54 protein-coding genes (1 of these 54 cut by a window edge) are annotated in these 57,367 nt (G+C 58.6%); 30 read left to right on the forward strand and 24 right to left on the reverse strand.

Going from position 1 to position 57,367, the window contains the following annotated elements; translation table 11 throughout:
- Positions 1–338 precede the first annotated feature (338 nt).
- The 4 genes from dnaA to gyrB are packed head-to-tail and all read left to right on the forward strand — an operon-like array spanning position 339 to position 6,549.
- On the forward strand, positions 339–1,865 hold the full coding sequence (dnaA, locus tag P3G59_RS00005) for a chromosomal replication initiator protein DnaA (RefSeq protein WP_277759951.1): 1,527 nt from the start codon (positions 339–341) through the stop codon (positions 1,863–1,865).
- Between the two features lie 39 nt (positions 1,866–1,904).
- Positions 1,905–3,008 carry a DNA polymerase III subunit beta gene (gene dnaN / locus P3G59_RS00010; RefSeq protein WP_007911887.1) on the forward strand — a complete coding sequence of 368 codons (1,104 nt, stop codon included), beginning with the start codon at positions 1,905–1,907 and terminating at the stop codon, positions 3,006–3,008.
- Between the two features lie 14 nt (positions 3,009–3,022).
- On the forward strand, positions 3,023–4,126 hold the full coding sequence (gene recF, locus P3G59_RS00015) for a DNA replication/repair protein RecF (protein WP_003220208.1): 1,104 nt from the start codon (positions 3,023–3,025) through the stop codon (positions 4,124–4,126).
- 5 nt (positions 4,127–4,131) lie between these two features.
- A complete protein-coding gene (gene gyrB / locus P3G59_RS00020; RefSeq protein ID WP_277759952.1) occupies positions 4,132–6,549 on the forward strand; it encodes a DNA topoisomerase (ATP-hydrolyzing) subunit B in 2,418 nt (805 codons plus the stop codon).
- 127 nt (positions 6,550–6,676) lie between these two features.
- On the opposite strand, the gene P3G59_RS00025 is transcribed toward gyrB, so the two are convergent.
- The 7 genes from P3G59_RS00025 to P3G59_RS00055 form a co-directional block, all read right to left on the reverse strand.
- Positions 6,677–7,120, reverse strand: a complete 444-nt coding sequence (locus P3G59_RS00025) for a DUF3291 domain-containing protein (RefSeq protein ID WP_277759953.1) — start codon at positions 7,118–7,120, stop codon at positions 6,677–6,679.
- Between the two features lie 292 nt (positions 7,121–7,412).
- On the reverse strand, positions 7,413–8,348 hold the full coding sequence (gene argC, locus P3G59_RS00030; protein ID WP_277759954.1) for an N-acetyl-gamma-glutamyl-phosphate reductase: 936 nt from the start codon (positions 8,346–8,348) through the stop codon (positions 7,413–7,415).
- A gap of 74 nt (positions 8,349–8,422) precedes the next feature.
- The gene (locus P3G59_RS00035) at positions 8,423–9,277 is read right to left on the reverse strand and encodes a ThiF family adenylyltransferase (protein WP_277759955.1); all 855 of its coding nucleotides are present in this window, start codon (positions 9,275–9,277) and stop codon (positions 8,423–8,425) included.
- A gap of 16 nt (positions 9,278–9,293) precedes the next feature.
- A complete protein-coding gene (locus P3G59_RS00040; protein ID WP_277759956.1) occupies positions 9,294–9,737 on the reverse strand; it encodes a GNAT family N-acetyltransferase in 444 nt (147 codons plus the stop codon).
- A 44-nt stretch (positions 9,738–9,781) separates the two neighbouring features.
- Entirely contained in the window at positions 9,782–10,504 is a 723-nt protein-coding gene (locus P3G59_RS00045) for a 2OG-Fe dioxygenase family protein (RefSeq protein WP_277759957.1), read from the reverse strand.
- A 16-nt stretch (positions 10,505–10,520) separates the two neighbouring features.
- Positions 10,521–11,444 (reverse strand): iron-containing redox enzyme family protein, encoded by a 924-nt coding sequence (locus tag P3G59_RS00050; RefSeq protein WP_277759958.1) that lies wholly within the window; start codon positions 11,442–11,444, stop codon positions 10,521–10,523.
- 102 nt (positions 11,445–11,546) lie between these two features.
- Positions 11,547–12,464: a fatty acid desaturase gene (locus P3G59_RS00055; protein WP_277759959.1), complete on the reverse strand. Its 918-nt coding sequence runs from the start codon at positions 12,462–12,464 to the stop codon at positions 11,547–11,549.
- Between the two features lie 317 nt (positions 12,465–12,781).
- Here P3G59_RS00055 and P3G59_RS00060 point away from each other — a divergent pair, with 317 nt between their 5' ends.
- Entirely contained in the window at positions 12,782–13,780 is a 999-nt protein-coding gene (locus P3G59_RS00060) for a LysR family transcriptional regulator ArgP (protein ID WP_277759960.1), read from the forward strand.
- Between the two features lie 73 nt (positions 13,781–13,853).
- Here P3G59_RS00060 and P3G59_RS00065 read toward each other — a convergent pair whose 3' ends face one another.
- The gene (locus P3G59_RS00065; protein WP_277759961.1) at positions 13,854–14,570 is read right to left on the reverse strand and encodes a response regulator transcription factor; all 717 of its coding nucleotides are present in this window, start codon (positions 14,568–14,570) and stop codon (positions 13,854–13,856) included.
- Between the two features lie 176 nt (positions 14,571–14,746).
- On the opposite strand from P3G59_RS00065, the gene P3G59_RS00070 reads away from it, so the two are divergent.
- Positions 14,747–16,279: an ATP-binding protein gene (locus P3G59_RS00070; protein ID WP_277759962.1), complete on the forward strand. Its 1,533-nt coding sequence runs from the start codon at positions 14,747–14,749 to the stop codon at positions 16,277–16,279.
- 168 nt (positions 16,280–16,447) lie between these two features.
- Here the strand turns inward: P3G59_RS00070 and P3G59_RS00075 are convergent, their stop codons facing one another.
- From P3G59_RS00075 to glyQ, 4 genes are all read right to left on the reverse strand, one after another.
- Positions 16,448–17,227, reverse strand: coding sequence for a lysophospholipid acyltransferase family protein (locus tag P3G59_RS00075; protein ID WP_277759963.1), 780 nt, complete (start codon positions 17,225–17,227; stop codon positions 16,448–16,450).
- Positions 17,228–17,310: 83 nt separating this feature from the next.
- Entirely contained in the window at positions 17,311–17,850 is a 540-nt protein-coding gene (gmhB, locus tag P3G59_RS00080) for a D-glycero-beta-D-manno-heptose 1,7-bisphosphate 7-phosphatase (protein ID WP_277759964.1), read from the reverse strand.
- 4 nt (positions 17,851–17,854) lie between these two features.
- A complete protein-coding gene (gene glyS, locus P3G59_RS00085; protein ID WP_277759965.1) occupies positions 17,855–19,909 on the reverse strand; it encodes a glycine--tRNA ligase subunit beta in 2,055 nt (684 codons plus the stop codon).
- The gene (gene glyQ, locus P3G59_RS00090) at positions 19,906–20,859 is read right to left on the reverse strand and encodes a glycine--tRNA ligase subunit alpha (RefSeq protein ID WP_003187265.1); all 954 of its coding nucleotides are present in this window, start codon (positions 20,857–20,859) and stop codon (positions 19,906–19,908) included. The genes glyS and glyQ overlap by 4 nt, the downstream gene beginning before the upstream one ends.
- Before the next feature lie 81 nt (positions 20,860–20,940).
- On the opposite strand from glyQ, the gene P3G59_RS00095 reads away from it, so the two are divergent.
- From P3G59_RS00095 to P3G59_RS00105, 3 genes are all read left to right on the forward strand, one after another.
- On the forward strand, positions 20,941–21,498 hold the full coding sequence (locus tag P3G59_RS00095) for a DNA-3-methyladenine glycosylase I (RefSeq protein ID WP_277759966.1): 558 nt from the start codon (positions 20,941–20,943) through the stop codon (positions 21,496–21,498).
- A 40-nt stretch (positions 21,499–21,538) separates the two neighbouring features.
- Positions 21,539–22,426 (forward strand): lysophospholipid acyltransferase, encoded by an 888-nt coding sequence (locus P3G59_RS00100; protein ID WP_277759967.1) that lies wholly within the window; start codon positions 21,539–21,541, stop codon positions 22,424–22,426.
- 73 nt (positions 22,427–22,499) lie between these two features.
- Positions 22,500–22,739 carry a PilZ domain-containing protein gene (locus tag P3G59_RS00105; protein WP_095119686.1) on the forward strand — a complete coding sequence of 80 codons (240 nt, stop codon included), beginning with the start codon at positions 22,500–22,502 and terminating at the stop codon, positions 22,737–22,739.
- A gap of 4 nt (positions 22,740–22,743) precedes the next feature.
- Here P3G59_RS00105 and P3G59_RS00110 read toward each other — a convergent pair whose 3' ends face one another.
- From P3G59_RS00110 to def, 5 genes are all read right to left on the reverse strand, one after another.
- Complete coding sequence (locus tag P3G59_RS00110; protein ID WP_277759969.1) at positions 22,744–23,058, reverse strand: tetratricopeptide repeat protein; 315 nt, start codon at positions 23,056–23,058, stop codon at positions 22,744–22,746.
- A 123-nt stretch (positions 23,059–23,181) separates the two neighbouring features.
- A complete protein-coding gene (trkA, locus tag P3G59_RS00115; protein WP_007911861.1) occupies positions 23,182–24,558 on the reverse strand; it encodes a Trk system potassium transporter TrkA in 1,377 nt (458 codons plus the stop codon).
- 22 nt (positions 24,559–24,580) lie between these two features.
- Positions 24,581–25,891, reverse strand: coding sequence for a 16S rRNA (cytosine(967)-C(5))-methyltransferase RsmB (rsmB, locus tag P3G59_RS00120; RefSeq protein ID WP_277759970.1), 1,311 nt, complete (start codon positions 25,889–25,891; stop codon positions 24,581–24,583).
- Positions 25,888–26,847, reverse strand: a complete 960-nt coding sequence (fmt, locus tag P3G59_RS00125) for a methionyl-tRNA formyltransferase (RefSeq protein WP_277759971.1) — start codon at positions 26,845–26,847, stop codon at positions 25,888–25,890. Before fmt ends, rsmB begins: the two co-directional genes overlap by 4 nt.
- 56 nt (positions 26,848–26,903) lie before the next feature.
- Positions 26,904–27,410: a peptide deformylase gene (gene def / locus P3G59_RS00130; RefSeq protein ID WP_085696605.1), complete on the reverse strand. Its 507-nt coding sequence runs from the start codon at positions 27,408–27,410 to the stop codon at positions 26,904–26,906.
- Between the two features lie 160 nt (positions 27,411–27,570).
- On the opposite strand from def, the gene P3G59_RS00135 reads away from it, so the two are divergent.
- From P3G59_RS00135 to P3G59_RS00170, 8 genes are all read left to right on the forward strand, one after another.
- Positions 27,571–28,596 carry a LysM domain-containing protein gene (locus P3G59_RS00135; RefSeq protein WP_277759972.1) on the forward strand — a complete coding sequence of 342 codons (1,026 nt, stop codon included), beginning with the start codon at positions 27,571–27,573 and terminating at the stop codon, positions 28,594–28,596.
- A gap of 80 nt (positions 28,597–28,676) precedes the next feature.
- Entirely contained in the window at positions 28,677–29,777 is a 1,101-nt protein-coding gene (dprA, locus tag P3G59_RS00140; protein WP_277759973.1) for a DNA-processing protein DprA, read from the forward strand.
- Positions 29,778–29,832: 55 nt separating this feature from the next.
- A complete protein-coding gene (locus P3G59_RS00145) occupies positions 29,833–30,390 on the forward strand; it encodes an L-threonylcarbamoyladenylate synthase (protein ID WP_277759974.1) in 558 nt (185 codons plus the stop codon).
- Between the two features lie 271 nt (positions 30,391–30,661).
- Positions 30,662–31,330: a hypothetical protein gene (locus P3G59_RS00150; protein WP_277759975.1), complete on the forward strand. Its 669-nt coding sequence runs from the start codon at positions 30,662–30,664 to the stop codon at positions 31,328–31,330.
- Positions 31,308–32,042, forward strand: a complete 735-nt coding sequence (locus P3G59_RS00155) for an iron-containing redox enzyme family protein (protein WP_277759976.1) — start codon at positions 31,308–31,310, stop codon at positions 32,040–32,042. The genes P3G59_RS00150 and P3G59_RS00155 overlap by 23 nt, the downstream gene beginning before the upstream one ends.
- A 42-nt stretch (positions 32,043–32,084) precedes the next feature.
- Entirely contained in the window at positions 32,085–33,179 is a 1,095-nt protein-coding gene (locus P3G59_RS00160) for a DUF3419 family protein (RefSeq protein WP_277759977.1), read from the forward strand.
- The gene (locus P3G59_RS00165) at positions 33,176–34,444 is read left to right on the forward strand and encodes an aminotransferase class I/II-fold pyridoxal phosphate-dependent enzyme (protein ID WP_277759978.1); all 1,269 of its coding nucleotides are present in this window, start codon (positions 33,176–33,178) and stop codon (positions 34,442–34,444) included. Before P3G59_RS00160 ends, P3G59_RS00165 begins: the two co-directional genes overlap by 4 nt.
- A complete protein-coding gene (locus tag P3G59_RS00170) occupies positions 34,434–35,756 on the forward strand; it encodes an AMP-binding protein (RefSeq protein WP_277759980.1) in 1,323 nt (440 codons plus the stop codon). Before P3G59_RS00165 ends, P3G59_RS00170 begins: the two co-directional genes overlap by 11 nt.
- Positions 35,757–35,791: 35 nt before the next feature.
- On the opposite strand, the gene P3G59_RS00175 is transcribed toward P3G59_RS00170, so the two are convergent.
- The gene (locus P3G59_RS00175; protein WP_277759981.1) at positions 35,792–36,769 is read right to left on the reverse strand and encodes an NADPH:quinone reductase; all 978 of its coding nucleotides are present in this window, start codon (positions 36,767–36,769) and stop codon (positions 35,792–35,794) included.
- A 149-nt stretch (positions 36,770–36,918) separates the two neighbouring features.
- Here P3G59_RS00175 and hemF point away from each other — a divergent pair, with 149 nt between their 5' ends.
- On the forward strand, positions 36,919–37,833 hold the full coding sequence (hemF, locus tag P3G59_RS00180; protein ID WP_277759982.1) for an oxygen-dependent coproporphyrinogen oxidase: 915 nt from the start codon (positions 36,919–36,921) through the stop codon (positions 37,831–37,833).
- A gap of 9 nt (positions 37,834–37,842) precedes the next feature.
- Positions 37,843–38,664, forward strand: a complete 822-nt coding sequence (gene aroE / locus P3G59_RS00185; protein WP_277759983.1) for a shikimate dehydrogenase — start codon at positions 37,843–37,845, stop codon at positions 38,662–38,664.
- A 114-nt stretch (positions 38,665–38,778) separates the two neighbouring features.
- Here the strand turns inward: aroE and P3G59_RS00190 are convergent, their stop codons facing one another.
- From P3G59_RS00190 to betC, 3 genes are all read right to left on the reverse strand, one after another.
- Entirely contained in the window at positions 38,779–40,347 is a 1,569-nt protein-coding gene (locus P3G59_RS00190) for a SulP family inorganic anion transporter (protein WP_277759984.1), read from the reverse strand.
- 256 nt (positions 40,348–40,603) lie between these two features.
- Complete coding sequence (choX, locus tag P3G59_RS00195; protein ID WP_277759985.1) at positions 40,604–41,524, reverse strand: choline ABC transporter substrate-binding protein; 921 nt, start codon at positions 41,522–41,524, stop codon at positions 40,604–40,606.
- Positions 41,525–41,540: 16 nt separating this feature from the next.
- Positions 41,541–43,055 (reverse strand): choline-sulfatase, encoded by a 1,515-nt coding sequence (betC, locus tag P3G59_RS00200; protein ID WP_277759986.1) that lies wholly within the window; start codon positions 43,053–43,055, stop codon positions 41,541–41,543.
- Between the two features lie 114 nt (positions 43,056–43,169).
- Between betC and P3G59_RS00205 the strand changes: the two genes are divergently transcribed.
- Positions 43,170–44,120 carry a LysR family transcriptional regulator gene (locus P3G59_RS00205; protein WP_277759987.1) on the forward strand — a complete coding sequence of 317 codons (951 nt, stop codon included), beginning with the start codon at positions 43,170–43,172 and terminating at the stop codon, positions 44,118–44,120.
- 72 nt (positions 44,121–44,192) lie between these two features.
- Here P3G59_RS00205 and P3G59_RS00210 read toward each other — a convergent pair whose 3' ends face one another.
- A complete protein-coding gene (locus P3G59_RS00210) occupies positions 44,193–44,858 on the reverse strand; it encodes an NAD(P)H-binding protein (RefSeq protein WP_277759988.1) in 666 nt (221 codons plus the stop codon).
- A gap of 82 nt (positions 44,859–44,940) precedes the next feature.
- Here P3G59_RS00210 and P3G59_RS00215 point away from each other — a divergent pair, with 82 nt between their 5' ends.
- Positions 44,941–45,267 carry a DOPA 4,5-dioxygenase family protein gene (locus P3G59_RS00215; protein ID WP_277759989.1) on the forward strand — a complete coding sequence of 109 codons (327 nt, stop codon included), beginning with the start codon at positions 44,941–44,943 and terminating at the stop codon, positions 45,265–45,267.
- On the opposite strand, the gene P3G59_RS00220 is transcribed toward P3G59_RS00215, so the two are convergent.
- A complete protein-coding gene (locus P3G59_RS00220) occupies positions 45,268–45,669 on the reverse strand; it encodes a GFA family protein (RefSeq protein ID WP_277759990.1) in 402 nt (133 codons plus the stop codon).
- Positions 45,670–45,992: 323 nt separating this feature from the next.
- Between P3G59_RS00220 and P3G59_RS00225 the strand changes: the two genes are divergently transcribed.
- From P3G59_RS00225 to P3G59_RS00265, 9 genes are all read left to right on the forward strand, one after another.
- Positions 45,993–47,300 (forward strand): CitMHS family transporter, encoded by a 1,308-nt coding sequence (locus P3G59_RS00225; protein WP_277759991.1) that lies wholly within the window; start codon positions 45,993–45,995, stop codon positions 47,298–47,300.
- Between the two features lie 85 nt (positions 47,301–47,385).
- Positions 47,386–48,153 carry a TerC family protein gene (locus P3G59_RS00230; RefSeq protein WP_277759992.1) on the forward strand — a complete coding sequence of 256 codons (768 nt, stop codon included), beginning with the start codon at positions 47,386–47,388 and terminating at the stop codon, positions 48,151–48,153.
- Positions 48,154–48,505: 352 nt separating this feature from the next.
- Positions 48,506–50,164 (forward strand): Na/Pi cotransporter family protein, encoded by a 1,659-nt coding sequence (locus P3G59_RS00235; RefSeq protein ID WP_277759993.1) that lies wholly within the window; start codon positions 48,506–48,508, stop codon positions 50,162–50,164.
- A 169-nt stretch (positions 50,165–50,333) separates the two neighbouring features.
- Positions 50,334–51,713 (forward strand): insulinase family protein, encoded by a 1,380-nt coding sequence (locus P3G59_RS00240; RefSeq protein WP_277759994.1) that lies wholly within the window; start codon positions 50,334–50,336, stop codon positions 51,711–51,713.
- 185 nt (positions 51,714–51,898) lie between these two features.
- Positions 51,899–52,927: a DUF5924 family protein gene (locus P3G59_RS00245; RefSeq protein WP_277759995.1), complete on the forward strand. Its 1,029-nt coding sequence runs from the start codon at positions 51,899–51,901 to the stop codon at positions 52,925–52,927.
- Positions 52,928–52,981: 54 nt separating this feature from the next.
- The gene (locus P3G59_RS00250; RefSeq protein WP_277759996.1) at positions 52,982–54,130 is read left to right on the forward strand and encodes an ABC transporter permease; all 1,149 of its coding nucleotides are present in this window, start codon (positions 52,982–52,984) and stop codon (positions 54,128–54,130) included.
- Positions 54,127–54,930, forward strand: coding sequence for an ABC transporter ATP-binding protein (locus P3G59_RS00255; protein ID WP_007911797.1), 804 nt, complete (start codon positions 54,127–54,129; stop codon positions 54,928–54,930). Before P3G59_RS00250 ends, P3G59_RS00255 begins: the two co-directional genes overlap by 4 nt.
- Position 54,931: 1 nt before the next feature.
- Positions 54,932–55,870, forward strand: coding sequence for an MlaD family protein (locus P3G59_RS00260; RefSeq protein ID WP_277759997.1), 939 nt, complete (start codon positions 54,932–54,934; stop codon positions 55,868–55,870).
- Positions 55,867–56,493, forward strand: a complete 627-nt coding sequence (locus tag P3G59_RS00265) for an ABC-type transport auxiliary lipoprotein family protein (protein WP_277759998.1) — start codon at positions 55,867–55,869, stop codon at positions 56,491–56,493. The genes P3G59_RS00260 and P3G59_RS00265 overlap by 4 nt, the downstream gene beginning before the upstream one ends.
- Before the next feature lie 121 nt (positions 56,494–56,614).
- Here P3G59_RS00265 and P3G59_RS00270 read toward each other — a convergent pair whose 3' ends face one another.
- Positions 56,615–57,367, reverse strand: the 3' portion of a protein-coding gene (locus tag P3G59_RS00270; protein ID WP_007911793.1) for a spore maturation protein. The gene runs 477 nt beyond the window's last position; the window shows 753 of its 1,230 coding nt (coding positions 478–1,230); its start codon lies off the right edge, out of view; it ends in the stop codon at positions 56,615–56,617.

The raw sequence follows: 57,367 nt of genomic DNA on the forward strand, positions 1-57,367 counted from the left end.
TGGATAAGTGGCATCAGCCCTTGTTTGACGTGATGTACAGAGAATGACAACTACAGTGGAAAACCGTGTTCAGCCTGTGCTGCGCTGTCGGATAACCTGTGTGTGGAATGGCAGGTTATCCACAGGCAGGTTATCCACCGAGTTCAACCCCCGGTTGTCCAGTGCCCTTAGGGATGGTTATCCACAGAGCTTATTCACACACCGTTGGTCGCTTTGTTAGCGGTTAACGCATTGATAAATCATGGCCAGCGGGCAACCTGCATGTGGATAAGTGGACGGCTCGCCGCTACAATGGCCGCTTGTTTTTGCCTCACCGGCTTTCAACTTAGGGGATATCCGTGTCAGTGGAACTTTGGCAGCAGTGCGTGGAGCTTTTGCGCGAGGAGCTGCCTGCCCAACAATTCAACACCTGGATCCGTCCACTACAGGTCGAAGCCGAAGGCGACGAGTTGCGCGTCTACGCACCGAACCGTTTTGTGCTGGACTGGGTCAACGAAAAGTACCTGGGTCGTGTCCTTGAACTGCTGGATGAGCATGGCAACGGCATGGCGCCGGCGCTCTCCTTATTAATAGGCAGCAAGCGCAGCTCGGCACCGCGTGCTGCACCGAATGCGCCGCTGGCCGCCGCACAGGTGTCTCAGGCACAGGCAAATGCCGCGCCTGCAAGTACGCCGGTGGCCACTCAAGCGTCAGCACCGGCGGCCAAGCGCTCGACACAGAAAAGCCCTGAAGTCAGCGATGAACCGTCTCGCGACAGTTTCGACCCGATGTCCGGTGCCGCTTCGCAGCAAGCCCCGGTCCGCGCCGAACAGCGCACCGTGCAGGTCGAAGGCGCGCTCAAGCACACCAGTTACCTGAACCGCACCTTCACTTTCGAAAACTTCGTCGAAGGTAAATCCAACCAGCTCGCACGCGCCGCGGCCTGGCAAGTGGCGGACAACCCCAAGCACGGCTACAACCCACTGTTCCTTTATGGTGGCGTCGGCCTGGGTAAGACCCACTTGATGCACGCGGTGGGTAACCACCTGTTAAAGAAGAACCCGAATGCCAAGGTCGTGTACCTGCATTCCGAGCGTTTCGTGGCCGACATGGTCAAGGCGCTGCAATTGAACGCGATCAACGAGTTCAAGCGTTTCTACCGTTCGGTGGATGCTTTGCTGATCGACGACATTCAGTTCTTTGCTCGCAAGGAGCGCTCGCAGGAAGAGTTTTTCCACACCTTCAACGCCCTGCTTGAAGGTGGTCAGCAGGTCATTCTCACCAGTGACCGCTACCCGAAAGAAATCGAAGGCCTGGAAGAACGCCTCAAATCCCGCTTCGGCTGGGGCCTGACGGTTGCCGTCGAGCCGCCGGAACTGGAAACGCGCGTCGCGATCTTGATGAAGAAGGCCGACCAGGCCAAAGTCGATTTGCCGCACGACGCCGCGTTCTTCATTGCCCAACGCATCCGCTCCAACGTCCGTGAGCTGGAAGGCGCGCTGAAACGCGTGATCGCCCACTCGCACTTTATGGGCCGCGACATCACCATCGAGTTGATTCGCGAATCCCTGAAAGACCTGTTGGCGTTGCAGGACAAGCTGGTCTCTGTGGATAACATTCAGCGCACCGTCGCCGAGTACTACAAGATCAAGATTTCGGACTTGCTGTCCAAGCGTCGTTCGCGCTCGGTAGCGCGTCCGCGTCAGGTAGCCATGGCGTTGTCCAAGGAATTGACCAACCACAGCCTGCCGGAAATCGGCGATGTGTTTGGCGGCCGTGACCACACCACCGTGTTGCATGCCTGCCGCAAGATCAACGAACTTAAGGAATCCGACGCGGACATCCGCGAGGACTACAAGAACCTGCTGCGTACACTGACCACTTGATGAACACCAGCGCAGCTTATTAAGGCAAGGGACTAGACCATGCATTTCACCATTCAACGCGAAGCCCTGTTGAAACCCCTGCAACTGGTCGCAGGCGTCGTCGAGCGTCGACAGACCTTGCCGGTACTGTCCAACGTGCTGTTGGTAGTCGAAGGCCAGCAACTGTCGCTGACCGGTACCGATCTCGAGGTCGAACTGGTCGGTCGTGTGCAACTTGAGGAGCCGGCTGAAACAGGTTCCATCACCGTGCCTGCGCGCAAGCTGATGGATATCTGCAAAAGCCTGCCCAACGACGCGCTGATCGACATCAAGGTCGACGAGCAGAAGCTGGTCGTGAAGGCGGGCCGTAGCCGCTTCACCCTGTCGACGCTGCCAGCCAACGATTTCCCGACCGTTGAAGAAGGTCCGGGCTCACTGACTTGCAGCCTTGAGCAAAGCAAACTGCGGCGCCTGATCGAACGCACAAGCTTCGCCATGGCTCAGCAGGACGTGCGTTACTACCTCAACGGCATGCTGCTGGAAGTATCCGAAGGTATCATTCGCGCGGTGGCCACCGACGGTCACCGTCTGGCCATGTGCTCGATGAAAGCCGATATCGGCCAGCCGGATCGCCACCAGGTGATCGTGCCGCGCAAAGGTATTCTGGAACTGGCGCGTCTGCTCACCGAGCCGGACGGCAATGTCAGCATCGTGCTGGGTCAACATCACATCCGCGCCACCACCGGCGAATTCACCTTCACCTCGAAACTGGTCGACGGTAAATTCCCGGACTACGAGCGTGTTCTGCCCAAGGGCGGCGACAAGCTGGTACTGGGCGATCGCCAGGCGCTGCGCGAAGCGTTCAGCCGTACCGCGATTCTGTCCAACGAGAAGTACCGTGGTATCCGTCTGCAACTGGCCAGCGGTCAGTTGAAAATCCAGGCCAACAACCCGGAGCAGGAGGAAGCGGAAGAAGAAGTGGGCGTTGAATACAATGGCGGCTCTCTGGAAATCGGCTTCAACGTGAGCTATTTGCTCGACGTGCTGGGCGTGATGACCACCGAGCAGGTTCGCCTGATCCTGTCCGACTCCAACAGCAGTGCGCTGGTGCAAGAGTCCGACAACGACGATTCGGCTTACGTTGTCATGCCGATGCGTCTGTAATCAGCTGACCCTGGATGTCCTTAAGTCGTGTTTCGGTCACCGCGGTGCGCAATCTGCACCCGGTGACCTTCTCCCCCTCCCCCCGCATCAACATTCTTTATGGCGCCAACGGCAGCGGCAAAACCAGTGTTCTGGAAGCCATTCATCTGCTGGGGCTTGCCCGTTCGTTTCGTAGCACGCGTCTGTTACCCGTCATCCAGTATGAACAACTCGCCTGTACCGTGTTCGGTCAGGTCGAATTGGCCGAGGGTGGCCACAGCGCGTTGGGGATATCGCGCGATCGTCAGGGCGAGTTCCAGATCCGTATCGACGGGCAGAACGCCCGCAGCGCCGCGCAACTGGCGGAGATCCTGCCGCTGCAGTTGATCAACCCCGACAGCTTCCGCTTGCTCGAAGGCGCGCCGAAGATTCGCCGGCAGTTTCTCGACTGGGGTGTGTTCCACGTCGAGCCGCGTTTCATGGCCACCTGGCAGCGTTTGCAGAAGGCCTTGCGCCAGAGAAACTCCTGGCTGCGGCATGGTACACTTGACGCCGTTTCGCAAGCGGTTTGGGACAGGGAACTGTGCCAGGCCAGCGCTGAAATCGATGAATACCGCCGCGCTTACATCAAAGCCTTGAAACCAGTCTTTGAACAAACCTTGAGCGAACTGGTTGAGCTCGAAGGTTTGACGCTCAGCTATTACCGAGGCTGGGACAAAGACCGGGAATTGAGCGCCGTACTGGCCGGTTCCGTGCAACGGGATCAGCAAATGGGTCACACCCAGGCCGGACCGCAACGAGCTGATTTGCGTCTTAGATTGGGCGCACATAACGCCGCGGACATTTTGTCCCGGGGTCAGCAGAAGTTAGTGGTCTGTGCACTGCGGATTGCCCAAGGGCACCTGGTCAGCCAGGCTCGCCGCGGTCAGTGTATTTATCTGGTCGATGACTTGCCGTCCGAACTGGACGAGAGCCACCGTCGCGCGCTGTGCCGCTTGCTGGAAGACTTACGCTGCCAGGTGTTCATCACCTGTGTAGATCACGAATTATTGAGGGAAGGCTGGCAGACGGAAACGCCAGTCGCTCTGTTCCACGTGGAACAGGGCCGTATCACCCAGACCCACGACCATCGGGAGTGAAGGCATTGAGCGAAGAAAATACGTACGACTCAACGAGCATTAAAGTGCTGAAAGGCCTGGATGCCGTACGCAAACGTCCCGGTATGTACATTGGTGACACCGACGATGGCAGCGGTCTGCACCACATGGTGTTCGAGGTGGTCGACAACTCGATCGACGAAGCCCTCGCCGGCCACTGCGACGACATCAGCATCATCATCCACCCGGATGAGTCCATCACCGTTAAAGACAACGGCCGTGGCATCCCGGTAGACGTTCATAAAGAGGAAGGCGTTTCCGCCGCTGAGGTCATCATGACCGTCCTCCACGCTGGCGGTAAGTTCGACGACAACTCCTACAAAGTATCCGGCGGTCTGCACGGTGTGGGTGTGTCGGTAGTGAACGCACTGTCCGAAGAACTGGTTCTGACCGTTCGCCGCAGCGGCAAGATCTGGGAACAGACCTACGTCCACGGCGTACCTCAGGCGCCGATGGCCATCGTTGGCGACAGCGAAACCACCGGTACCCAGATTCACTTCAAGGCTTCCAGCGAAACCTTCAAGAACATTCACTTCAGCTGGGACATCCTGGCCAAGCGCATTCGTGAACTGTCCTTCCTCAACTCCGGCGTGGGTATCGTTCTGAAGGACGAGCGCAGCGGCAAGGAAGAGCTGTTCAAGTACGAAGGCGGCCTGCGTGCGTTCGTTGAATACCTGAACACCAACAAGACTCCGGTCAACCAGGTGTTCCACTTCAACATCCAGCGTGAAGACGGCATCGGCGTGGAAATCGCCCTGCAGTGGAACGACAGCTTCAACGAGAACCTGTTGTGCTTCACCAACAACATTCCGCAGCGCGACGGCGGTACTCACCTGGTGGGTTTCCGTTCGGCACTGACGCGTAACCTGAACAACTACATCGAGCAGGAAGGTCTGGCGAAGAAGCACAAAGTCGCCACCACCGGTGACGATGCCCGTGAAGGCCTGACCGCAATCATCTCGGTGAAAGTGCCGGATCCGAAGTTCAGCTCGCAGACCAAAGACAAGCTGGTCTCTTCCGAAGTGAAGACCGCGGTCGAACAGGAAATGGGCAAGTACTTCTCTGACTTCCTCCTGGAAAACCCGAACGAAGCGAAACTGGTCGTTGGCAAGATGATCGACGCCGCTCGTGCCCGTGAAGCCGCGCGCAAGGCGCGTGAGATGACCCGCCGCAAAGGCGCGCTGGACATCGCCGGGCTGCCGGGCAAACTCGCTGACTGCCAGGAAAAAGACCCGGCGCTGTCCGAACTGTACCTCGTGGAAGGTGACTCCGCGGGCGGCTCTGCCAAGCAGGGGCGTAACCGCAAGACTCAGGCGATCCTGCCGTTGAAGGGCAAGATCCTCAACGTCGAGAAAGCCCGTTTCGACAAGATGATCTCGTCCCAGGAAGTGGGCACCTTGATCACCGCACTGGGCTGCGGTATCGGTCGCGACGAATACAACATCGACAAGCTGCGTTATCACAACATCATCATCATGACCGATGCTGACGTCGACGGTTCGCACATCCGTACCCTGCTGCTGACCTTCTTCTTCCGTCAGTTGCCGGAGCTGATCGAGCGCGGCTATATCTACATCGCCCAACCGCCGCTGTACAAGGTCAAGAAAGGCAAGCAAGAGCAATACATCAAAGACGACGACGCCATGGAAGAGTACATGACGCAGTCGGCCCTGGAAGATGCGAGCCTGCACCTGAACGAAGAAGCGCCGGGCATTTCCGGTGAAGCGCTGGAACGTCTGGTTAACGATTTCCGCATGGTGATGAAGACTCTCAAGCGTCTGTCGCGCCTGTACCCGCAGGAACTGACCGAGCACTTCATCTACCTGCCGGCTGTCAGCCTGGAAATGCTTGGCGACCACGCCAAGATGCAGGACTGGCTGGCCCAGTACGAAGTCCGTCTGCGCACCGTCGAGAAGTCGGGTCTGGTCTACAAGGCCAGCCTGCGTGAAGACCGTGAACGTGGCGTGTGGCTGCCAGAGGTCGAATTGATCTCCCACGGCCTGTCGAACTACGTCACCTTCAACCGCGACTTCTTCGGCAGCAACGACTACAAGACCGTCGTCACCCTCGGCGCTCAACTGAGCACCCTGCTTGACGAAGGCGCGTACATCCAGCGCGGCGAGCGCAAGAAAGCGGTCACCGAGTTCAAGGAAGCCCTGGACTGGCTGATGGCTGAAAGCACCAAGCGTCACACCATCCAGCGATACAAAGGTCTGGGCGAAATGAACCCGGATCAACTGTGGGAAACCACCATGGACCCAAGCGTGCGCCGCATGCTGAAAGTCACCATCGAAGACGCGATTGGCGCAGACCAGATCTTCAACACCCTGATGGGTGATGCGGTCGAACCTCGTCGTGACTTCATCGAGAGCAATGCGCTGGCGGTGTCCAACCTCGACTTCTGATCCGCGCAAGCAATTTGGTGTGTATTGCCGAAATAAAAAAAGGCCCGCATAAGCGGGCCTTTTTTATGGGCTTTCGTAGTATTAAACCGCTGGTCCCTGGAGCCGTTACAGCGGGCCGAGGCAATGTTCAACTCAGAACAATTGCAGACTCACTCGATTTCAAATCAAACGCTTCGCGCGAAGGTCCAATTTCCCAAAGCAACTGCAAGCGTTGGTGGGCTTCGGACAATGTCGGAATATGACCTTCATCCACCCACCACATCACAACCCGTGGTTTGCTGATAGGCAGGAACCACTCCGCACCTCTTACTCGAAAGTCGTTGTGCGGCGTTTTATACAAGAAATCTTTCAACGCCGCCGGGCTCTTCCACAGCGAAAGCGTATAAAGATACCCTTCTCCCCATAGTTCATCGAGAAGTTGTTGATTGTCCTGAACTTCTCGCCATATAAAGCCAGGATGTGCGTCAGCGAGACCGTTTACATAGGCGGTAGAAGAATAAAAACCGTCCATGCGTGAATCAGATTTTAAATATTTTGGTTTGACCAGATCAAACTGCGCGAGAATAGCCATTATTTGTTAATCCTTTAATAAGACTAAACACTGGTGAAAAGTTGAGTAGTTACAAGTGATGTTTTGAAATGGTTTTGCAGGCGAGCGCCAACCCTCAGGTTACTTTGCAGTAATTAGACGGTAATTAACTGTCGAGAAGCCAGTACGTGCTCTATTGAACTTACATATCGTGAATTATGGTTCTTTTTAAACTACGAGGAGACATGAATATGTCATCTCATCTGTAAGCTGTTAACGCTTGAATCTGCCCTGCCACCACTGAATTACTTGGTGACAGGGAGATTCGCTTGCATCAAGCCTGACCGTTCAACATTAAATTGAGGTTCTGTACTGCGGCGCCTGATGCGCCCTTGCCGAGGTTGTCGTAAACCGCGGCAAGCAATACCTGGCCTGACTTCTCATCCGAGAAGACATAGATGTCCAGGCGGTTGGTGTCATTCAGGTATTCAGGGTCCAGTTGCGTAACGGTCTTGACCTGATCCAGCGGAACAACCTTGATGAACTCGGAGTTGGCGTAATGGTTGCTGAGGCAGGCTTGGATCTGCTGCACCGAGGCGCCAGCGGGTAATAAGCGCAAATGCAGCGGCACGTACAAGACGATGCCTTGACGGTATTTGCCATAGCCAGGTGTGAAGATAGGCCGATGCTCCAGCAATGCCTCAGCCATCATCTCAGGGACATGCTTGTGGTTAAGGTTCAGGCCATAACCGCGGTACGGAGCGTCCGTGTGTTGCGGATGATCCGGAATTTCATAGGCGTCGATCAGCGATTTGCCCGAACCGGAATACCCGGAAATGGCATGCACATTCACGGGGTAGTCCTTGGGGACCACCCCGGCTTCCGTCAGCGGACGCAACAGCGCGATAGCGCCTGTCGGGTAGCAGCCAGGATTGGATACACGCTTGGCTGTCGTGATGATGTCAGCCTGGCCTGCAGTGAGTTCGGGCAGACCATAAACCCAACCGGGTGTGGTGCGGTGAGCAGAACTGGGATCAAGTACACGTACCTTTGGATTCTCGATGAACGACACCGCTTCAACAGCGGCATCGTCTGGCAGGCAGAGAATCGCGATATCACAGGTGTTAAGTGCTTCAGCCCTTTTTACCGGGTCCTTGCGATCGGCATAGGGCAACTGTAAAAGCTCAATATCCGTGCGACCGTTCAGACGCGAATGTATCTGAAGTCCAGTCGTACCGGCTTCCCCGTCGATAAAAATAAGTGGCTTCATGTTCACGAAAATTCACGATAATGAGTGTTCTGAAACTTTATCACACCTTTACTGTGCCGCGCAGGGTGACGTTTTTATGCAAAGAGTTTTTCAGGTTTATTTGAATTATTGTTTTTTAATCCTGCTACACCGTCACTGACCAGTGTCTCTTCGAATTTTCCGGCCATGAAGTCAATTTGATATACATAAGGCACTGGTTTAAAAAACATTTCCCGATTCAACAGCTTGGCCAATGTAAAAGTCGCAGTCAGGGTTGTAGCCAATAAACAAGCAGAACTTAGAGAGGCAACCTTACGTTCCTCGAAATCAAGCTTCGGATCTTCCAGATAGGCACGGTGCAAATGTAGAGGGTCGAGGCCAATACCGAAATTGATCAGTTTCTCCGTCTCGGTCATATCTGGCGTCAACGCAAAATACTCTTCGAATGACATCGAATCCGGATGGAAGTGATGCAACGTTCCGCCGAAGCCTATAGGGCAGGAAACGACCGCTGGAATACCCCGTTCCCGCGCCTTTTGGTACATCTGAATACGCGGCTCAATCACGAAGTAGTCCATGGCGTCGCACAACATGTCCACGCCGGTCAAAAAGTCGTCGACTGTTTCAGCGCTGACCCCTTCGTACTGTTCAATGCGCAAGGCCGGATTGATCGACAAGAGACGCTCACGCAGGACATCGGCCTTTTTCAGCCCGACAGTATGAGTCGTCGCGCCAAATTGGCGGTTGAAGTTCTCCGGTCCGAAGGTATCGAAATCGGCAATTTTTATCCCGCCAACGCCCATGCGTACCAGTGTCTCCGCGTGGGTATATCCGACACCGCCGCATCCTGGAACTGCGATGGTCTTGCCGGCTAACAATGCCAGTTCTTCCTGGCTGATCAAACCGATCATTCGACTGTAAATGACTTCGCGGGAATATTCATTTTGCATATAACTCTCCTTGTATTTATTTGGCGACGTAGTGAAAGCCAACGATTGAAAAACCGTGTCGGGTCCAGAAAGACTGCGCCATCGAATTGGTAACGAACGTATCAAGGCAGATCTGTTCACACTGGTAATGATCGGCCAAGGCTCTTACGTGGTTGAGCAGTTGCGCGCCTACACCACGAGATCGGTTTCCCAGCTTGATGATGAAATGATCGATATATAAATATTTGCCGCAGTAAATACGGGTATTCAGCCAATAGCCTGTCAGGCCCACCAGCTCGGCTTCTTCGAATACACCGACACACTGCCAATTCAACTTGGCGACAGTTTTCAATCGTTCTAATAGCAGGTCTTTATTCAGATCCGGATAAAAAGTCGACAGCAACCCTAACGTCATGGGCAGTTCGTAATCCTGTAGAACCCTGATCGTCACTGACGCATCTATACGCTCAACCTTGTGCATACAACCACCTCACCCAGATACGTTAATAGGCTGGACAAGAACGGTCAGTGGAACTCGATAACCAGCAGATCGCGATAACCGCTGTCAGCTCCATCACAGATCTGAATGGCTGTCGTATCGTGAAAGACCGTGTCATCCCTGAACAGCAGTGCCTGGCAAGGCTTCTCCAGCGTGCCCACATAAATAGGCTGCTGATGCATGATGTCGACCAGTGTCGTTTCACCTCCGATCACACCTCTTCTGTCGGCCATGAACAGGCAACTGAATTTCACCCCGTCCCGATGTTTGCCTTCGGGTACCGGCAATCCCGTCATGTCTGGAGTGGCCAAGATGCGATTGAAATAGGTGTTGATTTTCCAGCCTTGAACATCCTCGATTTCACTGAAGGTGTTGGCGAGTTTCAGTAGCAGCTTTTTCAGCACTTCATTGTCGGCCATCTCCGCAGTGACGGGGGCGAAGTGCCGGTCGATGCCACCGTTCAGTGGATTGAAATACTCCGGTTGGGAATACGGTACATGGGGCTGCTGCTCCAGGCGATTGCCGTTCGCATACCACTTGAATTTACCGAAACGGCGATAGCGGTACATGCCGCCATCGTTCATGTAACGATCAAGTTCGAGGTTTTCCCAATAACCCTGGAATTGCTCCCACTCGGGCATCTCGGAAAAATCCACACCCAGCAGTTCAGCGGAGTGCCCTGCAACAAATCGGCTGTTGTTGAGTGCCCAGACAGTCTGTGGCTCAGTATTGGCAAGATTGCTTTTCATAAGGGTTCTCTAAATATCACGTCAACAGCGTTTTGTTGTTTTTCATAGCCAGTTCGATGCTTTTGTAATAATCGACGGCTACGTTGTATCGGATCAGGCAGCCAATACATATTTCTTCAATGGCTTCAGGACATGACTTCGCCAATGGCATCAGCACACGGTAGAGAAGTTGCTTGCCGTGATTGGCGTCAATCTTTATATGCATGTCGTGGTAATAGATGACGTCTTCGGGCATGTGCAGACGACGCATGGCTTTGACTGTTCGGGAGAACCGGTAAGGCGCGGTGTGTTCAAGAATCGCCAGTGCGCCCAGCAGACGAGGGTGATACTGACGCCGCAATGCGTACATCAGCAGCAGATTGCCGTTCTTCAGGGCCTCCGCCGGCGCTTGTTGAACACTGGCCTGGGGACCGATGAGTTCGTGCAGTGTTTCTGCGGATTTACGGAACAGCACGGTATGCATTTCGGATAGCGTACCCAGGCCCATTTCGTCCCAGTAGTTTTCCGCAAGTGCCAATTTCATATCGCCTGTCATGCCCAATTGCGCCAGAGCGATGACGTCATCGAAGCGACCATCGACCTGCTCTTCCATGGCTATGTAAAAGCTTAGTTCTTCAAGCGTCGACTCTTCAGCCAGCCAAGTGAAAAACGGTGAAACCTCGTCGCGATGAGTCGAATGCAGCCGGTTGTACCACTTCAAAAATTCGGCGGCGTTTTTTGGCAACTGGGCTTTATCAAGACGACTTTCTTCAAAGGCATTCCATTCATCTTCCAGCACTTGGGTGCGCGCATATTCGTGGTGAGACGGCGCCATTTTGTAAGCGCGTGGTTCGGCCAGTTCACGAAGATAAAACGAGTTGAGTGCGGTCTGTTCCGACAGCGAGTTTATGGTCGACGGCGGCGTGGTCGTCTGACACTTGGAACGATCTTGTAGATTCATTTCAATTCCTTTGCTTTACCAGGGACGAGCACGCACCAGACCCGAGCACGTGCCACGCCCCATCGGAGTTAGCTTTCAGTCTTGCTAGAAGCGCAGCGCGGGTTAGCTTTTGCGCATTGAGCGGAGCAGTCCCAAGTAAAAACTTTTATAAGAGACTTCCAGGTAACGGCAGTTTTCATGAATTTTTTCGTGCAGGTCGTGCAGACGGTCAATAGGCAACCCGGGCATCAGATGATGCTCAACGTGGTAGTTATTGCCGTTGGTGAACCAGTTCATGAACGCGTTGCTTTTAATGGTTCTGGTGTTTTCGTAAGGGTCTGTCGAATCCGTTGCGCAACGGAAATGCTCTGGCATCTCAATCAAGGCGTGTACCGGAGCCGCGACAAACATGAGCGGAATAATCCACAGATAGACGATGATTTCATAACCGAACTGAAATGAGACCCCACCCAATAACGCAATCATCAATACCATCGAAAGATGATCTCGTTTGATGCGTCTGGAAACGTTGCTGGAAACGTTTTCGTACTGCGAACTGAACGCAATAAACACATTTTTGAAAAAACGTGGGTAGTGCGAAACCATCAAAAGTCGGGTTAATAGCGCGCTGATGGAACGAAGGGATAACTCACCATATTGATCACCGTAATCAAAGAACTCCCGATTTTCTGGAGTGCCCAGATAACGATGGTGATGCATATGGCTGGCTTTGTAATCAGCGAATGAAACCAACATTGGCAAACCGAGCAGTATGCCGAATAGTTCGTTAAGCTTTTTATTCCTGAATCCCTGTGAGTGCAAAACTTGATGTTGAAGTTCTACACCATGGGCGAACATTGATCCAAGAAGAATGACGCCTATAGCGACTTCCCATGGATGGCCACTCAGAGCCAAACAACCACCGGTTACAATCAGCGCTAAGTAGATTGCAAATTTCAGTGCAAACGTTACATCGCTGGACCTGCTCTGAATATCGGCCAATGCCAATCGATTGGCATTAGTAAATGTAGTTCTCTGCACAACTCACTCCGTCGAACTGAACAAGAATTTCGCTGATATTTTCTAATCGTTAGGCAAGCTATCGAATTAATTTTTAATCATTCCATTATGTGTACCTTTTACAGTCTCTGGTGTTAACTAATGCCTCCGGTTTGGATGTTTAGTTGTTCAGCTCGGGTGCTTCTGAAACACAACAACTTTGATGAATGGTCATAACGCCAAGCAATCGCGCGCAGTACAACTGTGAGGGATCTAACGGTTGTGCCTGCAGTATCGATTCTCAATAGATTCCGCTTCGAAGTAAAAAAGATATTGTTGATCACCCATAAGGAAAACGGATGTTTGATTACAAATTGCTTTCTGCTCTCTCTGCGGTCATTGAACAGGGAGGCTTCGAACGAGCAGCCCAGGTTCTTGGTCTGTCCCAGCCCGCAGTGTCACAGCGAATCAAGCTATTGGAGGCCAGGGTCGGCCGTCCGGTGTTAGTGCGCTTGACGCCACCGGTGCCAACCGAGATAGGGCGGCGGCTGCTTTATCATGTTCAGCAGGTGCGGTTACTCGAGCGTGATCTTCAGAGTCACGTGCCTTCTCTCGATGAAGACGGGGCTCCGGAACGCCTGCGTGTCGCCTTGAACGCTGACAGCCTGGCGACATGGTGGGCGCGATCAGTGGGTGATTTTTGCGCCGAGCAGAATTTGTTGCTGGATCTGGTCGTCGAGGATCAAGCGGTCAGTCTCAGGCGTATGCGTGCCGGCGAGGTGGCGGCCTGTGTTTGTGCCACTGAACGGCCAATGGCGGGCGCGCGCAGTCTGTTGCTTGGTGCCATGCGCTACCGCGCGGTGGCGAGTCCTGAGTTTATCGCCCGGCATTTTCCGAACGGTATCAATGCCCAGTTGATTGCCCGCACGCCGGCGCTAGTGTTTGGCCCCGACGATTTTCTGCAGCACCGCTACCTCGCAGCCTTGGGTGTGCTCGGAAGTTTCGAGCACCATTTCTGTCCGTCATCAGAAGGATTTATACGACTGACAGAAGCAGGACTGGGTTGGGGTCTGGTTCCGGAGTTGCAGATTATCGATCATCTGCAGCGTGGCTTGCTGGTTGAGTTGATACCCGACAAGCCAACCGATGTGCCGTTGTACTGGCACCATTGGCGCAATAGTGGCGAGTTGTTGGGCAAGCTGACCGAACATCTCGCGCAATCATCAAAACGTTGGCTGGTGCCGCTGGATTCCCTGGCAAACATTCCTCGCCATATTGCTTCCCTTCATCAGCCACGCTTCCCGATGCCCACTGAGCACGACAGTCATTCCTGTCTGACGATGAACAGCGAAGTTTAAGAACGTTGTGTTGAACTGAAACAGGACTGTCAGGTGGGGATAACGCGCCCCCTGGCAGTTTCGGCTCAGCCGTTCAAGTGGCGGCCGCCACACTCTCCAACCGATACCCGTAGCCATAAATCGTCAGCAACTGCCAACCACGATCCGCGGTCAGTCCGAGCTTGTTGCGCAGGCGATAGATATGCGTGTCCAACGGTCGCGACGAAGCCATTTCCTCATGGGGCCAGAACCGTTCATACAGATAATCTCGCGACAACGGCCGTCCGAGGTTGCTGAACAGGCAACGCGCGAGACGGTATTCACGTTCGGTCATGATGATCGGTTTGCCCGCACGGGTGACCGTCAGTTCTGCATCGTCAAACGCCAAGTCATTGAAACTCAGCACTTCGGCAGCTGCAGTACGCTGCTGACTGTGCCGGCGCAACACCGCCGCCACGCGTGCTTTCAATTCATTGGGCCGAAACGGCTTGCTCACATAATCATCAGCTCCGGCATTCAGCGCTTGAACAATATCGCTCTCACCATCGCGACTGGTCAGCATGATCGCCGCCGGTGGCGCTTCCATGTGTTCGCGGGTCCAGCGCAGCAGCGCCAGGCCGGTGAGGTCGGGCAGTTGCCAGTCGAGGATCAGCAGGTCGAAAGTCTCCCGGCGCAGTTGCCGCAGCAAGTCTTCACCGCGCTCGAAGCTGTGCAGTGACCATGGCTGCTCGCCGGCATCGGCCATCTGCTGCAGGGTTTGCTCGACCCGGCGCAGTTCGGCGGGTTCGTCGTCCAGTATCGCAACGCGCATACGCGATGATTCCTTGTTGCTTTGGCAATCGGGAGGCAACCATAGCGGCTTGCCCTGTGCCGTGAAAGTAAGCGTCTCGTCGGTGATCGACGTCCGCTATGATTCTTCGGTCTACGTCTCTGACCTGTGGCCTATGAAACCATTCCCTCCCGCCCATTTCCCTACGGCGCGTTTCCATGAATAACCGTCGCCGGCACGAAAGCCGTGAGCCGAGCCAGGTGCAGCGCCTGTTTCGCCAGTTAGTGCGCGAGTGGGTGTGGATAAGTCTAGTGCTGTTGCCGCTGACTGCGCTGTTGTCTTATCGCGCCCAGGTCAATCTGCGCGACGTCTCGCCAGTGCTGAGCGCATTGCTGTCGGTAGGGCTGGTAGCGTGCGTGCTCGGGCTTTTGCTCTGGCGTCCGCGCTGGGCACTGTGGATAACGCTGAGCGGCATGGCGTGCGTGCTGCTCGCCAGTGCCGGGCTGGCGGAAACCCGGCGCTGGTGGTCGCCGACGCCAGCCGCGCTGGGCATGCTTTTCGGTTATCTGATCTGGAACTGGCGGCGTCTCAGCGGGGTGCTGACTTACTTCGGCTGGGAGCTTGCCCGCCTGGACAGTGAGCCGAAAGTCTTCCCCGAACGCCGCCGCACCCAGTTCACCGGGGGCGATAGGTTGCAGGGTCAGATCATGGCGCTCGAACAAGCCATGAGCCGCACTCGCGATACCCGACGGTTCATCGCCGACGGGCTGGAATATTTGCCGGTGGCGACGCTGATCAGCGATCCGAAGGGACAGATCCTGCTGGGCAACCGCAAAGCTCGGCAACTCTTCGACAGTAATCTGGTGGGCGATGACATCCTCGATCAACTGGCGCGGCTCGGCTATCCGGAGTTATCCACAGCGCCGCGTCCGCTGTTGTCCGCCCTGCCGCTGCTGGAGTTTCGCGATTACAAGGAGCGCAGCCTGCGTCTGGAGCGTGCGGCATTGCTGCCGGTGGATGGAGACACACCGATCGGCTGGTTGCTCAGCCTCACCGATCTCAGCGCCGAGCGTGCCGCCGAGGAGCAACGCGGGGTATTGCTGCGGTTTCTTTCCCATGACCTGCGCGCGCCGCATTCGGCGATCCTCGCCTTGCTTGACGTCCACCGGCATCAAGTTGGGGCTGATGCGCCGCTGTTTGAACAGATCGAACGCCAGGTGCGCCGCGCGCTGGATCTGACCGACGGTTTTGTTCTGCTGGCGCGGGCCGAATCCGAGGCTTACCAGTTTCAGCCGACGCTGTTCGCGATGCTGGTGCTGGATGTTATTGATCAAGCGCTACCGATTGCCCAGCAAAAACGCATCGAACTGCTGAATGAAATGGATGAGCCATCGCAGGAACGCCTGATCAAAGCCGATCAAGGGCTGCTGACGCGCGCACTGTTCAACCTGCTGGAAAACGCGATCAAATACAGCCCGGCCGACACCAGGATTGAACTGCATGTAAGTTGCGACGAAGACTGGCTGCGCTGCGAACTGACCGATCAGGGTAAAGGCATCGCCGCCGAAGAATTACCCGACCTGTTCACCCAGTACCGGCGCTTTTCTTCCTCTCAAGGCATTGATGGCGTGGGCCTGGGCTTGTCGATGGTCAAAGCGGTGGTCGATCACCATGGCGGCGTTATCGAATGCCACAGCGTGGTCGGTCAGGGCACCACCTTCCTCCTCGAATTGCCGCTGATCCCCGAATGAACAGGCACAAAAAAACCGGCTATATCAGCCGGTTTTTTTACTTCCGAAAAAAACTTATGCACCTTTTACGGTGTTTTATGAGCTTGAGAAATATATAAGTAAATCAATCACTTAATTTCAATATTCAAGCGTTTTCAACAAAACCGTACACAGGTTATCCACAAATTCTCAGACAACCACCTGATCACTCGCGGCAGGTGCTTGCGGGGCCGGCGGCAGCGAACCCATTTCGCGCTGCGTCTTCTCGTTCCAGGCTTGTACCCGGTCGTTCAACTCAGCGATGGCGCGCGGGCCTGTGCCCTCGGCATACATCGGTTCGCCAATGACCACGGTGATTACACCGGACTTCTTGCCCCAGCCGATTTTCGGCCAGAACTTGCCGGCATTGTGTGCAATCGGCAGCACCGGAAGCGCCGCATTCACCGCCAAAGCGCTACCACTGCGGGAGAACTTGCCGACAGTGCCGTAGGGCACGCGCGTACCTTCGGGGAAGATCAGTACCCAAACGTTGTCCTTCAGCAGCTCATCACCCTTCGCCGCGACTTGCTTCAAAGCAGCTTTCGGGTTGTCGCGATCAATCGCGATTGGCCGCAACATGGCCATGGCCCAGCCGAAAAACGGTACATACAGCAGTTCGCGTTTGAGCACTTGGCTCAACGGCGAGAAATAAGCGGAGAGAAAGAACGTCTCCCAAGTGCTCTGGTGGTTCGACTGAATCACGCAGGGCCGGTCAGGCACGTTTTCCGCACCTTTGATTTCGTAACGGATACCGAGGAATACCTTGGTCAACCACAAGGCGCAACGGCACCAGTACACGTTGATAAAACGATAGCGCGCCTTGAACGGCAGAAACGGCGCGATAAAAAAACTCAAGCTGCACCACAGCAGGGAGGTGGTGCCCAGCAGCAGGTAAAAGAGAAAAATCCTGATGGCCCGCAGTATCGACATAGTGACGTTTACCGTTACGGGGCAATGCCCGAATGTTCAAGCGCACTCCCGATCAATCCCTGGTCAGGAACTTCAGAAGTACTCTAGTTGTGGATAAGTTCTGCGGCAATCGCCGCCAGATCGTCAAAAATCAGAGTGCCAACCGGCAGGGTTTTGCCCTGAGTCTTTTCGCCTTTTCCGGTCTTTACCAAAACTGGCTGTGAATCGACGGCTTTGGCGGCCTCCAGGTCACCAAGGCTGTCGCCGACGAACCAGACATTGTTCAGTTCGACGTTGTAATGCGCCGCGATGGTTTTCAACATCCCCGGTTTCGGCTTGCGGCAATCGCAGCCTTCGTCCGGCCCATGCGGGCAATACACGATCAGCCCGACTTCACCGCCCTGCTCCGCCACGAGCATACGCAAGCGCGCATGCATGGCGTCAAGGGTGGCGAGGTCGTAATAGCCGCGAGCAATGCCCGACTGGTTGGTGGCCACTGCCACCGTCCAGCCGGCCTTGCTCAACTGCGCAATCGCCTCGATCGAGCCGGGCAACGGAATCCACTCCGCCACCGACTTGATGTAAGCGTCGGAGTCGTAATTGATCACTCCGTCCCGATCGAGAATCAGCAGTTTCAACAGCAATCCCTCAACCCAGCAGCGAAATGTCGGCAACACCCAGGAACAGGCCACGCAGACGCGCCAGCAGCGCGTAACGGTTGGCCCGCACATTGGCGTCGTCGGCATTGACCATCACCGCGTCGAAGAACGCATCCACCGGCTCACGCAATGCCGCCAGGCGTGCCAGCGATTCGTTGTACTGACGCGCTGCGGCCATCGGCTGTACAGCCTGATCCGCTTGCTGGATCGCCGAGTAGAGCGAGAACTCGTTGGCGTTGTCGAAGTACTTGGCTTGAACGTCGGTCGGTACCGCGCCTTCGAGTTTGCTCAACAGGTTCGATACACGCTTGTTCACCGCCGCCAGTGCTGCCGCTTCCGGCAGTTTGCGGAAGGCCTGAACCGCTTGCACACGCTGATCGAAATCCAGCGCCGAACCTGGCTTCAGGGCACGTACCGACAGGTAGGTGGCCACTTCAACGCCTTCGTCTTCGTAACGTGCACGCAGACGGTCGAAGATGAATTCCAGCACGGCTTCGTTGAGGCCGGCAGCCTTGACCTTGGCACCGAACGCATTCACCGCGAATGCGACGGCGTCATTCAGGTCGAGATCGAGTTTCTTCTCGATCAGGATACGCAGCACACCCAGGGCAGCGCGGCGCAGGGCATACGGGTCTTTGCTGCCGGTTGGCAGCATGCCGATACCAAAAATACCGACCAGGGTGTCGAGCTTGTCAGCGATGGCAACGGCCGCACCAGTCAGGGTGGCTGGCAGTTCAGCACCGGCACCGCGTGGCATGTATTGCTCGTTCAGCGCCAGCGCGACGTCTTCCGGCTCGCCGTCATTGAGGGCGTAGTAGTAACCGGCGACACCTTGCATCTCCGGGAACTCGCCGACCATTTCGGTGGCCAGGTCGCACTTCGACAGCAGGCCTGCACGAGCAGCCCACGAGGCGTTGCCGCCGATGCGTGCGGCAATGTACGCAGCGAGCCTGGATACGCGCTCGGCCTTGTCGTAGACGCTGCCGAGTTTTTCCTGGAACACCACGTTTTTCAGGCGATCGTTGAAAGCTTCGAGTTTCTGCTTCTTGTCTTGCTTGAAGAAGAACTCGGCGTCAGTCAGGCGTGGGCGAACCACTTTCTCGTTACCGGCGATGATCTGCTGCGGGTCTTTGCTTTCGATGTTGGCCACGGTGATGAACCGTGGCAGCAACTTGCCGTCGGCATCCAGCAGGCAGAAATACTTCTGGTTGTCCTGCATGGTGGTGATCAGCGCTTCTTGCGGCACGTCGAGGAAGCGTTCCTCGAACGAGCACACCAGCGGCACCGGCCATTCCACCAGCGCGGTCACTTCGTCGAGCAGAGCCGGCGGAACGATTGCCGTGCCTTCCTGACGGGTGGCCAGTTCTTCGGTGCGCTTGCTGATGATCTCGCGACGCTCGTTGGCGTCGGCCAGCACGTAAGCGGCACGCAGGTCGGCGAGGTAGCTCGACGGCGAACCGATGCGCACGCTTTCCGGGTGATGGAAGCGGTGACCACGGGAATCACGACCAGCCTTCTGCGCGAGGATGGTGCAATCGATGACTTGGTCACCGAGCAGCATCACCAGCCATTGGGTCGGACGCACGAACTCTTCCTTGCGCGCACCCCAACGCATGCGTTTCGGGATCGGTAGGTCGTTCAGCGAATCTTCGACGATGGTCGGCAACAGGCTCGCGGTCGGCTTGCCGGCGATGCTCTGGCTGTAACGCAGTTTCGGGCCGCTCTGATCGATTTCGCTCAGCTCCACGCCGCACTTCTTGGCAAAACCCAGGGCTGCCTGAGTCGGGTTGCCTTCAGCGTCGAACGCCGCCTGACGTGGCGGGCCATCGAGGTTGATGCTGCGATCCGGTTGCTGAGTCGCTAACGCGGTAATCAGCACAGCCAGACGGCGCGGCGCGGCGTAGACGGTTTTAGTCTCGTAGCTCAGGCCAGCGGCTTGCAGGCCTTTGTCGATACCGGCGAGGAACGCTTCAGCCAGGGTGTTCAGGGCTTTGGGTGGCAGTTCTTCGGTGCCCAGTTCAACCAGAAAATCTTGCGCACTCATTGTGCAGCCTCCAGCTTGGCCAGTACTTCGTCACGCAGGTCCGGGGTCGCCATCGGGAAGCCCAGCTTGGCGCGCGCCAGCAGGTAGGCTTGCGCAACGGAACGCGCCAGGGTGCGTACACGCAGGATGTATTGCTGACGCGCGGTCACCGAGATCGCCCGGCGCGCATCCAGCAGGTTGAAGGTGTGCGAAGCCTTCAGCACCATTTCGTAGCTCGGCAATGGCAGCGGCTGGTCGAGTTCGATCAGGCGCTTGGCTTCGCTTTCATAGAAGTCGAACAGTTCGAACAGCTTGTCGACGTTGGCGTGTTCGAAGTTGTAAGTGGACTGCTCCACTTCGTTCTGGTGGAACACGTCGCCGTAGGTCACCTTGCCGAACGGACCGTCAGCCCAGACCAGGTCGTAGACCGAATCCACGCCCTGCAGGTACATGGCCAGACGCTCGAGACCGTAAGTGATCTCGCCGGTCACCGGATAGCATTCGATGCCGCCCGCTTGCTGGAAGTAAGTGAACTGAGTCACTTCCATACCGTTCAACCAGACTTCCCAGCCCAGACCCCAGGCGCCGAGGGTCGGCGATTCCCAGTTGTCTTCGACGAAGCGGATATCGTGGACCAGCGGGTCGAGGCCGACATGCTTGAGCGAGCCCAGGTACAGTTCCTGGAAGTTGTCCGGGTTCGGCTTCAGGACCACCTGGAACTGATAGTAGTGCTGCAGACGGTTCGGGTTTTCGCCGTAACGGCCGTCAGTCGGACGGCGGCTTGGCTGCACATAGGCGGCGTTCCAGGTTTCCGGGCCTATGGCGCGGAGGAAGGTCGCGGTGTGGAAAGTGCCGGCGCCTACTTCCATATCGTAGGGCTGAAGTACCACACAACCTTGCTCGGCCCAGTATTGCTGGAGCGCGAGGATCAAGTCTTGGAAGGTACGCACGGCTGGCGTAGGCTGGCTCACGAAATTCACCTGTTTCTTGGGCTGCGATTTAAAGAGCGGGAGTATACCCGATTCAGTCGCACCTCCACCCCCTGGAGCCTTATGCCACGCTGCTTTTGGTGTACCGAAGATCCGCTGTACATGGCTTATCACGATCAGGAGTGGGGCACGCCGCTACGCGATGCGCAGGGTTTGTTCGAGTTGCTTTTGCTCGAAGGGTTCCAGGCCGGGCTTTCCTGGATCACCGTGCTGCGCAAGCGCGAGCGTTATCGCGAGGTGCTGTTCGGCTTCGACGTACAGCGCGTGGCGCAGATGAGCGACGCCGAAATCGACGAATTGATGCTCGACCCGGGGATCATTCGCAACCGCCTGAAACTCAATGCCGCCCGGCGCAACGCCCAAGCCTGGCTGGCGCTGGAGGATCCGGTGGCGTTCCTCTGGTCGTTCGTCGGTGACCAACCGATCATCAATCATTTCAAGGATCGCAGCGAAGTCCCGGCGATCACCCCCGAAGCGGTGGCGATGAGCAAAGGCCTGAAAAAGGCCGGGTTCACGTTTGTCGGCCCGACCATTTGCTACGCACTGATGCAGGCCTCGGGCATGGTCATGGATCACACTCAGGATTGCGACCGCTACGCGCAGCTCGCCAACGGCGGTTAGAATGGCCGCCTCGCGCACCGCACAAGATCAGGAGTGACCTGTGGAAAAGTTTAAAGGCGCCTTGCTGGTAGGCGCTCTGCGGCTATTTGCCCTGCTGCCATGGCGGGCCGTGCAGGCCGTGGGTTCGGCGATCGGCTGGATCATGTGGAAAACCCCCAACCGCTCCCGCGACGTGGTGCGGATCAACCTCGCCAAATGTTTTCCACAGATGGATGCCGCCGAACGTGAGCGTCTGGTCGGGCAGAGCCTGAAAGACATCGGCAAGTCGCTGACCGAAAGCGCCTGCGCGTGGATCTGGCCGGCGCAACGCTCGATCGATCTGGTGCGCGAAGTCGAAGGCCTCGACGTCCTCAAGGATGCGCTGGCCTCCGGCAAAGGCTTAGTCGGCATCACCAGCCACCTGGGCAACTGGGAAGTGCTCAACCACTTCTATTGCAGCCAGTGCAAACCGATCATTTTCTATCGCCCGCCCAAGCTCAAGGCTGTGGATGAATTGCTGCGCAAACAGCGCGTGCAACTGGGCAACAAAGTCGCCGCATCGACCAAAGAAGGCATCCTCAGCGTCATCAAGGAAGTGCGCAAAGGTGGTGCAGTGGGCATCCCCGCTGACCCGGAACCGGCCGAATCCGCCGGGATCTTCGTGCCGTTCTTCGCGACTCAGGCGCTGACTAGCAAGTTCGTGCCGAACATGTTGGCTGGCGGCAAAGCCGTTGGCGTGTTCCTGCATGCATTGCGCCTGCCCGATGGGTCTGGCTACAAAGTGATCCTCGAAGCCGCGCCAGAAGCCATGTACAGCACCGATACCGCCGAATCCTGCGCAGCGATGAGTAAAGTCGTCGAGCGTTATGTGGCGGCGTATCCGAGTCAGTACATGTGGAGCATGAAGCGCTTCAAAAAGCGTCCGCCGGGCGAAGAGCGCTGGTATTGAGCTGATTGGCATGATCTGTGGATAACCTGATTGGCGAAGTTATCCACAACCGTTCATCAAAGGGCGCAACAAGATGTCCGAACAACGCAAATCCTTCCGCATCAAGATCACCCACGACAGCTTTGGCGAGTGCCTCGGGCAGACGCGCAATTTGTCGCCCACCGGGGTATTTGTGCAGCATCCGGTGTTGGCTTCTTTGCCCAAAGGCGCGGTGGTTTACGGCCAGGTGCAGGGTTTACCCACAGGCGCGCCGCGGGTGCGGATGGAAGTGGTGACGGTAAATGCCGAGGGCATTGGCCTGCGGTACTTGTAAAAAGTTACTGCGCCTGACGATCGAGCTTCTTCAAGAACACCGTCATTTCCTTCTCGGCCTGCTTGTCGCCATGGGCGCGCGCGGCATCCAGCCCTTGTTCCCAGGCCTGACGCGCGGCGGCGTGATCGCCCAGCGCCAGATGCGCCTTGCCCAATAGCTTCCACGCTGCTGAATACTTCGGATCGAAACCGACACAGCGCTGGAAGTGTTCCGCGGCTTTGGCGTTGTCCCCAAGATCCAGATAGCCTTTGCCCAGGCCGAAGCGCAGCAATGAGTTATCCACACCCTTGGCGAGCATTTTTTCCAGGGATTCGAGCATTTTTTGCACCCTCGCTTCAGTCTGATCGTTCCCACGCTCTGCGTGGGAATGCCTCAATGGACGCTCTTGGGACGCAGAGCGTCCCGGGCTGCATTCCCACGCGGAGCGTGGGAACGATCAACCTCAGAAAAAGCTCAGGCCCACATGAAACAGCTTCTCCACATCGCGAATATGCTTTTTATCCACAAGGAACAGAATCACATGGTCGCCTGCTTCGATCACCGTGTCGTCGTGGGCGATTATCACCTGTTCATTGCGAATCACCGCGCCAATCGTGGTACCCGGCGGCAGGCCGATTTTCTCGATCGGTTTGCCGATGACTTTGCTCGATTTCGCATCACCGTGGGCAATCGCCTCGATCGCTTCCGCTGCACCGCGACGCAATGAATGCACGCTGACGATATCGCCACGGCGCACGTGGGCCAGCAGCGTGCCGATGGTCGCCAGTTGCGGGCTGATGGCGATGTCGATGTCGCCGCCCTGAATAAGGTCGACGTACGCCGGGTTGTTGATGATCGTCATGACCTTTTTCGCCCCCAGCCGTTTGGCCAGCAGCGACGACATGATGTTGGCTTCGTCATCGTTGGTCAGCGCGAGAAAAATGTCGGCATCGGCGATGTTCTCTTCCAGCAGTAAATCACGGTCGGAAGCGCTGCCCTGCAACACCACGGTGCTGTCGAGGGTGTCGGAGAGATAGCGGCAACGCGCCGGGCTCATCTCGATGATCTTGACCTGATAACGGCTTTCGATAGCCTCGGCCAGGCGCTCGCCGATCTGCCCGCCACCGGCGATGACAATACGTTTATAGGTTTCGTCGAGACGGCGCATTTCGCTCATCACCGCGCGAATATTCTCGCGAGCGGCGATGAAGAAGACTTCGTCATCGGCTTCGATCACCGTGTCGCCTTGCGGCAGGATCGGCCGGTCGCGGCGGAAAATCGCGGCGACGCGGGTTTCGACATTCGGCATGTGTTCGCGCAACTGCCGTAGTTGCTGGCCTACCAGCGGGCCGCCGTAATAGGCGCGCACCGCCACCAGTTGCGCCGCGCCTTCGGCGAAATCGATCACCTGCAAAGCGCCGGGATGCTGGATCAGGCGCTTGATGTAGTTGGTCACCACTTGCTCGGGGCTGATCAACACGTCCACCGGAATCGCTTCGTTCTGGAACAGTTGCTCTTCGCGATTGAGGTAGGACGCTTCGCGCACCCGGGCGATTTTGGTCGGGGTGTGGAACAGCGTATGGGCGACCTGGCAGGCGACCATGTTGGTCTCGTCGCTGTTGGTTACCGCGACCAGCATGTCGGCGTCGTCGGCACCGGCCTGCCGCAGCACCGATGGCAGCGAGCCACGGCCCTGCACGGTGCGGATGTCGAGGCGGTCGCCGAGGTCGCGCAGGCGCTCGCCATCGGTATCGACCACGGTGATGTCGTTGGCCTCGCTGGCCAAATGCTCGGCCAGCGAACCGCCGACCTGTCCCGCACCGAGGATGATGATTTTCATCCAGTCACTCCGTTGAATCCGTTTAGCCGCGCGCGGCAGCGATCTTGATCAGCTTGGCGTAGTAGAACCCGTCATGCCCGCCCTGCTGGGCCAGCAATTGGCGACCATGGGGCTGTTTGATCCCGGCGGTGGTCGCTAGATCGAGTTCGCGGGCACCCGGCGTGCGCTCGAGGAACGCGGCAATGACCTCGGTGTTCTCGGTCGGTAAGGTCGAGCAGGTGGCGTACAGCAGGATCCCGCCCACTTCGAGGGTTTTCCACATGGCGTCGAGCAGTTCGCCTTGCAGCTGCGCGAGGGCGACGATGTCGTCCGGCTGACGGGTCAGCTTGATGTCCGGGTGGCGGCGGATCACGCCAGTGGCCGAACACGGCGCGTCGAGCAGGATGCGCTGGAACGGTTTGCCGTCCCACCATTTCTCGGTGTCGCGACCGTCGGCGGCGATCAGTTCGGCATTCAGACCAAGGCGTTCGAGGTTTTCTTTCACTCGCACCAGACGCTTGGCTTCCAGATCCACCGCCACCACGCCGGCCAGCGCCGGTTCGGCTTCGAGGATGTGGCAGGTCTTGCCGCCGGGCGCGCAGCAGGCGTCGAGCACGCGCTGGCCCGGCGCCAGATCAAGCAGATCGGCGGCCAGTTGCGCGGCCTCGTCCTGCACGCTGATCCAGCCTTCGGCGAAACCCGGCAGGCTGCGTACGTCGGCAGCGGCTTCGAGAATGATGCCGTCGCGGCTGTACACACATGGCGTTGCGGCAATCCCGGCCTCAGTCAGCAAGCCGAGGTAAGCGTCGCGGCTGTGATGGCGGCGGTTGACCCGCAGGATCATCGGCGGATGCGCATTGTTCGCTTCGCAAATGGCTTCCCACTGTTCTGGCCAGAACGCTTTCAGGGATTTTTGCAGCCAGCGCGGGTGGGCGGTGCGCACCACCGGATCACGTTCCAGTTCGGCGAAAATCGTTTCACTTTCGCGCTGGGCGTTGCGCAACACGGCGTTGAGCAGGCCCTTGGCCCACGGCTTTTTCAGCTTGTCGGCGCAACCGACGGTTTCGCCGATGGCGGCGTGGGCCGGCACGCGGGTGTAGAGCAATTGGTAGAGGCCGACCAGCAGCAGCGCTTCGACATCGGCGTCGGCAGCCTTGAACGGTTTCTGCAGCAGCTTCTGCGCCAGTGCCGATAGGCGTGGCTGCCAACGCGCAGTGCCGAACGCCAGATCCTGAGTGAAACCGCGATCGCGATCCTCGACCTTGTCCAATTGCGTCGGCAGGGAGCTGTTCAGCGAAGCCTTGCCGCTGAGGACGGCAGCGAGAGCCTTGGCGGCGGCCAGACGCGGGTTCATTGCGCGTCCACCGCTGCGCCGAGCACGGTGCCGACGGCGAATTTCTCACGACGGCTGTTGAACAGGTCGCTGAAATTCAGCGCTTTGCCGCCGGGCAATTGCAGACGGGTCAGGCACAGCGCCTGTTCACCGCACGCGACGACCAGGCCGTCCTTGCTGGCGCTGAGGATTTCACCCGGCGCGCCTTTACCGTCGGCAAGCGTCGCCGCCAGCACTTTCAGCGCTTCACCGTTGAGGGTGCTGTGGGTGATCGGCCATGGGTTGAAAGCGCGCACCAAGCGTTCCAGCTCAACTGCCGGACGGCCCCAGTCGATGCGTGCTTCGTCTTTGTTGAGTTTGTGCGCGTAGGTGGCGAGCTCGTCATTTTGCACTTCACCTTCCAGCGTGCCAGCGGCCAGACCGGCAATCGCTTGCACCACCGCCGGTGGCCCCATCTCGGCGAGACGGTCGTGCAGCGTGCCGCCAGTGTCTTCGCCGCTGATCGGCGTGACGACCTTGAGCAGCATCGGCCCTGTGTCGAGGCCGGCCTCCATGCGCATCACCGTTACGCCGCTTTCGGCGTCACCGTGTTCCACGGCGCGTTGAATCGGCGCCGCACCGCGCCAGCGTGGCAGCAACGAGGCGTGACTGTTGATGCAACCCAGACGCGGAATATCCAGCACCACTTGCGGCAGGATCAGGCCGTAGGCGACCACCACCAGCAAGTCCGGCTTCAGCGCGGCCAGTTCAGCCTGTGCATCGGCGTTGCGCAAGGTCGGCGGCTGCAACACCTGGATATTGTTTTCCAGGGCCAGCTGTTTGACCGGGCTCGGCATCAGTTTTTGCCCGCGACCGGCCGGACGATCCGGTTGGGTGTAGACCGCAACGATCTCGTAGGGGCTGTTCAGCAGGGCCTTGAGGTGTTCGGCGGCGAATTCCGGGGTGCCGGCAAAAACGATGCGCAGTGGCTCAGTCATGAAGGAGTCTCATAAAAAGAAAAAGGCTTGCCGCAGCAAGCCTTTGAAGAGGGGCATCAAGCGTTCTGGCGGTGCTGCTTTTCCAGTTTCTTCTTGATCCGGTCGCGTTTGAGCGTGGACAGGTAATCGACGAACAATTTGCCGTTGAGGTGGTCGCATTCGTGCTGGATGCACACAGCAAGCAGGCCCTCGGCGATCAGCTCATAGGGCTTGCCGTCGCGGTCCAGCGCCTTGATCCTGACCTTTTGCGGGCGGTCGACGTTTTCGTAGAAACCCGGTACCGAGAGGCAGCCTTCCTGGTATTGCTCCATTTCGTCGGTCAGCGATTCGAACTCGGGGTTGATGAACACCCGGGGTTCGGTGCGGTCTTCGGAAAGGTCCATCACGACGATACGTTTGTGCACGTTGACCTGGGTCGCGGCAAGGCCGATGCCCGGCGCTTCATACATTGTTTCAAACATGTCATCGACCAACTGACGCACTTCGTCGTCCACTACAGCCACAGGCTTGGCGATAGTGCGCAGACGCGGGTCCGGGAATTCGAGGATGTTTAAAATGGCCATAGGCTTTGATTGCTGCACACGTTGAGTAAAGTCGGGCGATGGCCTGGCAGGTCCGAAGATGCAGGCTACCGTTGTGAAGCGTAGCTTGTGCATTTTGCACAAGCGAGCCACGGGGGCTCTGACGGTTCACGCGAATGCATATGATAAAGGGATTCACTGCATGAGGAAAACACTACTCGCCCTGCTGCTGTTGGCCTCGGCCGGCGTGGCGCAAGGGCAAGTGCAACTCAGGGATGGTTTTCCACAGCAATACACGGTGGTTTCGGGGGACACACTCTGGGACATATCCGGCAAATACCTGCGCGAGCCTTGGCAGTGGCCACAACTGTGGCGAGCCAATCCGCAAATCGAAAACCCCGACCTGATCTATCCCGGCGACACGCTGACGCTCAGTTACGTCAACGGCCAGCCTCGCCTGATGCTCAATCGCGGTGAATCGCGCGGCACCATCAAGCTCTCGCCACGGATCCGCACCAGCCCGGTGGCCGAGGCGATACCGAGCATTCCGCTGAAATCGATCAACAGTTTTCTGCTGAGCAACCGTATCGTCGACAAGGTCGAGGACTTCGACAAGGCGCCGTACATTGTCGCCGGTGACGCCGAGCGTGTGCTTAGCGGTACCGGTGACCGGATCTTCGCGCGCGGCCATTTCGACCCCGATCAACCGGTCTACGGCATCTTCCGCCAGGGCAAGGTCTACACCGATCCGCAGACCAAAGAGTTTCTCGGCATCAACGCCGACGACATCGGCGGCGGTGAAATCGTCGCGACCGAAGGCGACGTTGCCACCCTCGCCCTGCAACGCACCACGCAGGAAGTACGCCTCGGCGACCGTTTGTTCAGCGGCGAAGAGCGCTCGATCAACTCGACCTTCATGCCCAGCGCACCGACCACCAGCATCAACGGCGTGATCATCGACGTGCCACGCGGCGTTACTCAGATTGGCGTGATGGACGTGGTGACCCTGAACAAAGGCAAGCGCGACGGGCTGGTGGAAGGCAATGTGTTGGAGGTGATGAAAACCGGCGAAACCGTGCGTGACCGCATTACCGGCCAGCCGCTGAAAATTCCCGATGAACGCGCCGGGTTGCTGATGGTGTTTCGCACCTACGACAAACTCAGCTACGGCCTCGTTCTCAATGCTTCACGCTCGTTGGCGGTGCTCGACAAGGTACGAAATCCGTAAGCTTGCTTAACAAGTTACCAACAGAGTTATCCACAGCTTGTTCCGAATGGTTCGGGACTTATAACGATCAAGGATGATCCATGATGCTGTCTGTCTGCACGCCGGTTTCGCCGGCGGAACTGGAAGCGCGTCTGCGCCTGCATCGCCTGCCGGAAATCGGTCCGAAGCGGTTTGCCAAATTGCTCGAAGCCTTCGGCTCGGCATCAAAAGCCATCAGCGCGCCAGCGAGTGCCTGGCGCTCGCTGGGCATGCCGGCGGCCTGCGCCGAAGCGCGACGCTGTCCTGAGGTGCGCGATGGCGCGAGCCATGCAATGCGCTGGCTAGAGCGTTCGGATCATCATTTGCTGATGTGGGATCAGGCGGATTATCCGGCGCTGCTGGCGCAGATTCCTGATCCGCCGCCTTTACTATTTGTCGCTGGCAACCCACAGATTCTGGAAAAGCCGCAACTGGCGATGGTCGGCAGCCGCCGCGCTTCGCGCCCGGGAATGGATACCGCGGCAGCGTTTTCGCGCTGCCTTGCCGGGGCTGGTTTTGTCATCACCAGTGGCTTGGCGCTAGGCATCGATGCCGCTGCGCATCAGGCGGCACTTGATGTCGGTGGCTTGACCGTCGGTGTGTTGGGTACCGGCCTGGAAAATTTTTATCCACAGCGCAATCGGCGCCTGGCTGAGGCGATGATCGCGTCCGGCAGCGCGGTGCTTTCGGAGTTTCCGCTGGATGCCGGGCCGGTGGCGAGCAACTTTCCGCGTCGTAACCGGATCATCAGCGGATTGTCGCTGGGAGTGCTGGTGGTCGAGGCCAGCGTCGCCAGCGGTTCATTGATCACTGCGCGGCTGGCAGCGGAACAGGGGCGCGAGGTGTATGCGATTCCCGGCTCGATTCATCACCCCGGCGCGCGCGGTTGTCACCAATTGATTCGCGACGGTGCGGTGTTGGTGGAAACCATCGAGCACATCCTCGAAGCCCTGCGTGGCTGGCAGCATTTGCCGTTGTCCGCAGACCCAGCGAAAGTCGATCATCCATTGCTCATATTGCTGCATGCCGCGCCGCACACCAGCGAAGGATTGGCCGACAGTAGCGGCTGGGCGTTACCGAAAGTGCTGGCAGCCCTTACCGAACTGGAAATGGACGGCCGCGCGGTATGCGAAAACGGTCGCTGGTTGGCCAGGACAAGCTAGGTTTTACAAGGAAGATCGGTAAACTGCGCGAAACCTGATTGCGGAGAGTTTTTTCATGGTCAACAGTTGGCGTGTGCAACAAGCCGCACGAGAGATTCGCGCCGGGGCGGTGATTGCCTATCCAACCGAAGCCGTCTGGGGGCTGGGTTGCGACCCGTGGAACGAAGAGGCAGTGGATCGATTGCTGGCGATCAAGAATCGTTCGGTGGTCAAAGGGTTGATTCTGGTTGCCGACAATATTCGCCAGTTCGACTTCCTGTTCGAAGACTTCCCGCCAGAGTGGATCGACCGCATGGCCAGCACCTGGCCGGGGCCGAACACCTGGCTGGTGCCGCACCAAGGCTTGTTGCCGGAATGGGTCACCGGCATGCACGACACCGTGGCGCTGCGGGTCAGCGATCATCCGCAAGTGCGCGATCTGTGCTCGATGGTCGGGCCGTTGATTTCGACCTCTGCCAACCCACAGGGTCGCCCGGCGGCACGTACGCGTTTACGAGTTGAGCAATATTTCCGTGGGCAAGTGGATCTGGTGCTGGGCGGCAGCCTCGGCGGTCGGAAAAACCCTAGCGTCATCCGCGATCTTGCGACGGGCAAGGTCATTCGCCCCGACTGACCTGTTCTCTGCCCCATCTGCTTTTGAACTCCTCGACTGCATTGGCGAGGAGTTTTTGCCTGTCTGCGATTTATCCCTGAAGTTGCTGCGTAACTTAAACACGGTGTTGTTTATGTTTTCCCTTTGTGTGTCAGATGAATCGATAAGTTATAAGTTTCAGTAATTTTTCCCACGTCATTATCAGACGTCGCGCAGTGGCGATATTTTCAAAAGCATCCATTATTTCAATGCGCTCAGAGAACTTCGATAAGTTAACGTCTGCGGAGAAAGAATGGATACTACGAACTTGCAACTCAAGGATTATCTGCAGGGGCTTCAGAAGGCACTTTATAAGCAACACGCTGATCATCGAATCGTTATTCTTGATACGGGGGCGGATACCCGCGAATTTGAACAGTTCATTGGCCGGCAGTTTCGTCTTCGATTAAAGCATTACATGCTGACGTCCAGAGCCCGGGCACTTGAGTCGAGGCTGGCGATTTCGTCGCGCAGTACGCATTTTTTGTTGTACCAGCGTGATCAACTGACGGCGGTCATGAGAGTGACGCCCTCGCCATTCGAATGGGCATCGCTGGCGCACCAGCATGTCTCGCCGACCGTGGCGCTGGCGCAGCATGTCGAGTTCAGTCGCCTGATTACCCATTCGCAACAACACCGGCCGGTGCCGATCAATGCACTGCTTGCCGCCGCCACCGAATGGGCGATCGACCGCGATTACCAAGGTGTCACAGCCTTGTGCAGATCGCCACAGCGACGACTTTTCCAGCGTTTTGGCCTAACCCCGATTACCTCCAATTCACTTCATATCGAACATCGCGCTCGCGGCGATTATTGGCTGCTGTCTGCACAGTGGCGGCAAATCCTCACAGCGCTCCAACAACCCTTTCCCATGAATACCCACTACCCGGAGAGTCGCGATGAATGCGTCCGTCAGTTTTGAACAACAGTTAATCCTGCTCGATCAACGAATCGAAAAGGCATGGGCCGATATTCTGGATAATTCACGGCTGGTCAAGGCCATTCGCGAGGGCAGTGTTTCCAGAGCGTTATACGCGATCTACATGATCGAAACCTTTCATTACACCGCACACAATGCACGAAATCAGGGTTTGGTCGGTGTGCGCCATGCCGATAATCCTGTTTATGCAAAGTTCTGTTTTGAACATGCAGCGCAAGAGGTGGGTCATGAAAAAATGGCCCTGCATGATGTCATGAGTCTTGGCTTGAAAAATGAAGCATTTGATATACCGCCGGCACTTCCTGAAACCGAAGTGTTGATTGCTTATTTGTACTGGATTTCTTTTACCGGCAATCCATTACAACGACTGGGATACAGTTACTGGGCGGAAAACGCCTATCGCTTCATTACTCCGCTAATCGAACGTTTGAGCGAAACACTGGCTTTGAAGCCAGCACAATTAACGTTCTTCATTGCTCATTCAGATATCGATATCGAGCACTTCAACGAGATCAAACTCATCCTGCAGCGTACCTGTAAGCGCCAGGCTGACTGGGATGCCATTGCCACGGTGATGGAAACCAGTCTGCGCCTGACCGGCAACATGCTCGAGGCCGTTTATGAACAGTATGCAGCGTGGCAAAACGGGCTGGCGCCCCGCTACGAATTCCTCCATGCCCTGGATAAATCATGAAGCCTTCACGATCATCTTCGCGCCGCACCGGTGGAGGTGGCGATGGCTGATTACTTCGAGCGGTTGAACTATGCGCTGGGGGATGAAGACACGGCGCTTGAGTACGCCATTCTGCCCGAACATGCCAGGCACGTAGTGGCGGTTGCCGGTTGTGGTGGGCGGGTGCTTCCGTTACTGGCCCGCCATCCGGCTCGCATGACGTGCGTTGATATCAGTGCGCCGCAACTGGCGTTCACCCGCTTGCGGTTTGCGCTGCTGGGGCAAACCGATCACCAGTCGTTCATGGATTTCATGGGCTACCGGCCGGATACGTCGGTAACACGGCGCAAATCCATATTTCGCCATTTGGACCTGCCCCCACTTGATCGCCGCTGGCTGGCGGACTTGTTTCATTCCCGTCATTGGCAAGCGCCGGTTTACCAGGGAGCCTTCGAGCAGACCCTGCAGCGATTGGCGAAGGTCAACGGACTGTTCACCGGCAAGGCGGGCCGAGGGATTTTCCAGTTCCGCGATCTGGCTGAACAATCGGCTTATTACCGAAGCCACTTCCCGCTCAGGCGCTGGAAAGCCGTGGTCGCATTGTTGGGAAATGCGGCGGTGCTCAACTCGCTTCTTTACCGGGGGGCATTTCCCCGCAACAACCTGGGGATCAGCTCCCGTGAGGTCTATCTGGAGCTGTTCCATACCTTGTTTACCACTCAGGTCGTGCGCGAAAGCTTTTTCCTGCAAATGCTGTTCTTCGGTGAACTGCGATATCCGCAAGGCTTTCCGCTCGAGTGTGATCCGCAGCTCTTCCAACAGGCTCGCAAGGCGCTCCGGGAGTGCGAGTTGAACGTGGTGCAGGGCGATATTTTCGACTGCGTTGCCACCTGCCGGGACATCGATTTTGTCTCGCTTTCGGACGTGCCTTCATTCCTGCCGGCAAAGGTCGGCATTGATGTTCTGCAGCGACTCCGGCCCGCTCTGAGCGAGGATGCATTGACGGTTATTCGTGGCCATTTGCATGTGGTCAGACCCCATTACGAAGGGTTTTGCGACGTCTCCGCTGAGTATCAGGAAGCAATCGCACGAGAAAAAACCCAACTCTGGCGAGTACAGGTCTACCGCCAGACATCACCTGTGCAGGTATCTCGATGAATACACCTCACCCGACCGTCAATTGGGTCAAGAACCGCGTGCGTCAGGCGCGTGACGATCAGCAGCAATTGTTCGAGGCCGGACTCAATGGCCTGAAACTGGAAAAGCGCGAAGGCAAGGTCATTGAGTTGGGTAGCGGCGAGCAGTTGACCGAATTTCTTTCATGTTCCTATCTGGGACTTGAGAACGATCCCCGCTTGATTCAAGGCGCAGTGCAAGCCGTCGAGTCCTTTGGTGTGCAGTTCGCTGCCGCCCGCACCCGCGCGCTGCTACCGCCGATGCGTGAACTCGATGAACAGTTGAACCGCATATTCCAAGGGCATACGGTCACGTTCAACTCGGTGGGCAGTGCCCATCTTGGTTGTTTGCCGCTATTGGGTTCCGGTGAGCTGCCGTCGTATCCCCTGCGTCGTGCCCCGTGCTGGATCGTTGATCGGGCGGCCCATGCATCGATGCAAGTCCTGCAAGGCATTCTGTGGCAGTTCGGACCCGTGCAGCGCTGCGATTGCAGCGATCTCCAGCAAGTCGAAGACGCCTGCTCCAGCGCTGTCGCTGCCGGCAATACGCCCATTATCCTGACTGACAGCATTGGCTCGATGCGGGGGCTTTATCCCGTCAATCGACTGCTGCAACTGGCAGAGCGTTTTGAAGGTTATCTGTATGCGGATGACGCTCACGGCACGTCGATCCATGGCCAGAACGGGGGCGGTCATGCACTGGATGTCGCCGCTGAGCCGTTGCGTGATCGTTTGATCCTGCTGTCGTCATTGTCCAAGGCCTTCGGTGCAACCGGCGGTGCGATTACCGTGCTGACGGCGGCCGATGCCGAGATGATCCGCCGCCATGCGTCCACTTATACCTTCGGTGGTCCGCTGTCCATGGGGGGTGTCGGTGCGGCAGTCGCCTCGGCGAGAATCCATCTTTCTGCGCAGTTGGGCCGATTGCAGGCTTCGCTGTGGCGAAATACACAGGTCATTGACGATCTGCTCGGGCCGGTGCTGGGCAACCACCAGATCGCTTCACCCATACGTTTCATCCGGGTCGGCGCCGAGCGTGACGCCATTGGTCTGGCGTTGCACTTGCGCCGGCACGCGATCGCAGTCACCACGGCCTTGTTTCCGGTGGTGGCCAAAGGTGAAGCCATCCTGCGACTGGCCATCAGCGCGAATCACAGCCAGGCCCAACTGGAACATCTGGCCAGCGCGGTCAGTGACGGGTTCGCTGAGCTGGGTATTCGTCAGGGAGAACCGCCTCATGCGCAGTGACTCAATGATGCATGCCGGTTCCATGGCCGTTCACGCGGCAGCAACAGAGGCCTTTGCGAACAAGTTGGCCCATGCGCAGTCGCTGCCATGGTTTTGCACGTTGTGTCCGCAGATTCGCTGCGTACAGAGCGCGGAGGATCTGCATCGTTTGCCGATCCTGGCTGTGGAGGACGAACAGGGCGGATTGCTGTTTAGCCACCTCGGCGAAGCGTCACACCGTGTGCCGGGTGGTGGGGTGACCCTGACCTCGGGTGGTAGCACCGGTCACCGCAAGCACATCACTCATTCCTGGGTGTTCAACGAAAGCATCGTACCCCTGGGGGCGCGAATGTTCGGTGCGACCGATGAACTCCCCCGTGTCGTCATCAATTGCCTGACGCCCGGTGAAATGCAAGGTGCTTTCCACTATGCGGCGGCTATCGTCCAGCACATCGGCGCGCGCCTGCTGCCTGCTGGTGCGCTGATGGGGATGCAGCGCATAGCCGGACTGATTCAGTCACAAGCGGTCGATGCGCTGATCTGCACCCCTTCTTTTGCAGCGGCGTTGTTCAATCATGTCGATGTCGATGAGCTGCAGTTGAGCAGTTTGAGATGGCTCTACTACATTGGCGAACCCTGCCGTCAGCCGCTGCGTGAGCAACTGGCCCGGGACTGGCCCGCCCTGAACATACGATCGTTGGGTTATAGCTCGACGGAGACCGGTCCAATCGGTTTCCAGTGCGCTTACCTTGAGCACGGGTGCTACCACCTGCATGCGGACGCCATGCTGCTTGAAGTGGTGGATCCCCTGACCCTGCGAGCGCTGCCCGACGGTGAAACCGGTGAGTTTCTGCTGACGCCTTTGCTGCCCGATCACGTGCCGTTGCTGCGATATCGCATTGGCGACCGTGGCCGAATACTGGGCAGGCAATCAAGGTGTGCCTGTGGCAGTGCTCTGCCAGTACTAGTGCTGGAGGGGCGAGTCGAAGCCACGATCAAGCTGGGCGGTGCGATCATCACTCAGCGTCAGGTTCTGAACGTGCTCGCCGAGGCGTTGCCCGAACTGCACACGTCGGATGTACAGGTGCAGATTGATCGACAGATCGACGGTGCGCACGTGCGGCTTGTCATCGCTCAGGACAAATTGCCGGCCGGTGCAGAACGCACTTTCGAAGAGGCTTTGCGCAACGAGGCGCAGGCGAGCGCATTGCTCGGATTGCCCGGTGTGCTGGGCTTGCAGGTGCGGCGTTTGCCTCGGGGTGAATTTGAAACCAGCATGGCCGGTAAAACACCGTTCTTCGTTGAGTTGCGAAGCGCTCCGGACAAGTCATGAAGACTGGTCCGGGGGCTTCGGTTGCTGGCTGCGTGTCAGGGCAACAGGACGGTGGAACCGGTGGTGCGGCGTGCCGACAGTTCGGTTTGCGCCTTCGCCGCATCAGCCAGTGGATAACGCTGGCTGATGTCGACGTTCAACTTGCCGCTGATGATCATCTCGAACAATTCATCGGCCATCCGCTGCAGGTTTTCGGCATTGTTGGCATAAGTCGCCAGTGTCGGCCGGGTGACGTAGAGCGAGCCTTTGGCGGCAAGAATGCCCAGATTGACCCCGTCCACCGCGCCGGAAGCATTACCGAAGCTCACGACCAGACCGCGCGGCGACACGCTGTCGAGGGAGGTCAGCCACGTGTCCTTGCCTACGCCGTCATAGACCACCGGGACTTTCTTGCCGTCGGTCAACTCCAGCACGCGTTGCGCAACGTTTTCGTGGCTGTAATCGATGGTTGCCCAGGCGCCATTGGCCTTGGCCAGTTCGGCCTTCTCTTTGGAGCTGACGGTGCCGATCAGCTTCACGCCCAACGCTTTGGCCCATTGGCAGGCGAGCGAACCGACGCCACCCGCCGCGGCGTGAAACAGAACGGTTTCGCCACCCTTGAGCTCATAGGTCTGGCGCAGCAAATATTGCACGGTCAGGCCTTTGAGCATGACCCCGGCAGCCGTTTCGAAACTGATTTCGTCGGGCAGGTGCACCAGATTGTCCTGGGGCAGCACATGCAATTGGCTGTAAGCCCCCAACGGGCCGCTGCCGTACGCCACGCGATCACCGACCTTGAAGCGGGTGACGTCGCTGCCCACGGCATCGACGATGCCCGCACCTTCAGCGCCCAGGCCGGACGGCAAGGCTGGCGGCGCATACAGGCCGCTACGGAAATAGGTATCGATGAAGTTCAGGCCGATGGCCTTGTTGGCCACGCGCACCTGATTCGGGCCGGGGGTGGCGGGTTCGTAGTCAACATATTCGAGCACTTCGGGGCCGCCGTGGGCGCGGAACTGGATACGCTTTGCCATTTGCCTGCTCTCCTTGGGTCTTTCGTGAGCCCCCTATCCAACTCCCATGCTTGATCTTCGTCAACTGCGGCGCGCCAGCCTCCGGTGGTATGCTACGCGCCCATTTGCGTCGCCCGCCTGCGGGGCGCCGCCCGATTCAAGGTGAAGCCATGACGACCCGCACCGACGCCGTAAAGGCCTATCTGCTCGACCTGCAAGACCGCATCTGCGCGGCTCTCGAAACCGAGGACGGCGGCACGCGCTTCGTCGAAGACGCCTGGACCCGGCCCGCCGGCGGTGGCGGTCGCACCCGCGTGATCGAGAACGGCACGGTGATTGAAAAGGGCGGCGTCAACTTTTCCCACGTCTTTGGTAGCGGCCTGCCGCCTTCAGCCAGCGCCCATCGCCCGGAATTGGCCGGTCGCGGTTTCGAAGCGCTTGGCGTGTCGCTGGTGATCCACCCGCACAACCCGCATGTGCCGACGTCCCACGCCAACGTGCGCTTTTTCATTGCCGAGAAGGAAGGTGAAGAGCCGGTCTGGTGGTTCGGCGGCGGCTTCGACCTGACCCCGTACTACGGCAATGAAGAGGACTGCATCCACTGGCACCGCGTTGCCGAGCAGGCCTGCGCGCCCTTCGGGTCGGACGTTTATCCGCGCTACAAGGCCTGGTGCGACACCTACTTCCACATCAAGCATCGCCACGAGCCGCGCGGTATCGGCGGCCTGTTCTTCGATGACCTGAATGAGTGGGACTTCGATACCAGCTTCGCTTTCATGCGCGCCATCGGTGACGCTTACATCGACGCGTATCTGCCGATCCTGCAGCGCCGCAAGCACGATGCGTTCACCGCTCAGCAGCGCGAGTTCCAGGAGTTCCGCCGTGGCCGCTACGTCGAGTTCAACCTGGTTTACGACCGTGGCACGTTGTTTGGCCTGCAATCGGGCGGGCGTACCGAATCGATCCTGATGTCGCTGCCGCCGCAAGTGCGTTGGGCCTACAACTGGAAGGCTGAGCCCGGCAGTGAAGAAGCGCGCCTGACCGAGTACTTCCTGCAAGATCGCGACTGGCTGGCCCAGAACTGAGGATTTCTGATGGATCGTTACGTCGTTTTCGGTAACCCGATCGGCCACAGCAAATCGCCGATGATTCACACACTGTTCGCCGAGCAGACGGGTCAGAGCCTCGACTACAGCACCCTGCTGGCGCCGCTTGATGATTTCGCTGGCTGCGCCACGGCGTTTTTCCAGGAAGGTCGCGGTGCCAACGTTACCGTGCCGTTCAAGGAAGACGCGTATCGTCTGGCCAACAGCCTGACCGCCCGCGCACAAAGGGCCGGTGCGGTGAACACCTTGAGCAAACGGGCGGACGGCTCGCTGCTGGGTGATAACACCGACGGCGCCGGACTGGTGCGTGATCTGACGGTGAACGCCGGGTTCAGCCTGACCGGCAAACGCATCCTGCTGTTGGGCGCCGGTGGCGCAGTGCGTGGGGCGTTGGAGCCATTGCTGGCTGAAAAACCGGCATCGCTGATCATCGCCAATCGCACGGTGGACAAGGCTGAGTTGCTGGCGGAATTGTTCTGCGATCTGGGACCGGTGTCGGCCAGTGGTTTCGACTGGTTGCGTGAGCCGGTGGACGTGATCATCAACGCCACGTCGGCGAGTCTCACCGGCGATGTACCGCCGATCGCGTCGAGCCTGATCGAGCCGGGCAAGACCCTGTGTTACGACATGATGTACGGCAAGGAGCCGACGGCGTTCTGCCGCTGGGCCAGTGAACATGGCGCGGCGGTGTCGATGGATGGCTTGGGGATGTTGGCGGAGCAGGCCGCCGAGGCGTTTTACTTGTGGCGCGGCGTGCGCCCGGACACTGCGCCAGTACTCGCCGAACTACGCCGCCAGCTAGCGCAATAATCCTTGTAGGAGTGAGCCTGCTCGCGATAGCGGAGTGTCAGATAAAAATGTTTCAACTGACACTCCGCTATCGCGAGCAGGCTCACTCCTACAGGGTTATGCGGTGTTATCAGATCAGTCTTCAAACCGGATCGGGCATTTCTCCGGCCCTTCAAGCTTCCTCAACTCCTCCACCACCTGCGGCCGCGCCCGGCGCAAGGTCAGGCTGCGGTTCTGGCTCAACAACCGCCGCGCCTCCTGATGCAGCATCTCCACCCCTGAGTAATCGATGAAGTTGATCTGCTGCGCTTCGATCACCACTCGCGCGCCGTGCATCCGTTGCAGACGCACCTGCAGGTAATGGCTGGCGCCGAAAAAGATCGAGCCGCCGACCCGCAACACATCGTCCTCACCATCGCGCCAATGCTGCACCCGTGGTTGCGAAGTGCGCTTGAGGTAGAAGAACAGCGAGGCCAGCACGCCGGCATAAATGGCCGTCTGCAATTCCAGCAACAATGTCGCGAGGCAGGTCAGGGCCATGACCACGAACTCGGCGCGGCTGACCCGCAGCAATGAGCGGATGCCACGATGATCCACCAGCCCCCAGGCAATCAACAGAATGCTGCCCGCCATCGCCGGGATCGGAATGTGTGAAATCAGCCCCGCGCCGAAAATCGCAAACAACGCCACCCAGATCGCCGAAAACACCCCGGCCAATGGCGAACACGCGCCCGCTTCGTAACTGAGGCCCGAACGGGTGAACGATCCGGCTGACAGCGATCCGGCAAAGAACGCTCCGACAATATTCGACAAGCCCTGCGCACGGACTTCCTGATTGGCATCGAGCAACTGCTGCGAGCGCGCCGAAATCGACCGGGCAATCGACAGACTGGTGACCAGCCCGAGCATGCCCACCGCCACGGCACTCGGCAGCAACCGCAGAATCAAATCCAGATCCAGCGGCAACGCACTAAATGGTGGCAACCGACCAACGAATGCGCTGACCAGATGCACATGACCGAACATCGCCGGCCACAGCCATACCAGCAGACTGGCCAGCACCAGCGTGATCAGCAGCGTCGGCCAGCGTGGCAGCAATTGTTTCAACACCACACCGACAACTACCGTCGCCACACCGAGCAGCAACGAAGGTTTATCCACAGCCCTGAGGTGTTGCAGCAGATCCATCAGGCTAGCCAGTGCCGTGGCTTTCGCCGGCAACTCCAGCCCCAACAGATTCGGCAACTGCCCAATGGCAATCACCACCGCCGCGCCGAGGGTGAAACCGAGCACCACCGAATGCGAGACGAAATTCACCAACGCACCGAAACGCAGCAAACCGAGCAGCCACTGGAATATCCCCGCAAGCAAGGTCAGCAGCAGGATCAGGGTGATGTAGTCCTGCGAGGCGGGAACCGCTAACGGACTGACACTGGCAAACAGCACAATCGAAATCGCTGCCGTGGGGCCACAGATCAAATGCCATGACGAACCCCACAGGCAGGCGATCAGCACCGGGATGATCGCGGCGTAGAGTCCGTATTCGGGTGGCAGGCCGGCGATCAATGCGTAAGCAATCGACTGGGGTAGCGCGAGAATTGCGCCGCTGAGGCCGACGATCAGATCCCGTCCGACGCTGGCGCGGGTTTGCCGCGGTAGCCAGGTGAGGAAAGGGAAGAGAGAGTGGCGGCTGGGGAAGGCCATGTGTCCTCGCGGTTGGGGTTTTGTTCAAGGTTATCAGGGTGCCAGGGGAAAGGCCCCTCACCCTGGCCCTCTCCCAAAGGGAGAGGGGACTGACCGAGGTGTTTGGACTGGCTACATCGACCTGAGAAATCAGCGTCGAACTCAGGTCTCGAATCCAACGACGATCGGCTCCCTTTCCACCTCGCCCCTCTGGGGGAGAGGGCTGGGGTGAGGGGGCAAAAATCTCAAGCCAAGCCCAATTCCAGCAACCCCACGATCAGAGCTTGGCTTTCACCGCCGCCAACGCATCCTTCCCGTCAGCCGTCTTAACCCCATCCAGCCACTTATCCAGCACCGCCGGATTCGCCTTGATCCACGCCTTCGCCGCCTCGGCATTCGTGACCTTCTTGTTCACCACCTCAGCCATGATGCTGTTCTCCATCGCCTGCGTGAACGACAGATTAGTCAGCAACTTACCCACATTCGGACACGCCTCGGCATACCCTTTACGCGTCAACGTAAACACGCTGCCGGTGTCGCCAAAGTACTTCTCGCCACCCTTCAGGTAATGCATCTTTAACTGCACGTTCATCGGATGCGGCGTCCAGCCGAGGAAGGTGACGAATTTCTGTTTCTTCACCGCCCGCGATACTTCGGCGAGCATCGCCTGTTCGCTGGACTCGATCAGCTTCCACTGGCCCATGTTGAAGTCGTTCTTCTTGATGATTTCCTGCAGCGAAATATTCGCCGGTGCGCCGGAGCCGATGCCGTAGATTTTGCGCTCGAACTTGTCCGCGTATTTGTTCAGGTCGGCAAAGTCATGCACACCGGCGTCCCATACGTAGTCCGGTACCGCGAGGGTGAACTCGGTGCCGTCGAGGTTCTTCGCCAGTTGCGTGACGTCGCCGGTGGCGACGAACTTGTCATAGAAGCCCTGCTGCGCCGGCATCCAGTTGCCGAGGAACACGTCCACCTGGCCGTCCTTCAAACCGCCAAAGGTGATCGGCACCGCGAGGGTGTCGACCTTGGCCTTGTAGCCCATGCCGTCCAGTAGAAACCCGGTGATGGCGTTGGTCGCAGCGATGTCGCTCCAGCCCGGGTCGGCCATTTTCACCGTGTCGCAACTCTGCTCGGCGAAGGCCGAAGCGCTGCTCAGCGCGAGCAGGCCAACCGTGACTACTGTGGATAACTTACGCATGGACTTCCCCTCAACATTATTGGTTTTGGCAGGGTTGTGGATAACGTGCTTTGCGCTCCAGATCATCGAGGTCGATGTGGTTGCGCATGTACTGCTGACTGGCGTCGACCAGCGGCTGGTGATCCCAGCTCTTCAGCTTGCCGATGGTTAGCGCGTCGGCAACAAATCGGCGCCGGCGTTGGCTGGCGAGGACGTCGCGGTGTATTGCCGGGATGTCCCACTTGGCCCGCGCCTCGGCGAGAAAATCGTCGAACAGTTGGCGATATTGCGGCGATTGACTGAGTTCTTCCTCTTCGCGCGGATCGTTGTCCAGGTCGAAGAGTAGGCAAGGGTCGCTTTCACTGTAGATAAATTTGTGAGGGCCACGACGGATCATCATTAATGGGCTGACAGTGCCTTCGGCCATGTATTCGCCGAACACTTCGTCATGACCGCCCTGCCCTTGCAGATGCGAAACCAGAGACCGGCCATCCATGGGCAGGCCCGGCTCCAGCAGGCCGCCAGCCAATTCAACGAAGGTCGGCAACAGGTCGGCGGTGGAGACCGCGGCACTGACACGGCCTGATTCGAACTGCCCCGGTGCACTGATCAACAGCGGCACGCGCGCCGCCATTTCGTACCAGTGCATTTTGTACCAGAGGCCCTTCTCGCCGAGCATGTCGCCGTGGTCACCGGAAAAAACAATGATGGTGTCATCAATCAGCCCGGTTTCTTCGAGCGTTTGCAGAAGTTTGCCGACGTTGGCGTCGATATAGCTGCATGCACCGAAGTACGCCCGGCGCGCATCGCGAATCTTATCCACAGGCAGCGGCTTATCCCACAGGTCGTAAACCTTGAGCAGGCGCCGCGAGTGCGGATCGAGTTCGCGTTGATCCGGCGTTGCAGGCAACGGGATGTCGGAGTCGTCATACAAATCCCAGAACGTCTTGGGAATTGTGTACGGGTCGTGTGGGTGGGTCATCGACACGGTCAGGCAGAACGGCTGATCGCCATCCTCGCGAATGTGATCGAACAGGTATTGCTGAGCCTTGAACACCACTTCTTCGTCGAAATCGAGTTGATTGGTGCGCACGCACGGCCCGGCCTGCAGTACCGAGGACATGTTGTGGTACCAGGTCGGCCGTACATCCGGCTCGTCCCAATTCACCGCCCAACCGTAATCGGCCGGGTAGATATCGCTGGTCAGGCGCTCTTCGTAACCGTGCAACTGATCCGGGCCGCAGAAATGCATCTTGCCCGACAGTGCAGTGCGGTAGCCGAGGCGGCGCAGGTAGTGAGCATAGGTCGGAACATCGGCAGGGAAATCGGCGGCGTTGTCGTAGGCGCCAATCTTGCTCGGCAACTGGCCGCTGACCAGAGTAAAGCGCGACGGCGCGCACAATGGGCTGTTGCAGTAAGCGGCGTCGAACACCACGCCTTGGGCGGCGAGGCGGGAAAGATTCGGCAGTTTGATCGGCGATGGGCCGTAGAACGGCAACATTGGCGCGGCCATCTGATCGGCCATGATGAAAAGAATATTCTTGCGCTTCATGTGATCGCGGCATTCCATAGTGAATATTTATGCGACATTGCTGCGATCGAGCATGGAGCCCATGCTATATCCGGTAAAGCCCGCGCCGGACAATGACTAGGATAAGCACAGCTTATGTATGATGCCTTGGGTGACCTGTCCCTCGACCTGTTGCGCGCCTTCGAGGCTGCCGCTCGCCAGCGCAGTTTTACCGCCGCGGCGGTTGAGCTTGGCACTACGCAACCAGCAATCAGTCAGCAGATCAAACGGCTGGAAGAACAGCTCGGCACGCGGCTGTTTGACCGGATTTACCGCGGCATCGAGCTGACGGAAGTGGGAGCGATTCTGTTCGAGCAAGTTACGCTAGGTTTGCAGAACATCGACGCCGGATTGAGTGCGATCAGCGCACAACAGCAACATGAAGTTCTGCAAGTTGCCACCGATTTCGCCTTCGCCGCGTATTGGCTGATGCCGCGCCTGCATCGTTTTCATGCGGCCAATCCGCAGGTCGACGTCAGCCTCGTGACCAGCGAACGCAACCACAACATGCTGCGCACCGATATCGATGTGGCGATCCTGTTTGGCGACGGACGCTTCAAGCAGGGCGAAAGCCATTGGCTGTTCAGCGAAGAAGTGTTTCCGGTGTGCAGTCCGCAGTTGCTCAAGGATCGCGCCCTGCCACTGCCTGCTCAGGCGTTGCTGGAGTTTCCCTTGCTGCATCTGCGCGGGGAAAACAGCAGCAACTGGTTTGACTGGAGTGGATTGTTTCGCGAACTCGGCATCACAACCCCGCCAGCGCCGGGGCAATTGCGTTTCGACAATTACACGCTGTTGATCCAGGCTGCCATTGGCGGGCAAGGTGTGGCAATTGGCTGGCGGCACCTTGTGGATAACTTGCTGAACCAGGGTTTGCTGTGTCGGCCTATTGCTGAAACGACGCTGTCGCGCCTCGGTTATTACGTAGTGCTGCCGCAACGCAAACGCCGGGGTGTGTTGATTCAGCAGTTTGTCGATTGGTTGATGGCGGAACAGGCGACCAGCGCGGAGTCCTTGAGTGGGCTGGCGTTGCCTTCGATTGCGGTTTGAAAATCAAAAGATCGCAGCCTGCGGCAGCTCCTACACCGATCTCATGTAGGAGCTGCCGCAGGCTGCGATCTTTTACGAATCTGAAGCCGCCACAAAATTCACATGCTGACCCACATGCAAATTCAACCGCAGCTCATCAGCAATCCCCACCGCTACCCGATTCAAACGCTCCAGCGGCTCGGCCAGGCCCGGCTCCAGATTCCCGCCAACCTGGCTGAAATGCTCAATCGTCAGCCCGGCCACGCCGTGGGGGGCATTGACCAGCGTCCAGTGCAACGGGCTGCTTTGCAGCGCTTCGCGAATTTCCTCGGCGGCATGGCGTTGCAGGCGATCATCCAGATCAGGCTCATCGAGCACGGCGAAATTCCCCACCAGAAACAGCCGCGAAACGTTGGCCGCTTGCAGGCCATCGACCAGGGCATCCACCGCCAGCACTTGCTCGACCGGCCCGAGCACCACCGACCGTTCAATATGGTCGCTGCTGAACGGCAGACCCGGTGCGTCCAGCAGGCAAATCACTGCCGAACTGCCCGCTACGCTTTGATTGACCCGCTCTGAATCGAACAGATCGCCGCTTTTGGTGCGCAAACCCGGACGCGGCGCGAGTGCGGTCAAATCGTCGAGGATGGCGATGACTTCGTGCTGACGACGCAGCAATTCAGCCATCAACGCGCTGCCCAGGCTACTCATGGCACCATAGAGCACCACTTTTACCGCCGGGGTTTCGGCATTTTTCATGGCTGATCCCTTTTCTTATCCCTTGTATGGCGTGTGACATACGGGCGATGCCGAGGGTTCGAACCGATTCAGAGGCTTTCAGATGCAAGCGATCAAGGGGTACCACGCCCATGTCTATTTCGACGCCAGGACTATCGAGCAGGCGCGGGCCTTGTGCGAGCAGGCCGCGCAGTTATTTGCGCTGAAAATGGGCCGCGTCCACGAACGCCCGGTGGGCCCGCACCCGGACTGGAGTTGCCAACTGGCCTTCGGCCCGGAGCTTATCGGCGAGGTATTGCCGTGGCTGGCGCTCAATCGCAACGGCCTGGTGGTGTTCCTGCATCCGGACACCGGTGATGACTTGCTCGACCATACGGAGCACGCGATCTGGATGGGCGCGATCCGCACGCTGGACCTGTCTGTTTTTTGATCAGATCGTTTCTTCTGCCTCGCCTGGCAGATGCTCGTCCAGATGCAGCCAGGGCAATTGGTTGTCAGTCCAGATATGCCGCTCGGCCGGGGCCAGTTCCGGCTGATCCAGCGTGGCGATGGTCACGTCGATACTCTCGGGGCTGAGCAACGTCACCAGCGCCAGTTGTGCGCCACATTTCGGGCAGAAGAACCGTGCGCAACTGGCCGACGAGTCATAACGCGACGGCGTGCCGGCCAGCCATTGGAAATTGGCCGCCGGCACGGTGATCCAGGTCGTGACGATTCCACCGCTGACTCGGCGGCAAATCGAACAGTGGCAATGGGCGATGTCCTGCAACGCCCCGCTGAACTGATAACGAATGTGTCCGCAATGGCAGCCGCCGCTGTGCGATTGGTTCATCTCGAAAGCTCCCCTTCCCGTGTTTATTGACTCTGGCTCGCATCCGACGGCCGGTTGACCGTTCATTCAAAGCTTTCATCAGCGAAAGGTAGCTGAAAGCTTCCCCGATTAGCATCGCCTCCACTTCCGGCAACAGACCGGTTGGCCAACGCGTGTGATACCTCGCACGAACGGCCCAATTAACAACAACAATGGTGATTCTGATGTCCTCTGTAGCCCGCCTCTTCGCTTTCTCTCCGCCCGTACGTCTCGTGCTTCCCGTTCTGCGCTGATCCCGCCCGATCCGCTCAATCAACTAGCCGCGCTACGCCTGGAGTATTCCCATGCTGACTTTCCTTGGCTTCGCCATGGTCATCACGTTCATGTTCCTGATCATGACCAAGCGCCTGTCCGCGCTGATCGCTCTGATCATCATCCCGATCATCTTCGCCCTGTTCGGTGGTTTTGCACCGAAGATCGGCCCGATGATGCTCGAAGGCATCACCAAGCTCGCGCCGACCGGTGTGATGCTGATGTTCGCCATTCTCTACTTCGCCTTGATGATCGACTCCGGCCTGTTCGACCCGGCCGTGCGCAAGATCCTCAAACTGGTCAAGGGTGACCCGCTGAAGGTCTCGATCGGCACTGCCGTGCTGGCGCTGGTGGTGTCCCTCGACGGTGACGGCGCGACCACCTACATGATCTGCGTTGCCGCCATGCTGCCGCTGTACAGCCGCATCGGCATGAGCCCGCGGATCATGGCCGGTCTGATCATCCTCGCCGGTGGCGTGATGAACATGACGCCGTGGGGCGGCCCGACTGCCCGTGCCGCCAGTGCACTGCATGTCGACCCCTCGGACATCTTCGTACCGATGATCCCGGCGATGGCCGCAGGTGTCGTCGCGATTCTGGTTATCGCTTATTTCTACGGTAAACGTGAACGAGCGCGTCTCGGTGAGTTGCACCTGATCGGCGACGAGATCGACCACAGCGAAATCAGCGTCTCGCAATTCCCCGATGCCCGCCGCCCGAAACTGATCTGGTTCAACGGCGCCCTGACCTTTGGCCTGATGTGCACCCTGATCGCCGGCCTGTTGCCGTTGCCGGTGCTGTTCATGGTGGCGTTCAGTATTGCCATGATCGTCAACTACCCTTGCCTGCAAATGCAGAAGGATCGCGTCGCGGCTCACGCAGGTAGCGTGCTGGCAGTGGTCGGGCTGATCTTTGCGGCGGGTATCTTCACCGGTATCCTGAGCGGCACCGGCATGGTCGACGCGATGTCGAAGAGCCTGTTGGCGGTGATTCCGGATTTCCTCGGCCCTTACCTGGCCGTGATCACGGCGCTGGTGAGCATGCCGTTCACCTTCTTCATGTCCAACGATGCGTTCTACTATGGCGTGTTGCCGGTGTTGGCCGAAGCCGCCAGCCACTATGGGATCACTGCAGTGGAAATGGCCCGTGCCTCGATCGTCGGTCAGCCCGTCCACTTGCTGAGCCCGTTGGTGCCATCGACCTATCTGTTGGTGGCCCTGGCCGGCATCGATTTTGGTGACCACCAGCGTTTCACCCTGAAATGGGCGATCCTGGTTTGTATCTGCATTCTGATTGCTGCACTGCTGTTGGGGACTTTCCCGGTGTTCAGCACTCTATAAGCCCAAGACTCACCGTTTCGGGTCCTGGCTTCGCGGTTTGAAGCCCGGACCTTTTTCGGTTTAACACTCGCTCAAAGGAATACACATGGATTGGCTGACCAACCCCGAAATCTGGGTTGCCTTCTTTACCCTGACCGCCCTCGAAATCGTTCTGGGCATCGATAACATCATCATGATTTCGATCCTGGTCAGCCGCATGCCCAAACACATGCAGCAGCGCACCCGGATCTTCGGTCTTGGCCTGGCCATGATCACCCGGATCCTGTTGCTGCTGTCGATCACCTGGGTCATGCGCCTCACTGCCGACCTGTTCGAAGTGTTCGGCCAAGGCATTTCCGGCCGCGACCTGATTCTATTCTTCGGTGGTTTGTTCCTGCTGTGGAAGAGCTCGCAAGAGATGTACCACGCGCTGGAAGGCGAAGACGAAAGCGACGATACCCCCGGCGGCAAGGGCGGCAACTTCCTCTACACCATCATCCAGATCGCGATCATCGACATCGTCTTCTCGCTGGATTCGGTGATCACTGCCGTGGGCATGGTGTCCCACGTGCCGGTGATGGTCGCGGCAATTGTCGTGGCGGTGCTGGTGATGATGCTGGCGTCGGGCAAGATCAGCGAGTTCATCGACAAGCACCCGTCGCTGAAGATGCTGGCGCTGTCGTTCCTGCTGGTGGTCGGCACCGTGCTGATTGCCGAGTCGTTCGACGTGCATGTGCCGAAGGGCTACGTCTACTTCGCCATGGCGTTCTCGCTGGCGGTAGAAGCGATCAACATCAAGCTGCGCGGCGCGATTGACCGGAAGAAGAAACAGCAAGATCCGGTGAAACTGCGCAAGGACATCCCGGGCCAGTAATCTGCTAGCCCTGCAGTACGCAGCACCCCTGTGGGAGCGAGCTTGCTCGCGAGGGCGTCGTGTCAGTCGACAGAAATGTTGGCTGGCCCACCGCTTTCGCGAGCAAGCTCGCTCCCACATTTGTATAGGTGCACTGAGTAACCTGGGTCAGCCACAAGATCTGTAGGACCGTGTTGATTTCAGATAAGGCGGATGAACCTGTTTTCATGACACTTTTGTTTCAATCCACTCTTTAGCTGTGCAATGCTGGCGCCCAGTCCGTTAGCCAACTACAGCTTAAGTATCAGAACGTAGAAACCGCGCGGTACCGTCAACTTGCCTCTCTGAGGCACTGCTATTACAGGGGGTCTGCATGCTCACCCTGCTCAATCTGCTTTCCGCCGTCGCCCTGCTGATCTGGGGCACGCACATCGTCCGAACCGGCATCCTGCGGGTGTACGGCACCAACCTGCGCCATGTGATTGGCCAGAACATGTCCAAGCGCTGGCTGGCCTTTGTCGCCGGCATCGTCGTGACCGCCATGGTGCAGAGCAGCAATGCCACGGCCATGCTCGTCACCTCCTTCGTGGGTCAGGGTTTGATGGCGCTGACTCCGGCGCTGGCGACCATGCTCGGCGCCGACGTCGGTACCGCGCTGATGGCGCGGGTGCTGACGTTCGACCTGTCGTGGCTGTCGCCGCTGCTGATTTTTCTCGGGGTGATTTTCTTCCTGTCGCGCAAACAGACGCGGCTCGGGCAGATGGGCCGGGTGTCCATCGGCCTCGGGCTGATCATACTCGCGCTGCAATTGATCGTTGAAGCCGCTGCACCGATCACCCACGCCCAAGGCGTAAAAGTGATTTTCGCCTCGCTGACCGGCGACATCCTCCTCGACGCCTTGGTCGGCGCGCTGTTCGCGATGATTTCCTACTCCAGCCTCGCCGCTGTGCTGCTCACCGCGACGCTGGCCGGGGCTGCCGTGATCAGTTTGCCAGTGGCGATCGGTCTGGTGATCGGCGCCAATATCGGCAGCGGCGTCCTAGCGTTCATGAGCACCAGCATGCAAAACGCCGCCGGCCGGCAAGTGGCGTTGGGCAGTCTGTTGTACAAACTCATTGGCCTGCTGCTGATCATCCCGGTACTTGACCCGCTGGTGCACTGGATCGACAGCCTCGATTTCAGCCCGCAGGAAATGGTCATCGGCTTCCACCTGCTCTACAACACCGCGCGCTGTCTGATTCTGCTGCCGTCGGTGGGTCCGATGGCGCGACTCTGCGCCTGGCTGCTGCCGGAGCGCCCGGAGGTCAACGGCACCGCCAAGCCGCGTCACCTCGACGCTACCGCGCTGGTCACGCCGAGCCTGGCGCTGGCCAACGCCGCGCGGGAGACGCTGCGCATGGGCGATCTGCTCGACAACATGCTCGATGCGACGCTCGATGTGTTGCGCGGCAAGCAGACCGCCGTCACCCAGGAAATGCGCCGACTGACCGACGACGTCGAGGCGCTGTACAGCGCGATCAAGCTGTACCTGGCGCAGATGCCCCGCGAGGATCTTGGCGAGCAGGATAGTCGCCGATGGGCGGAGATCATCGAGCTGGCGATCAACCTCAAATTGGCTGCCGACCTGATCGAACGCATGTTGCGCAAAATCCAGCAGCAGAAGACCTCGCAACGGCGCTCGTTTTCCGAAGAGGGCCTGGAGGACCTCGCCGGTTTGCAGCAGCAACTGATCGCCAACTTGCGTTTGGGGCTGTCGGTGTTTCTCAGTGGCGATCGCGAAAGCGCCCGGCAATTGCTGCGCGAGAAACGCCGTTTTCGCGCCCAGGAGCGCCGTTTGGCCCATGCGCATGTCAGCCGTCTACAACGCAAGATCGTGCAGAGTATCGAGACCAGTTCGCTGCACCTGGAGCTGATTGCCGACATGAAACGGCTGAATTCGCTGTTTTGCGGCAGTGCGTATGTGGTGCTGGAAACGGCGGATACCGGGGCGCTGGAGTCGGAAGATATGGCCGACATTACGCATTCGCCTTGAACGTCTGGGGCTGGGTTTAGTCAGTTACATTGATTCAGCCTTCAGGCCGCTATCGCGAGCAAGGCTCACTCCTACAGGGGGACGCATTCCAAATGCAGGAGTGAGCCTGCTCGCGATGGGCCCCTGACGGACGACACGGATCTCCAAATCAGCTGTATGGAAGCCTGTTATGCGTTGCCTGTTGTTCGCCTGTCTATTGTTCGGTTCCCTGCCCGCCTTTGCCCTGGATCGTTTTCAGGTTGAAGGCTATGCGCTGCCCAACGGTTTGCAGTTGCTGCTCAAACCCGGCACCGAGCGTGGGCACGTGGCGATCCGGCTGGTGGTCGGCGTCGGCCTCGATGATTTCGACTGCGATGAAAAAGAGCTGCCGCACCTGCTCGAACACCTACTGTTCAGCGGCATCGATGCGACCGGCGAAGGCGGTCTGGAGGAGCGCATGCAGGCGCTGGGCGGCGACTGGAACGCGTTCACCAGCAATGCCGACACCACGTTCGTCATCGAGGCCCCAGCGAAAAACCAGCGCAAAGTGCTGGATTTGCTGCTTGATCTGCTGACGCAAACGCGCATCGACGACAACGCGATCAATGCGGCCAAACGTGTGGTCGAGCGCGAGGACGGCGGCCATTACACCCGTCTGCAACGCTTTCTCGACCGCCAGGATCTCGGCCACACGGCGAGCAATCAACTCGCGGTCGAACTGGGCCTGAAATGCCCGCAGCGCGCCGAGGTCGGTCACCTGACTCAGGAACAATTGGAGAAGGTTCGCAAGGCCTGGTACGCACCGAACAACATGACGCTGATCGTCGTCGGTGAACTCGACAAACTGCTGCCGGCCTATCTGGAACGCACTTGGGGCGCGCTCGAAGCGGTCGAGCCGAGCGAACACCGGCCGTTGCCGGACATCCGTACCAGCGCCGCCCATGAACGCACCCTCACCCGTGGTTTTATCGGCGACAGCGCCAAGCTGCACTGGCTGGTGCCGGAACCGGTGCTGGACGATCAGTACGACGAGACGTTCGACATTCTCAAGGACTACCTCGACTGGGCACTGTACCGCCAGATCCGCCTCAATCACGGTTTGTCGTATGGGCCGTGGGCCGAGCGTGAAGTGTTTGGCGGCGTCGGCTTCATGAGCCTGAATGCCGACCTGGATCGCGATGATGTCGACGAAGCCATTCAGGTGCTCGAAGATCTCAAGGCCGATCTGCTGAAAAACGGCCTCGACCCTGGCACGTTCGCGCGGATCAAGCAGGCGGCCATCGCCCATCAGGCCTGGGCGGTGCAAGGCAACAGCGCGATGGCCGATTATTACTGGAGTGCACTGGGCGATTACCAGGATGGTCGTTTCGCCAACCCGGCGCGCGAGCTGCAAGGGGTGACGCTGGAGGCGGCGAACAAGGCCATGCGTGAGTTGTTGCTGCAACCGGGGTATCTGCGAATCGAGAAGCCGTTGATCAGTGATGATCAGGTGTTGTGGCTGAGTGCGGGTGGTATCGGTGTGTTGCTGCTGATCCTGATCGGTTGGCGTTTGCACCGCAAGCGGGGTTGAAGATCAAAAGATCGCAGCCTGCGGCAGCTCCTACAGGGGATTGCGTTCCAAATGTAGGAGCTGCCGAAGGCTGCGATCTTTTGAGGCCCTGAAATGCACCGAATAAGTGACCGGCAGCCTCGCCACAACGCCCGGCGGACGCTACTCTGTCGAGGTTTTTTCCTATCCAGTCGTGAATCGCCAAAATGCCGAAAATCCCCGTCCTGATCCAGCGCATTCTCGAACTGATGAAGCGCTATCCCGGGGTCATTGCGCTTGGCGGTTTCATCTCAGGGGTCGGCAGTTTCATCATGGTCGACCGTCAGCAAGGGCTGGCGAGCTGGATCACGGTGATCATGCTGCTCAGCTGGATCTGGCTGATGCTGGAAAACACCCTCACCGGCCTCTTCACCCGCGTGTTCAAACGCGAGATTCCCCAGCCGCTGTTGCGCTATGCAACGCAGATGATTCATCAGGAAAGCCTGTTTTTCGTCCTGCCGTTTTTCTTTATCACCACAACGTGGAACAGCGGCCAGTTGTTCTTCACCGGCCTGCTCAGCGTCGCGGCACTGATTTCCATCGTCGATCCGCTTTATTACAAATGGCTGGCGCCCCGGCGCTGGGCGTTTCTCGCGCTGCATACCCTGACCCTGTTCGCCGCCCTGCTCACCGCGTTGCCGGTGATCATGCACCTGACCACGGCGCAGAGCTTCAAGTGGGCGCTGGGCATTGCCGTGCTGTTGTCGTTCCCGAGCCTGGCGTCGATCTTCCCGATCCGCACGGTGCGCAACGCGGTGGCGATTCTGTGCATCACCGTCGGTATCGGCGCTGTCGGCTGGACCCTGCGCTCATGGGTGCCGCCGGCGACGTTGTGGATGACCGACGTGGCGATCAGCACGCAAATGCAGGATCGCACCCCCGGTGCCAGCCTCGACACGGTCAGCGCCGAGCAGATTCGTGGCGACGGCCTGTACGCCTACACCGCAATCAACGCACCGCGCGGGCTGGATGAGCGGATTTATCACGTCTGGCAGTTCAACGGCAAAGAGGTCGACCGCATCGCCCTCGACATCCACGGCGGGCGCAAGGAAGGCTACCGGGCGTGGACGCACAAGCAGAACTTCCCCGGCAACCCGGCGGGCAAGTGGCAGGTGCGCGTACTGACCGAGGATGGCCAAGTGATCGGCGTGCTGCGCTTCGAAGTCACCGACAGCACAGCGATCAAAGAAAAGTAATCCGGTTCGTGCTATTACGTTAGTTCGCTTAGCAGACGAACAAGCACGGAGCTTATGACCAGCAGCTCGATCAGCGGCAATGCCCAACTGGACACGTCGATAACCCCTGCCCGCCTGCGGGTCACGGGGGACTGGACGCTTGTCCATTACGCCGAGCTCAAGCAACTGAGCGAAAAGCTCCACGGCCAGTACGACGCCAACACCCTGATCGACCTCAACAGCCTTGGCGCCCTCGACACGGCAGGCGCCTCGTTGCTGGTCGAACTGCTCGGTTCCGAGCGCCTCGGCCAATCCGCCGAACACCCCGATTGCACCCTGACCTCCGCCGACCGCGCGCTGCTGCAAACCGTGTACTGCTCGATGACCGATTTCTGCGTGCCGATCAAGGAGCCGGAAATCAGCGTCAGCGTGCAACTGCTGACGCGCATCGGTCGCGCCGTCGACACGGTCTGGCAAGACACCCTGCAACTGCTCGGTTTCATCGGCCTGATTATGGAAACCATCGCACGCAGCCTGTTCCGGCCCAAGCGCTGGCGCCTCACGCCGATGATCGCGCACATCGAACAGACCGGCCTCGACGCCGCGCCGATCGTGGCGTTGCTGACCTTTCTGGTGGGCGCGGTGGTGGCGTTTCTCGGTGCGACGGTGCTGGCCAGTTTCGGCGCGACGATTTTTACCGTGGACCTGGTCGGGTTTTCGTTCCTGCGTGAATTCGGCGTGCTGCTCACGGCGATCCTGATGGCCGGGCGCACCGCCAGTGCCTTCACCGCACAGATCGGCTCGATGAAGGCCAACGAAGAAATCGACGCGATCCGTACCCTCGGCCTCGACCCGATAGAGTTGCTGGTGGTGCCGCGCGTGCTGGCAATGTTGGTGGCGCTGCCGATGCTGACGTTTCTCGCGATGCTGTGCGGGATCATCGGTGGCGGCGTGGTCTGCGCGGTGTCGCTGGATATCTCGCCGGCGATGTTCCTGACGCTGTTGCAGTCGGACATAGGCGTTCAGCACTTTCTGGTCGGCCTGGTGAAGGCGCCGATCTTCGCCTTCATCATCGCCGCGATTGGTTGCCTGGAAGGCTTCAAGGTCAGCGGCAGCGCCGAGTCGGTCGGCGCCCACACCACCTCTGCGGTGGTCCAATCGATTTTCGTGGTGATCGTGCTCGACGCGGTGGCCGCACTGTTCTTCATGGAGATGGGCTGGTGAGTCGTCTACCCCGCGCGCCTTCGGAGGCGGTGATCGAAGTCCGTGGCCTGTGCAATCGCTTCGGCAGCCAGAGCGTGCACGAGAACCTTGATCTGGATTTGTACAAAGGCGAGATTCTCGCCGTGGTCGGCGGTTCCGGCAGCGGCAAATCGGTGCTGTTGCGCAGCATTGTCGGTCTGCGCCGGCCTAGCGAAGGCATGGTCAAAGTGTTCGGCAAGAATCTGCCGAGCCTGTCCGAGCATGAGCGTTCGCTGGTCGAGCGCCGCTTCGGCGTGCTGTTTCAAAAAGGCGCGTTGTTCTCGTCGCTGACGGTGACCGAGAACGTCGCCCTGCCCCTCATCGAACATGCCGGCTTGAGCCGCAACGACGCCGAGCACCTGGCGGCGGTGAAACTGGCGCTGGCCGGGCTGCCGCTGTCGGCGGCGGACAAATACCCGGCGTCGCTGTCCGGCGGCATGATCAAACGGGCGGCGCTGGCCCGTGCTTTGGCGCTGGATCCGGACATTTTGTTTCTCGATGAACCCACCGCCGGCCTCGATCCGATTGGCGCGGCGCAGTTCGATCAATTGATCCTGACCCTGCGCGATGCGCTCGGCCTCAGCGTGTTTCTGGTGACCCACGACCTCGACACGCTCTACACCATCACTGACCGCGTGGCCGTGCTGGCGCAGAAAAAAGTCTTGGTCGCAGGACCCATCGACGTCGTTTCGGAAACCGACGACGCGTGGATTCACGAATACTTCCACGGCCCGCGCGGCCGCTCGGCGCTGGACGCCGCCAAATTGCTCAACGAGGTCTGACATGGAAACCCGAGCGCATCATGTGTTGATCGGTCTGTTCACCGTGATTGTGGTGGCAGGCGCCCTGCTCTTCGGTCTGTTCCTGGCCAAGTCCAGTGTCGACACCGAGTTCAAGGATTACGAGATTGTCTTCAGCGAAGCGGTCAGCGGTTTGTCCAAGGGCAGCCCGGTGCAGTACAGCGGGATCAAGGTCGGCGATGTGATCAACCTGCGCCTTGATCCGAAAGACCCTCGGCGGGTGCTGGCGCGGATTCGTCTTGGCGGCGACACGCCGGTCAAGGAGGACACCCAGGCCAAACTGGCGCTGGCCGGGATCACCGGGACCTCGATTATCCAGCTCAGCGGCGGCACGCCGGAGAGCCCGAAACTGCGTGGGCATGACGGTAATCTGCCGACCATCGTGGCAGCGCCCTCGCCTATTTCGCGCTTGCTCAATGACTCCAACGATTTGATGACCGGGATCACCGCGCTGCTGCAGAACGCCAATCAGATGTTCTCTGCCGAAAATGTCGAACGTGTGAGCAAGACCCTCGCCCATCTGGAGCAAACCACTGGCACCATCAACGATCAGCGCGGCGACATCAAACAGGCCATGCAGCAACTGGCGACCGTCGGCAAACAGGCTGGCAGCATGCTCGAACAGACTTCGCTGCTGATGCGTAACGCCAACGGCCTGATCAACGATCAAGGCAAGCAAGCATTGGGCAGCGCCGAGCAGGCGATGAAGTCGCTGGAGCAAAGCACCGCGACCATCAGCACGTTGCTGAACAAAAACGAAAACTCTCTCGACAATGGCATGCAGGGCCTCAACGGCCTGGCCCCGGCGATCCGCGAACTGCGTGAGACGCTGACCTCGTTGCGCGCCATCTCGCAACGCCTTGAGGCCAACCCCAGCGGCTACCTGCTGGGTCGTGACAAGAACAAGGAATTCACGCCATGAAGCTGACTCGACTTGCCCTCCTCGCCGCCGGTTTCAGCCTGATCAGCGCCTGTTCGATTCTGCCCCAGTCCGAGCCCTCGGATATCTATCGCCTGCCGACCGCCCAGACGCCCGCCTCGGCCAGTTCAGCGGCGACGCAGCAGTGGTCGTTACGGTTGAACAAGTTGCAGGCCAGTGAGGCGTTGAACCGGCCGACAATTGCGGTGATTCCACAGGGCGATGTGATCAGCAGCTACAAGGGCTCGCGCTGGAGCGACCCGGCGCCGGTGCTGGTGCGTAATCGCCTGCTCGACGGCTTTGCGCGCGATGGCCGGGTGACGTTGCTCAGTACCGATGACAGCAACTTTGCGGCGGATCTGGAGCTGGGCGGGAGTTTGCAGGCATTCCAGACTGAATATCAGGGGACGCAGGCCAGCGTCGTGGTGCGCGTCGATGCGTTGCTGGTGCGTGGCTACGACCAGCGGATTCTGGCCAGTCGACGGTTTGAGGAGCGTCAGCCGTTGAGCGATGTGCAGGTGCCGGCAGTGGTCGCCGGGTTTGGCCAGGCCAGTGATCGCCTCACCGCCAAAGTCGTCGCGTGGGCAGTCGACCAAGGCCAGAAACTGGCCCCCCAAAAACCTTAAGCCCAACACAAAATCCCTGTAGGAGTGAGCCTGCTCGCGATAGCGGACAGACAGTCACCGATGATCGCGACTGACAAACCGCAATCGCGAGCAGGCTCACTCCTACAATTTAGATGTGTGTTCAGCCAAAGAACCAGTAGCAGACGAAGATAGCGCCCACGACCCCGGCAAACTCCGCCAGCAGCGCACACCCCACCGCATGCCGCGCCCGTTGAATCCCCACCGCGCCGAAATACACCGCCAGCACATAGAACGTCGTCTCGGTACTGCCCTGAATCGTCGCCGCGACCAGCGCCGGGAAGCTGTCGACGCCCGAAGTCTTCATCGTTTCGATCAACATCGCCCGCGCCGCGCTGCCGGAGAACGGTTTGACCATCGCCGTTGGCAGCGCATCGACAAACCGCGTGTCCCAACCGGCCCACTCGACCAGATGCCGAATCCCGTCCAGACCAAAGTCCAGTGCCCCGGAGGCGCGCAGCACGCCAACCGCACAGAGCATCGCCACCAGATACGGCAGCAGATTCTTCGCGACATCGAAGCCCTCTTTGGCGCCCTCAACAAACGCCTCGTAGACCTTCACTTTCTTTAACGCGCCGATCAGCAAAAACAGCATGATCAGCCCGAACAGCGTGAGATTGCCGAGGATCGACGACAATCCCGCCAAAGCCGTCGCCGAAAGGGTCCCCAATAACGCCATGAACCCACCGAGAATCAGCGCGCCCGGAATCAGATAAGCCAACACTACCGGATCCCAGATCCGCAGGCGCTGCATGAACGCCACCGAGAGGAAGCCGACGATCGTCGAGCAACTGGTCGCCAGCAGAATCGGCAGGAACACCAGCGTCGGGTCGGGTGCGCCTTGCTGGGCGCGGTA

This window comes from Pseudomonas sp. A34-9 (genome assembly GCF_029543085.1).
GTDB lineage: Bacteria > Pseudomonadota > Gammaproteobacteria > Pseudomonadales > Pseudomonadaceae > Aquipseudomonas.

Coding starts and splice junctions, on each gene's coding strand:
- dnaN (WP_007911887.1), top strand. CDS start 1,905: ATGCATTTCACCATTCAACGCGAAGCCCTGTTGAAACCCCTGCAACTG.
- recF (WP_003220208.1), top strand. CDS start 3,023: ATGTCCTTAAGTCGTGTTTCGGTCACCGCGGTGCGCAATCTGCACCCG.
- P3G59_RS00025 (WP_277759953.1), bottom strand. CDS start 7,120: ATGGCTATTCTCGCGCAGTTTGATCTGGTCAAACCAAAATATTTAAAA.
- argC (WP_277759954.1), bottom strand. CDS start 8,348: ATGAAGCCACTTATTTTTATCGACGGGGAAGCCGGTACGACTGGACTT.
- P3G59_RS00035 (WP_277759955.1), bottom strand. CDS start 9,277: ATGCAAAATGAATATTCCCGCGAAGTCATTTACAGTCGAATGATCGGT.
- P3G59_RS00040 (WP_277759956.1), bottom strand. CDS start 9,737: ATGCACAAGGTTGAGCGTATAGATGCGTCAGTGACGATCAGGGTTCTA.
- P3G59_RS00045 (WP_277759957.1), bottom strand. CDS start 10,504: ATGAAAAGCAATCTTGCCAATACTGAGCCACAGACTGTCTGGGCACTC.
- P3G59_RS00050 (WP_277759958.1), bottom strand. CDS start 11,444: ATGAATCTACAAGATCGTTCCAAGTGTCAGACGACCACGCCGCCGTCG.
- P3G59_RS00060 (WP_277759960.1), top strand. CDS start 12,782: ATGTTTGATTACAAATTGCTTTCTGCTCTCTCTGCGGTCATTGAACAG.
- P3G59_RS00065 (WP_277759961.1), bottom strand. CDS start 14,570: ATGCGCGTTGCGATACTGGACGACGAACCCGCCGAACTGCGCCGGGTC.
- P3G59_RS00070 (WP_277759962.1), top strand. CDS start 14,747: ATGAATAACCGTCGCCGGCACGAAAGCCGTGAGCCGAGCCAGGTGCAG.
- P3G59_RS00075 (WP_277759963.1), bottom strand. CDS start 17,227: ATGTCGATACTGCGGGCCATCAGGATTTTTCTCTTTTACCTGCTGCTG.
- glyS (WP_277759965.1), bottom strand. CDS start 19,909: ATGAGTGCGCAAGATTTTCTGGTTGAACTGGGCACCGAAGAACTGCCA.
- P3G59_RS00095 (WP_277759966.1), top strand. CDS start 20,941: ATGCCACGCTGCTTTTGGTGTACCGAAGATCCGCTGTACATGGCTTAT.
- P3G59_RS00105 (WP_095119686.1), top strand. CDS start 22,500: ATGTCCGAACAACGCAAATCCTTCCGCATCAAGATCACCCACGACAGC.
- P3G59_RS00110 (WP_277759969.1), bottom strand. CDS start 23,058: ATGCTCGAATCCCTGGAAAAAATGCTCGCCAAGGGTGTGGATAACTCA.
- trkA (WP_007911861.1), bottom strand. CDS start 24,558: ATGAAAATCATCATCCTCGGTGCGGGACAGGTCGGCGGTTCGCTGGCC.
- rsmB (WP_277759970.1), bottom strand. CDS start 25,891: ATGAACCCGCGTCTGGCCGCCGCCAAGGCTCTCGCTGCCGTCCTCAGC.
- fmt (WP_277759971.1), bottom strand. CDS start 26,847: ATGACTGAGCCACTGCGCATCGTTTTTGCCGGCACCCCGGAATTCGCC.
- def (WP_085696605.1), bottom strand. CDS start 27,410: ATGGCCATTTTAAACATCCTCGAATTCCCGGACCCGCGTCTGCGCACT.
- P3G59_RS00135 (WP_277759972.1), top strand. CDS start 27,571: ATGAGGAAAACACTACTCGCCCTGCTGCTGTTGGCCTCGGCCGGCGTG.
- dprA (WP_277759973.1), top strand. CDS start 28,677: ATGATGCTGTCTGTCTGCACGCCGGTTTCGCCGGCGGAACTGGAAGCG.
- P3G59_RS00145 (WP_277759974.1), top strand. CDS start 29,833: ATGGTCAACAGTTGGCGTGTGCAACAAGCCGCACGAGAGATTCGCGCC.
- P3G59_RS00150 (WP_277759975.1), top strand. CDS start 30,662: ATGGATACTACGAACTTGCAACTCAAGGATTATCTGCAGGGGCTTCAG.
- P3G59_RS00155 (WP_277759976.1), top strand. CDS start 31,308: ATGAATGCGTCCGTCAGTTTTGAACAACAGTTAATCCTGCTCGATCAA.
- P3G59_RS00160 (WP_277759977.1), top strand. CDS start 32,085: ATGGCTGATTACTTCGAGCGGTTGAACTATGCGCTGGGGGATGAAGAC.
- P3G59_RS00165 (WP_277759978.1), top strand. CDS start 33,176: ATGAATACACCTCACCCGACCGTCAATTGGGTCAAGAACCGCGTGCGT.
- P3G59_RS00170 (WP_277759980.1), top strand. CDS start 34,434: ATGCGCAGTGACTCAATGATGCATGCCGGTTCCATGGCCGTTCACGCG.
- P3G59_RS00175 (WP_277759981.1), bottom strand. CDS start 36,769: ATGGCAAAGCGTATCCAGTTCCGCGCCCACGGCGGCCCCGAAGTGCTC.
- hemF (WP_277759982.1), top strand. CDS start 36,919: ATGACGACCCGCACCGACGCCGTAAAGGCCTATCTGCTCGACCTGCAA.
- aroE (WP_277759983.1), top strand. CDS start 37,843: ATGGATCGTTACGTCGTTTTCGGTAACCCGATCGGCCACAGCAAATCG.
- P3G59_RS00190 (WP_277759984.1), bottom strand. CDS start 40,347: ATGGCCTTCCCCAGCCGCCACTCTCTCTTCCCTTTCCTCACCTGGCTA.
- choX (WP_277759985.1), bottom strand. CDS start 41,524: ATGCGTAAGTTATCCACAGTAGTCACGGTTGGCCTGCTCGCGCTGAGC.
- betC (WP_277759986.1), bottom strand. CDS start 43,055: ATGAAGCGCAAGAATATTCTTTTCATCATGGCCGATCAGATGGCCGCG.
- P3G59_RS00205 (WP_277759987.1), top strand. CDS start 43,170: ATGTATGATGCCTTGGGTGACCTGTCCCTCGACCTGTTGCGCGCCTTC.
- P3G59_RS00210 (WP_277759988.1), bottom strand. CDS start 44,858: ATGAAAAATGCCGAAACCCCGGCGGTAAAAGTGGTGCTCTATGGTGCC.
- P3G59_RS00215 (WP_277759989.1), top strand. CDS start 44,941: ATGCAAGCGATCAAGGGGTACCACGCCCATGTCTATTTCGACGCCAGG.
- P3G59_RS00220 (WP_277759990.1), bottom strand. CDS start 45,669: ATGAACCAATCGCACAGCGGCGGCTGCCATTGCGGACACATTCGTTAT.
- P3G59_RS00225 (WP_277759991.1), top strand. CDS start 45,993: ATGCTGACTTTCCTTGGCTTCGCCATGGTCATCACGTTCATGTTCCTG.
- P3G59_RS00230 (WP_277759992.1), top strand. CDS start 47,386: ATGGATTGGCTGACCAACCCCGAAATCTGGGTTGCCTTCTTTACCCTG.
- P3G59_RS00235 (WP_277759993.1), top strand. CDS start 48,506: ATGCTCACCCTGCTCAATCTGCTTTCCGCCGTCGCCCTGCTGATCTGG.
- P3G59_RS00240 (WP_277759994.1), top strand. CDS start 50,334: ATGCGTTGCCTGTTGTTCGCCTGTCTATTGTTCGGTTCCCTGCCCGCC.
- P3G59_RS00245 (WP_277759995.1), top strand. CDS start 51,899: ATGCCGAAAATCCCCGTCCTGATCCAGCGCATTCTCGAACTGATGAAG.
- P3G59_RS00250 (WP_277759996.1), top strand. CDS start 52,982: ATGACCAGCAGCTCGATCAGCGGCAATGCCCAACTGGACACGTCGATA.
- P3G59_RS00260 (WP_277759997.1), top strand. CDS start 54,932: ATGGAAACCCGAGCGCATCATGTGTTGATCGGTCTGTTCACCGTGATT.
- P3G59_RS00265 (WP_277759998.1), top strand. CDS start 55,867: ATGAAGCTGACTCGACTTGCCCTCCTCGCCGCCGGTTTCAGCCTGATC.